Consider the following 55,999-nt stretch of genomic DNA (forward strand, 5'->3'; position numbering starts at 1 on the left):
CCGAGTGGGCCGCCGTGCTCGCCGCGACCGCGCGGGTCGCCGCGGACCTGGACCTGGCGGAGGACTGCGTCCAGGACGCGTACGCGAAGGCCCTGGTGCACTGGCGGGACCAGGGCGTGCCGCGGCGGCCGGGTGCCTGGCTGACGACGGTCGCCACCCGCCGGGCGCTGGAGCTGCGGCGGCGGGCCGACGTGGCCCGGCGCAAGCTGCCCTTGCTGATGCCCGAGGACGACGTCCAGGACCGCACCTTTCCCGACGATCGCCTGCGGCTGGTGTTCACCTGCTGTCACCCGGCACTCGCCCAAGAGGCACAGATCGCGCTGACGCTGCGCCTGGTGTGCGGGCTGTCGTCGGCCGAGATCGCCAAGGCGTTCCTGGTGAAGGAGACCACGATGCAGGCCCGCATCACCCGGGCGAAGCAGAAGATCTCGCGGTCGGGCATCCCGTACCGGATCCCGAAGGCGCCCGACCTCCCCGAACGCATCGACGCGGTCCTCGACGTGGTCCACCTCGTGTACGCCGCCGGCCATACGGCCGCTGACGGCGACGCTCTCACCAGAACCGATCTCGGTCGTCGGGGCCTCGACCTCGCCCGGATGATCCGTCTGCTGCTGCCGGACAGCTCGGAGGCCGCCGGGCTACTGGCGCTGCTGTTGCTCACGCAGGCACGGGAGGCCGCGCGGGTGGCCGACGGCCGGTTGGTGTTGATGGAAGACCAGGACCGCTCGCTGTGGGACCGAGAGCTCATCGACGAGGGACTACGGCTGGTGCCCGAGGCGCTGCGACCAGCCGGGCGGTTCGGGCTGATGTCCGCGATCGCGGCTGTGCACGCCGAGGCCGCACGCTGGGAGGACACGGACTGGTCGGAGGTCCTCGGGCTGTACGACGTCCTGCTCGAGCGCTGGCCTTCCCCGGTGGTGGCGCTGAACCGGGTGGTGGCGATCAGCTATGTCGCAGGGCCCGAGGCCGCGCTCGCGCAGTTGCCGGACGATCCGGCGCTGGCGACGTACCCGTATCTGGCGTCGACGCGGGGCGAGTTGCTGTGGCGGTGCGGGCGGATCCAGGAGGCGCGGGCGGCATACGAGGAGGCGCTGGCGTTCACCAGCAATGCGGTCGAGGCTGAATTCCTGCAGCGGCGGATCACTCGAGGCGCTTGAGGACCTCGTCGTGCAGGCGGCCGTTGGTGGCGACGGCGTTCGGGCCGTTCGGGCCGGGCACGCCGTCGACGGAGGTGAACGTGCCGCCGGCCTCGTCGACGATGATCGCGAGCGCGGCCATGTCGTAAAGATTGAGCTCCGGCTCGGCGGCGATGTCGACCGCGCCTTCGGCGACCAGCATGTACGACCAGAAGTCGCCGTACGCGCGGGTCCGCCAGCACGAGTCCATCAGGTCGGCCCACTGGTTCTTCTTGCCGAGCTTCTCCCAGCCCTTGAGCGAGGCGTACGACAGCGACGCGTCCTCGATCCGGCTCACGTCGCTGACCCGGCAGGGCTGCGACGAGTGCAGCGCGCGGCCCGTCCAGGCGCCGTCGCCGTACGACGCCCACCAGCGCTTGCCGAGCGCCGGAGCGGAGACGACGCCGACGACGACCTGGTCCTCGATCATCAGGCTGATCAGCGTGGCCCAGACCGGCACGCCGCGGATGTAGTTCTTGGTGCCGTCGATCGGGTCGACCACCCAGCGCCGCACACCCCAGCCGCTGGTGCCGTCCTCCTCGCCCACGAACGCGTCCCGCGGCCGCGCCCGGGCGAGCGTCTTGCGCATCACGTCCTCGACCTTCTTGTCCGACTCGCTCACCGGGGTGAGGTCGGGCTTGGTGGCCACGTGCAGGTCGAGCGCCTTGTAGCGGTCCATCGTGGTCGAGTCCGCATCGTCGGCCAGGATGTGGGCGAGCCGCAGGTCATCCGTGTGCGAAGGCATGCCGGAAGGCTAGCCTGAACGACAGGCGAACGCTGCGGACGTCCGGGGAACGTTGCGGATCGGTTGCGGCGCCGATTGAACCGAATGCGGTCGTTGAACGTGCCATTAGTGTCTGACCACGTCCTGACGACCGCCGGGAGGCGTCAATGTTCGAGCGGTTCGGTGACCTGCCGCTGCACGTGCTCGTGATCCATCTGACCGTGGTGCTGCTGCCGGTGGCCGCGCTCACCGGGATCGTGTTCGCCGTGGTGCCGCGGTGGCGCCGGCTGCTGCGCTGGCCGGCGCTGGTGCTCGGCGTCGGGACTGTCATCTGCGCGTATGTGGCGAAGAAGAGCGGCGAGGCGTTCGTGACCGCCGTACCGACGCTCGCGAAGGTGGTCGCGCTGCACGAGAAGCGCGGGAACCTGCTGTTCTGGTACTGCCTGACCTTCGCGGTCGTTGCCGTGGCCGCCTTCCTGCTGCTGCGCGAACGCGACGGCCGGACAGGGACGAGCCGTCCGCTCGAGTTGCTGACGCAGGCCGCCGTGGTCGTGGTCGGCGTACTGGTCATCTGGCAGACCATCCGCACCGGGGACGCCGGCGCCCGGGCGGTGTGGGAAGGACAGCTCCCCAAGTAGCGGGTGGTACGTCGTCAGTAGCTGGTCGTGGCGCGGCTGGCCAGCAGACGGCGGAACGACGCGACCCGGTCGGCGTCGGCGCGGCCGTCCGCGACGGCCTCGTCCAGCGCGCAGTCAGGGGCGTCGGCGGCGTGGGTGCAGCCGCGCGGGCAGTCCGCGGCCAGCTCTGCCAGGTCCGGGAAGGCGTGGATCAACTTGTCCGGGTCCACGTGAGCCAGGCCGAACGAACGGATGCCAGGCGTATCGATCAGCCAGCCGCCGTCCGGCAGCCGGAGTACGACCGTGTTCGTCGACGTATGGCGCCCGCGGCCGGTGACCTCGTTGACGATGCCGACCGCTCGGGCGGCACCGGGGATGATGCCGTTGACGAGGGTGGACTTGCCGACGCCGGAGTGGCCGACCAGCACGCTGGTCCGGCCGTCGAGCTGGTCGCGGAGCTTTGTCAGGTCGCCGCCCTGGTGCGTGGCGACCGACTCGACGCCGAGCGGCCGGTAGATCGAGAGCAACGGGTCCGGATCGGCCAGGTCGGTCTTGGTGAGGCAGAGCAGCGGCCGCATGCCGGCGTCGAACGCGGCGACCAGGAACCGGTCGATGAGCCCGGTCCGGGGCTCCGGGTTGGCGACCGCGACGACGATCACGAGCTGGTCGGCGTTCGCCACCAGCGGGCGCTCGACCGGGTCGTCGTCATCGGCCGAGCGGCGCAGCAGCGTCGTCCGGGGGAGCACCTCGACGATCCGCGCGAGGGTGCCTTCGTCGCCGCTGGCGTCGCCGTCGAGCTTGACCCGGTCTCCGACGATCACGCCGGTACGGCCGAGCTGCCGGGCCTTCATCGCGGTCACCTGGCGGTCGTCGACCCAGCAGGTGTACCGGCCGCGGTCCCGGGTGATGACGAAGCCTTCGGCCGCGTCGTCGTACGAGGGGCGGTCCTTGGTCCGCGGCCGGGTGCGGCGCTTGGGCCGGTCGTACCGGGCCTCCTCGTCGTACCGCGACATCAGCCGGCGAGCTCCGACCAGAGCTGGGGGAACTCGGGCAGGGTCTTCGCCGTGGTGCCGATGTTCTCGATCAGCAGGTCGTCGACGAGCAGGCCGACGACGGCGGCGGCGTGCGCCATCCGGTGGTCGGCGTAGGTGTGGAAGAGCCCGCCGCGCAAGGGCTTCGGCCGGATCGCCAGGCCGTCCTCGAGTTGCGTGACGTCGCCGCCGAGCGCGTTGAACTCGGTCTCGAGCGCCGCCAGCCGGTCGGTCTCGTGGTTGCGCAGGTGCGCGATGCCGCGCAGGTACGACGGTCCGTCGGCGAAGGCGGCCACCGCGGCGATCACCGGGGACAGTTCGCCGACCTCGCTCAGGTCGAGGTCACAGCCCTGCACCCGGCCCGTTCCGCGGACCGTGAGGCCGTCGTCGGTCCGGGTGACCGAGGCGCCGAAGCGGGTGAAGATCTCCGGCAGTTGGCCGCCGGGCTGGGTGGTCTGCGCCGGCCAGCCGGTCACCGTGACCGAGCCGCCGGTGATGACGGCGGCGGTCAGGAACGGCGCCGCGTTCGACAGGTCCGGCTCGATCGCCGTGTCCAGCGCCTGAATGGGGCCGGGAGCAACCACCCACCGGTTCGGCTCCGCGTCGTCGACCTGGACGCCGCGCTCGCGCAGCATCGCCACCGACATGTCCAGATGCGGCTGCGAGGGCACCGGCTTGCCGTCGTGGCGGATGTCGACGCCCTCGTCGTACCGTGCGCCGGCCAGCAGCAGCGCGGACACGAACTGGCTCGACCCGGAGGCGTCCAGCGTCACCTTGCCGCCCCGCACCGAACCGATGCCCGACACGGTGTACGGCATCCGGCCGGTGCCGCCGTCGTCGATCTGGACGCCGAGGGTGCGCAGCGCGTCCAGGATGACGCCCATCGGCCGCTCTCGTGCATACGGGTCGCCGTCGAAGCCGACCAGCCCGTCGGCCAGCGCGGCCACCGGCGGAACGAACCGCATCACGGTGCCGGCCAGGCCGCAGTCCACGGTCGCCGGGCCCTTGAGCGAGCCCGGGGTGACGGTCACCGTCGTACCGCTGTCGGTGCTGTGCTTTTCGGTGATGGCGACGCCGAGGGAGACCAGGGCGGACCGCATCAGGGCGGTGTCGCGGGCCGCGAGCAGGCCGGTCAGGTGCGACGGGCCGTCCGCGATCGCGGCGAGGACGAGCGCACGGTTGCTGATCGACTTCGATCCGGGCACCGTGACCGTGCCTGTCACTGCTCCCGCCGCCCGGGGCGCCGCCCAGCCCTGCTGCTCCGTCATGCCACTCCTTCGGCTCGTCCGTCCAGCTCCGAGCCTAGGGCATCGGCCCGCGCCGGCCGTGCTCGGAGCGTCAGCCGAGATGCAGCTCCGCCTTCGCGAGTTTCGCGGCGTGCTTGGCCTCGCGGGCCAGGTCCTTCGCCTCCCGCTTGGCGGCCTTGGCGCCGCGCTTGGTCTCTCGCTTCGCCGCCTTCGCTCCGTGACTCGCCCGCCACGCCACGCCGGGCTTGCCCTCGGTGTCGACCGCGGCGAGCAGCAGACCGCCCAGCAGACCCAGGTTCTTCATGAACTGGATCCGCTGCGCCTGCCGGGACTCCTTGTCCTTCATCTGCCAGAACGGGTGCCCGGCGACGGTCACCGGCAGCAGCGTGGCCGCGAGCGCGGCCGCGCCGAGCCGCCGGCCCTTGCCGGTCGCGAGCGCGAGGCCGCCGACCACCTGCACGGCCCCGTTCAGCCGGACCAGGTTGACCGTGGTCTCCGGGATCCGGTCGCTGACCTGCGGCGGGGCGACCTTCTTCACCATCGGCACGAGCCGGTCCGTCACCGGCTGGGCCTTGGGCACGAGCGGCTCGGGGTTGCGGATCGAGTTCGCACCCTGGACGACGAAAATCATGGACAGCAACGGCCTGGCCAGTGCGCGCACGACAGTCATGCCTCCTTCATACACCAAGACATATACGGGAGTTGTGTAACTCCCGGTACCCAACTGTCAGAGCGCGCAGCCGTCCGGACCGCAAGTCGCGTCGTCGCCGGCAGCCGGGGCGGTGATGAGGGTGACCGGCCCGCGGGCCCGGCTGAGTGCTTCCTTGAAGACCTCGACGGGCTGGGCGCCGCTCACGCCGTACTTCTCGTCGATGACGAAGAACGGTACGCCGTTGGCGCCGTACGCCAGGGCCTGCGCCTGGTCCGCCGCGACCTCCTCGGTGTACGTCGTACCGGCCAGGACCTCACGCACACGGTCGGCGGGGAGACCGACCTCTGTGGCCAGCTCGGTCAGCGTGGCGTGGTCACCGACCGGGAGGCCGTCGGTGAAGTAGGCCTTGAGCAGACGCTCCTTGAGGCGGCCCTGCGTGTCAGCGGGCACCTCACCGGACGCACCGAGGTCGTGAGCCAGGTGCAGGAGGCGGTGCGCGTCGACGGTGTTGACCGGCTTCGCCTGGTCCAGGTGGTACTCCAGTCCGACCTCAGCCGCCACCTCGGTGACGTGGGCGTTCGCCTGGAGACCCCACTCGCGGCCGCGGCCGTACTTCTCACCCAGCCGGGTCGCCAGGTCCCGCGGGTCGTCGTTCGTCGACGAGGGGTCGAGCTGGAAGCTGTGCCAGACGATCTCCGCGGTGTCGCCGCTCTCGGCGAGGGCCTGCTCGAGCCGCCGCTTCCCGATGTAGCACCACGGGCAGACGACGTCGGACCACACATCAATGCGCATAACTGTCCGCAACTGACCGCTTTGTGGACCTATTCCCAACCAGCCACCGGTGTGACGCGTCTGACGCTCCATGGACGAAGAGCTGGTGCGGACCTTGTTGAGCGAGCAGTACCCCGATCTCGCGGATCTGCCGCTCAAGGAGGTCATCGGCGGCTGGGGCAACCAGATGTGGCGCCTGGGCGACGACCTGGCTGTCAGGCTGCCCCGTCACGCCGGCGCCCCCCAGGTGCTCCACAGAGAACACCTGTGGCTCCCTGACCTCGCCGACCAGCTGCCGTTGCCGATTCCGGTCCCGCGGCATCTCGGCGCTCCGTCGGACCGCTTCCCGCGGACCTGGCTGGTCACCACCTGGGTGCACGGGGAACCCGCGGACCACGCACCGATCAGCGATCCGGCGGCGGCCGACGTACTGGCCGGGTTCCTGCACGCGCTGCACACCGGGGCACCGGCTGACGCGCCGGTGAGTGAGCGATCGACGCTGCCGCCGAGCCCGGGCTTCGACGAGGTCCAGGCGTCCGTCGGGCGCGTCGACGAGATCCGCGCGGTCTGGCAGGACGCGCTCGCGGCGCCGCGGTGGGACCGGGCGCCGGTGTGGCTGCACGGCGACCTGCACCCGGCGAACGTGGTCGTTGCCGACGGCATGCTCGCCGGTGTGGTGGACTTCGAGGAGCTCGGCGTCGGTGACCCGGCGAACGACGTCGCCGCCGCCTGGATCCTGCTCCCTGAGCCCGAGCGCTTCCTCGTGGCGTACGGCGCTGACGAGGCGACGGTACGGCGGGCACGCGGCTGGGCCTTGACGCGGGCACTGTTCCTCATCGCGATGGGTATCAACGGCGAGAAGGGCATCCCCGGCGGTAAGGCCCACTGGGGCCCGATCGGCCACGCAGCCCTCGACCGGCTGCTCTGACGTCGGGCTCTAGAATCGCCCGCTGGAACGGGAGGAGGGCCGGCGGGCGTGCGTGACGAGTTGGCGGGGCAGCTGGCACAGCTGCGCGACCTCACCGGTCGCAGCCTGCGTGAGCTCGCCCGTGACATCAACGCCAGCAGCTCTTCGCTGTCGCGGTACTTCGCCGGCCAGGCCGTTCCGCCGTGGCCGACAGTCGTCGCGCTCTGCAAGGTGGCCGGCCGCGACCCCAGACCGCTGCGTGAGGTGTGGGAACGCGCCAAGGACGCGCCACAGACGAGGCAAGCCGTCGCGCTGCAGGTCCGCAACGACCTGCCGCACGATGTCACCGCTTTCACCGGTCGCCGCGCCGAGTTGGACCTGCTCGTCGACGCGGCCCGCAGTACGTCGCTCGTGGCGATCGACGGCATGGGTGGAGTCGGCAAGACCGCGCTCGCCGTCCACGCCGCACACCTGCTGACCCCGGACTTCGCGGACGGGCAGCTGTACCTGGATCTTCACGGCTTCACGCCTGGGCGAGAGCGTCTCGACCCCGTAGAGGCGTTGCGGGTCCTTCTGGGCGCCCTCGGACTACCGCCTGCCCGGATTCCCGACGAGCTCGCCGAGCGGGCCGCGCTCTGGCGGTCGGAGCTGGCCACGCGGTGCGCGATCGTGCTGCTCGACAACGCCGCCGATGCCGAGCAGGTCGGTCACCTGCTGCCCGGCGCCGGCCGGAGCTTCGTGGTCGTCACCAGCAGGCGGCGCATGGTCGAGCTCGACGGCGTCCAGCCGATCTCGCTCGACGTCCTGCCCGGCGAGGAGGCGGCCCAGCTCTTCGTCGAGTCCGCCGGCGGTACCCGGCCCGGTGACGTGGCCGAGGTGGTGCGGCGGTGCGGCAACCTGCCGCTCGCGATCCGGGTCGCAGCCGCGCGGCTCCGGCACCGGCCCGCGTGGACTCTCGACACCCTGGTGGAGCGGCTGCGCGACGGCGACCTCACGGTGTCGGAGGTCTTCGAGATGTCGCTGCGGCAGCTGGACCCCGCGCAGCGGCGGATGTTCCGACTGCTCGGACTGGTACCAGGTGAGGACATCGACGCGTACGGCGCGGCCGCGCTGGCTGGAATCCCGCTGCCGAACGCGCGGTCGCTGCTGGAGGACCTGGTCGACGTCCATCTCGTCCAAGAGCCCGCGGCGGGCCGGTACCGGATGCACGACCTGTTGCGGCAGGTGGCCCGCGCCGACGACCCGACGGCCGATCCCGTGCCGGCGATCACGCGTTTGGGCGACTATTACCTGAGCGGCCTGCTGGCCGTGAAGCAGCTGATCCTGGTCCTGTTTCCGCTGCCGGTCACCGTGTCACAGTCGCCGCCTGCGCTGCCTGACCTGTCCAGCCACGACAGCGGCGTCACGTGGATGGATACCGAGTGGGGCAACCTCACGGCGACGCTCGCTCTCGCTGCACAGCTGCGGATCGACTCGGTAGCCGTGGGCCTCGGGCAGCTCACCACGATCGCTCATACGCGCCGTGGTGGCTCTGCGCAGTTGTACGAGGCGTTGGTGGCCAGTCTGCCCGCGGCCGAACGGCTGGGTGATCGCCGGGTGCTTGCCTCGCACCACTACTTGCAGGGCGTGCTGCAGATGCGCATGGGCCGGTTGACCGATGCCGACCGCGAACTGCGGACCGCCCGCGCGCTGATGGCCGCTGAAGGCGACGGCGTCGGTGAGGCGATGGCCCTCTTCCAGCTAGGGGAACTGCACGAGTACGACGACACAGCCGGCGCCGTGGAGCTTCTGGAACAGGCAGTCGCCATTCTGCCGGCCGACGAGTCGGCCGTCCGGGGACGCATACGCTGCACGCTCAGCCACGCGCTCATGCGGCTGGGGAAGTACGAAGCGGCACGAGAGGTCGCGGCCGACGTACTCGAGACGGCTGATCGCCAGACGGCAAGGATGTGCCTGGACGTGCTGGGTCGGGCAGCCCTGGGCCTGGGCGATGCGGCGGGCGCGCTCGACTACGCGGAGCAGGCTGTTGCGATCAGTCAGGCGACCGGGCATGTGCTGTTCGAGGCGAACAGCCTCACGGACGTGGCGATCGCCCTGCTTCACCTTGGCCGCGCCGAGGACGCTGAAGCCAGGCAGAGCGAGGCCGTGCGGATGCTCGAGGAGGCCGGTGAACCCGATCGACTTGTCCGGGCCCACCTCCCGTACGCCAGGGCATGCAGGGCGGTCGGCGACGGCGACAGCGCGGCACGGTACTTCCAGGAGGCGTTGGAGGTCGCCACGGCACACGGCCTCGAGTATCTGGTGCCTGAGGCGCGGGCAGGTCTCGTCTCCTGAGTGTCCCGTCCCGTCCCGGGACACCGTCGGCGCAGCCCCGGGCCGCCGGTGAACTCGCAGGTCAGGGCGTGACAGCCGGCAGCCGTCCTGTCCCGCGAGGTGTTCCGCGGATTGTCCGCACGCCCGAGCCGCACCGAAGCTCGGGGCCATGGACACGAAGCCATGGGTCGTGCAGGGAACCGTCGCCGCGCCGGTCGCTGCGGTCGCCGGACTGCTCCTCGCCATACGCGAAGGCCGGGTCGGCGACGACAACCTGCTCGTCCTGGCCAGAGCGTCGGCCGCCCGCCGCGGTGCCATGACGGTCGTCGCCGGTGAAGCGGCGGGCACCTACCGCGCCGAGCTGGCGGGTCCTGTCGAGCCGGTCGAGATCCAGGCCGACAGCCGCGGCTCGACGCTGGCAGTGCAGAGCTGGTACGGCGGGGTCTACGCCGTCACCGCCTGCCCTGCCGGAGCGCTCGTGACCCACCGAGTACACCGCGTCGTACCCGAGCATCCGGGGTTCGCCGACGGGATCGCCGACATCGGGCTGCGGACGCGGATGGACCGCGACCTGCGCGACGTGCTGGACGTCATCGCCGACCGGCTCGGCTGCTGACACCTGCCCCGACACCGCGGGCTCGGCCGTGTCAGTGCGGCGGCGGTCCGGTGTCAGGACGCTCCTCGAGAGTTGGGGCAACAACAAGAGTTCACAACCAGGAAGGCACCACAATGTCTACGTTCACCACCCCCGAGCCGATCTCCGCCGTGCTGAACATCCCCGCCGGAAGCATCACGTTCGTCGCCGCCGACCAGGCCGAGACCGCGGTCGAGGTGCGGCCGGCCAACGCTGCGAAGAGCCGCGACGTGAAGGCGGCCGAGGCGACCAAGGTCGAGTACGCCGACGGTGTGCTGCGGGTCGAGGTCGTCGCGAAGAACCAGTACTTCGGGCCGTCCGGCGCCGTCGCGGTGACCGTCCAGCTGCCGGCCGGTTCCCGGGCCGAGGTGAAGACGGCCAGCGTCGAGCTCCGGGCGACCGGGCCGCTCGGTGACGTCGTCGTCGAGGGCGCGCAGGGCCCGATCGACCTCCAGGACGTCGCGAGCGCCCGCATCGCTTCCTCGGCGAGCGACGTCTCCATCGGCCGGCTGAACGGGCCCGCGGAGATCCGCACCAGCAAGGGCGACATCCGGATCGCCGAGGCCGTCCGCGGTGACCTCGTCCTGCGCACCGACGTCGGCGAGATCGAGGTCGGCGCCGCGGCCGGAGTCTCGGCCGCGCTGGACGCCGGCACCGCCACCGGCCGGATCGACAACGCGCTCAAGAACAGCGGCGCCGCGGACCTGACCATCCACGCGACCACCAGCGTCGGCGACATCGTCGCCCGTAGCCTCTGACAGCTCGCTTTCCGAACCCTCTGTCCGATCGAAGGGAAACACCGCTATGTCAACCACTCCGTCCGGCTTCACCGAGACCGGGCTGCGCCGGCTGCACGACGTGCTGGCCCGGCACGTCGACTCCGGGAAGATCCCCGGCGTCGTCGCCCTGGTCAGCCGCGGCGACGGTGAGCCGCACGTCGAGACACTCGGCACGATGCGTCACGAGGGCGGTGCGCCGATGCAGCGGGACACCATCTTCCGGATGGCCTCGACATCGAAGCCGGTCTCGATCGCCGCCGCGATGGTGCTGCTCGACGAGTGCCGGCTGCGGCTCGACGACACCGTCGAGGAGTGGCTGCCCGAGCTGGCCGGCCGCCAGGTGCTGAAGCGGATCGACAGCCAGGTGGACGACACCGTGCCCGCCAAGCGGCCGATCACCGTCCGGGACGTGCTGACCTCCACGTTCGGGCTCGGCATGGACATGACGATGATCGGTACGCCGATCATGGGCGCCCTGTTCGAGCAGGGCATCACCCCGAACGGCCCGGTGCCGATGCCGGAGCCGGACGAGTGGATGCGGCGCCTCGGCACCCTCCCGCTGATGTACCAGCCCGGCGAGCGGTGGCAGTACCAGATCAGCAGCGACCTGGTCGGCGTCCTCGTCGCCCGGGTCACCGGTCAGTCGTACGACGAGTTCCTGCGCGAGCGGATCTTCGGGCCGCTGGGCATGAAGGACACCGGGTTCTCGGTGCCCGCCGACCAGATCCACCGGCTGCCACCGCTGTACGCGCCGGACCCCGCGACCGGCGAGTTCCAGGTGTGGGACGAGGCCGAGGGCGGCCGGCACAGCGCTCCGCCGGCCTTCCAGGGCGGTGGCGGCGGCCTGAACTCGACCGCCGACGACTACCACGCCTACTTCCGGATGCTGCTGAACCACGGCGTCCACCAGGGCGAGCGGATCCTGTCCCGCCCGGCGGTGCAGCTGATGACCAGCAACAGCCTCACCGCCGAGCAGTTGGCCGCCCGGGAGACCCTGGCCCGGGACAACGTACACATCTCGTTCGGTCAGGGGCAGCAGGGCGGCTGGGGCTTCGGGATGGCCGTGCGCACCTACCGGGGCGACTACGCGCCGATCGGGCAGTTCGGCTGGGACGGCGGCGCCGGTACGTCGACGTACGCCGACCCGGTCAACCAGGTCGTCGGCATCCTCCTCACCCAGGTCGGTACGACTGTGCCGTCCTCGGTGCAGCTCATGAACGACTTCTGGACCACGCTCTACCAGGCCCTGGAGGACTGAGAGCGCTCCGAAGGCCGGACCGCGTGCTGCGGTCCGGCCTTCAGTTCTCAGCGGGAGGCCTGCTCGATCACACGGGTCACGGTGCCCGGCTGGGACAGGGCGACCAAGTGGGACGCTCCGGCGACCTCCACCGTGGTGGCGTGGGCGCGGTCGGCCATGAAGCGCTCGGCGGCCGGTGCGATCGCGTGGTCGGCGGTCGGGATCACGGCGTACTTCGGCAGCGCGGCCGGAGCGCCGGTGGGGATCTTCTCGTCGAAGACCGCGGCGTTGACCGGGCGCTGCGACGCCCCGAGTACGGCGGCCTGCCGCGCGGGGAGGTCGGCGGCGAACACCCGGCGGAACGACTCCGGCTTCATCACCAGATCCACCCCTCCGGGATAGCTGATCGCGTTTGTCGTGTCCGGCCCGATCTCGCTGCCCGGGTACTGCGAGTTCAGCGCCCCGAGCGTCTCACCGGCCTGCGGGACGAACGCGGCGACGTACACCAGCGACTTCACCCCGGCGCTTCCGGCGAGCTGGCTCACCAGCGCACCGCCGTACGAGTGGCCGACGAGCACCTTCGGGCCGGAGACGGTGTCGAGCACGCCCTTGAGGTACGCCGTGTCCGACGCGATTCCCCGCAGCGGTACGGCGGGGGCGACCACGGTGTACCCGTCCCGCTGCAGCCGGCTGGTCACCTCGGACCAGCTGGCCCCGTCGGCGAAGGCGCCATGGAGCAGGACGATGGTGGGCTTCGGCTTGTGTTCGGCCTGAGCGCTCGCCGTGGTCACACCGGCGAGGGTGAGGACGGCCGCGGCGGCGACCGTCGCCAGGTGCCTGGGCTTCATCGGTTCGCACCTGCCTCGACGGCGCTCGCGATGAAGTCGGCGACGGCCTTCGGCTGCGAGACGGCGACCGCGTGCGAGCCGTCGACCTCGATCGTGACGGCCTTGGCGCGGGCGGCCATCGTGCGCTGGCCGTCCGGGTGGATCGCCTCGTCACCGGTGGCGACCAGGTCGTAGACCGGGAGCCGCTTCCAGCTCGCCGCGCCGGACTTCTCGTCGAACGCCGCCGCGGCGATCGGCCGCTGCGTCCGGCCGAGCAGCTCGGCGTCCTCGACGTCGGCCGCGAACAGCGCCCGGAACTTCGACCGGTCGATGCTCAGCCAGGTCTCCTCGCCGCCGTCCCCGGTGGGCAGCTGGTGCGGGACCAGGCCGGACGCGAAGTCGTTCGCGGGGAAGCTGCCGAGCAGGTCCTGCAGGCTCTCGCCCTCCTCCGGGAGGAACGCGGCGACGTACACCAGCGCAGCGACGTTGTCGGACTGGTTGGCGGCCGCGGTGATGACCGCACCGCCGTACGAGTGCCCGACCAGGACGACCGGGCCGTCGATCTCCCGGACCTGGGCGGCGACCCGGCTGCCGTCGAGGGCGGGGCCGCGCAGCTCGTTGGCGACCGCGATCGCAGGGATGCCGCGGCGGGTGAGCTCGGCGATCACACCGGACCAGCTGGCGTTCTCCGCGAACGCACCGTGAACCAGGACGACGGTGGGGGTCTTGTCAGTCATCTTCCTCGATCTCCTTCTTCGGTTGCTTGGTAGAAGGAAACCTCTGGAGGCCGCTCCGGCGGATCGAGCGAACAGGTGAACCTGTCAGCGCCGGCCGACGTGCTGAGAGCGGGCCGTGCACCCAAATCTCATGCGTTCGGGGGAGGGGCGAACCGCTCCAGCACCAGCCGGGTGAGCTGGACCCGCGAGTTCACGCCCAGCTTGCCGAACACCGCCCGCAGGTGGGTCCCGACGGTGCTGGCCGACACCACCAGTTCCTCGGCCGCCGACCGGTTCGTGTGCCCCTCAGCCACGAGCAGAGCGACCCGTCGCTCCATGGGCGTGAGTGCCTCCCAGCCCTGTTGAGCCCGTGGCGGTACGGCGGTCCAGCGCCTTCGTCGTACCCCGGCTGCCTGCAGCACCGCCTGGATGCGCCCAGCCGGTGCTGTGGCGCCAAGAGCCGTCAGACTGTCCAAAGCCCGCTCCAGAGCCGGTACGCCGGTCTTGCGATCACCTGCTTCCAGCGCGGCTCGCCCGTAGCGCTCCTCGGCCTGAGCGAGCAGCAACGGCCGCTGCGCCGTACGGACGATCTCGACAGCCGCAGCGAGCTGCTCCACGTCGTTGCCGGCAGCCACGACAGCACGCGCACCACGGCCGGCGGCTGACTCTGACAGCTCGTCCACGAGATTGGCTTGCAGCAGTACGCCGATGCGCTCAGGGAAGTCCTGTGGCGTCGCAGCCAGCTGGCTGACCGCCTTGGCGTCGCCGTCCGCGATGGCCAGCAGGGCCCTGATCGTCGGGTCGCTGCCGGCCAGCTTCCGGGCCTGAGTGAGGTGACCGCGGAGCAGGGCGACCAGTGCGAGTACCTGCTCCGCTGCCGTGGCCAGACCGCTCACTTGCAGCTGGTCCATCCACCGCAAACCGGAGTTGGCTGCTTCTTCCGCTTGCTGCAGGTTGCCGGCCGCGTACTCGAGCCGCGCTCGCAGCACCGCCAGCTGCGGCCCCGCCCACGAGTCGCCGACGGTCATGAGCTCTCGGACGCGGTCCAGTGCGCTGGGGAGCTCGTCGGTCTCAGCACGGCAGTAGAGCTCGCCGACTTCGACCAGTGTGGTCGGCAGACTCCCCAGACCGGTCTCCGCTTGCCGCGCACCGGCGTACAGGTCACGGGCCTCGGCGTACCTGCCGTCGGCTTGGGCTTGCTCGGCAGCAGCGACCTGAAGGAGCGCCTGTGCGACCGGGTCTTGCACGGAGGGTGCTTGTTGGCCGGCCAGTGCGCGGAAGGCGGCGAGCCGTTCGGCCAGATGCGGTGCCGCGCCCGGGGCGCTGAGCTCCTTCACGTCCAGACGCTGACTGGCCCACTGGTACGGCGCCAGGTGCAGCCGGATCGTCGCCTGCAGGTCCGGCGTGATCGGCCCGTGGTAGAGCGCCGTACCGCTGAGCAGGTCGTCGGCGAACGCCTTGGCCCGGTCGTACTGCCACGCTGCCAGCAGGACGCCCACCACGTCCACACCGACCTCGGCGCGCAGCGGATCGTCGACGCGAGTGAGGTCGAACGCCTCCTGGATCACCTCCGCGGCGGTGGTCGACATAGTCGCCAGCAGGTCCCGCGCCGCTTCGCGCAGCGTCGCGACAGCCGTCGTGTCGCCGGACTGGGCTACTGCGAGGACATGCGGTGCAGCAGCGGCCGCACCGCGCCCGGCGGACATCAGCTGGTTCGCGATCGCGCCGTGCAGCGCTCGCTGAGCAGACGGCGGTACGTCGGCCAGCGCCGCGGAGCGCAGGAGCTCGTGCCGGAAGCGGAGCACGGACCCTGCATCCGTGAGCAGACCGGCCTGGATCGTCTCCTCCAACGGCGCAGCGAGCCTGGCGACCGGCGCGGCCATCAGTACGGCGACGTCTTCCAGGCGGAACTCGCTGCCGAAGACAGCAGCCGTGCGGACCAGGTCCCGGGCCGACCCGGACAGTCCGCCCGTGCGACGGCGTACACCCTCGACGAGGCCGGCGGACAGGTCGCTGTCGCTCAGGTACAGACCCGCGATGAGCTGCTCGGCCAGGAACGGGATGCCCTGGACGCCGGCCAGCTGCACCGCGAGCGACGGGTCGACCGTGTGGTTCAGACGGTCCGCGGCAAGGTCCTGGATCGCGTCCGCGGTCAGGGGTGCGAGCGGGATGGTGTGCACCGGCACGTTCACGGCCTCGACGAGCTGGTCGGCCGGGCCGCCGGGGCTCGGGCGGGTGGCGAGCAACCAGAGGAGATTCGCGGCGGGAAGACGGGCGACGACCACCCGCAGTACGAAAGCTGTCAGCGGATCCGACCACTGGGCGTCGTCCAGCACGATCAGGGCGCGCACACCAGCGAGACGACGACCGATCAGGTCAGCCAGCCGCTCAGCGAGCCAGAGCGGCTGGGTGTTGAGCGCTGCCAGCTCCAGGAACTGGTCGGTATCGATCAGCGGCTCAGTCCCGGCCCTGAGCGCAGGCGCGAGCGAGGCGAGCGGACTGATGTTGTCGGTCTGGTGTGCGACCGCACTGGCGACCAGGAAGCCCTGCCGCTCGGCCTGCTCCACAGCGGCTGCCAGGAGCGCTGACTTGCCGATCCCAGGCTCGCCACTGACGACTGCTACCGAGGCCTGCCCGTTGGTGGCCGCTCGCAGAGCATCCAGGAGCTTGCCGAGCTCCTCAGAGCGTCCCCGCAGCGGCACCATGGTGGATTTGTATCAACCGCAGCGACGGACAGCCAGCAGGGCATACGTACGGGCGGCGTGCAGTACGTCGGCCAGCACCACGTGCTCGTCGGCCGCATGGGCGTACCTGACGTCACCCGGCCCGTACTGGAGCGTGGGGATGCCCGCTGCGGCGTACTGCCGGAGATCGGATCCGTACGGCGCTCCCTTGACCGCGGGGGCCGCTCCGCCCGCGTCAGACGCTGCTGCGACCGTGTCCGCGAGCAGCGGGTCGCCCTCAGGCAGCAGACCCGACGCGAACTCGCCGCCCGGCCAGCTGACCGTGACCGGATGGTCGCGCAGCCACTCGTCCTTCGCGCACGCCTCCGCGACCGCGTCCTCGAAGGCGGTCCGCGCGTCCGCGACGGCCTCGCCGAGACGTACGCCGTACCGACCCTCGGCGATCAGGCGGTCGGGCACGGTGCTCGCCCAGTCGCCGGCCGCGACGGTGCCGACGGACAGCGGGTTGGCGAGGTCGAGGTGGGCGAGCAGCGGGTGCGGGTTCCGGTTGCGCTCGCGTTCGAGCTCCTGCAGCGCGGTCTGGATGACGGTGAACTTCTCGATCGCGCTCACCCCGTGGCTCCGGGTCGAGCCGTGCGTGGCGAGCCCGGGCACCTCCAGGCGGAAGGTCAGCGAGCCCGCGTTGGCCGGGATCACCGTCCCGGCGGTCGGCTCCGCGATCAGGCACGCCTCGCCGCGATGACCGCGGCGCAACGTCGCGAACGCGCCGACGCCACCGTCCTCCTCGCCGATCACGGTGTGCACCGCGAGCGGCTTGCGCAGCGTGATGCCCGCGGCAACGACGGCCGCCACCGCACCGAGTACCGCGGCGACACCGCCCTTCATGTCACAGGTCCCACGCCCCCACATCACGCCGTCCTCGATCCGCGCGTCGAACACCTCACCCGGCACCACGTCCACATGCCCGTTGAGAATCAGCCCCGGCGTACGGTCGCCGCCCAGGATGCCGACGCAGCCCCAGGCCTCGGTCCGCTCGACCTCCATACCCGGGAACTGCGGATCCGCCGTCAGCTCCGGCAGCTCGAGCCGCCAGTGGTCGACGGTGAGCCCCAGCTCCGCCAGCCGCCCGGCACACCATGCCTGGACGTCGACCTCCGCCGCGGTCCCGTCCACACTCGGAATCCGCACCAGCTCCCGCAGTTCGCCGATGATCCGGTCCTCGTCGATCGCGGCCAGAACGGCCTGCTCAGTCTCGTAAGTCACGGCACTGGAATACCACCAATCGGCCGACAAAGTCTGACCGTTCAGCCGACAGACCGCGCGGTGCGGCGCTGGCAGCCTTTCGGGCAGACGGCCCACTCGGGGCCTGGGGGAAAGGGAAACCGCCATGCACCGCAAGAAGAAGATCCTCATCGCCGGCACCGCGATCGTCGCCATCGGCGCCGGTACGGCGTTCGCCTACTGGAGCACCACCGGGACCGGCAGCGGCTCCGGCAGCACGTCGGCCGGCGCGAGCAGCCTCGCGATCGCGCAGACCAGCACCATCTCGAACATGTACCCCGGTGACAGCGCCCAGACCATCAGCGGCACCGTCACGAACAACGCGTCCAACAGCGCGTACGTCAACACTGTGACCGTGAGCATCGCCTCGGTGACCGCGACCGGCACCTGTGACGCCTCTGACTACACGCTGGCCAGCCCGGTCATGACCGTGGGCCAGGACGTCGCCGCGGGCTCCACCGTGTCGTTCACCGGCGCGACGATCAAGTTCAACAACAAGGCCACCAACCAGGACGGCTGCAAGGGCGCGACGGTCAACCTGGCCTACGCCAGCAACTAGTACGTCACCGTGGTTTCCCAGGCCTGGGCGAGGCGCACGCCTCGTCCGGGCCGGGACCGCACCAGTTCTTGGGGGAGTGAGATGCAAGGCACGCGAAAGGCCCGCCACCGGTTGATCAGGTTCCTGATCGTCGGCGTGTGCCTGCTGCTCGCCGCAGCCGGCCTGGCGTACGCCGCGCAGCCGACCAAGCCCGGCATCACGCTGGGTATCACACCGACCAGCCAGTCGGTGACGCGCGGCCAGACCGCGACGTACACGATCAGCGTGACCTCGACCGGCGGCTTCACCGGCGCGGTCGCGCTCAGCGCCACCGGCGTACCCGCGAATGCGTCAGCGTCCTTCAGCCCGGCCTCGATGACACTCACGTCCGGCGGTACGGCGAGCACGACGCTGACGGTGAGCACCACATCCGGCACTCCGACCGGGTCGGCCACGCTCACCGTGCAGGGCACCGGCACGAAGGTCAGCGGCACCATCACCGCCGGCCTCACCGTCAACGCCCCGCTGTCCAGCGCTGTCGCGTTGACCGTGACCCCGGCCTCCGTCACCCTGGCGCCCGGGTCGACCGCCGTGTTCACCGCGCAACTGACCCGCACGAACTTCCCCGGCGCAGTCACCTTCGAGACCGCCGGCGGCCTGCCGTCCGGGGCGACCGCGACCTTCACGCCGAACCCGACGACCGGCAACTCCTCGACACTCCAGGTCACCACGCCCGCGACCGCCGACGACGGCACCTTCACGCTCTACCTGGTCGCCTCCGGCAAGAACCCGGCCGGCGTCACCCAGTACGCCTACGCGACCGTCCAACTGGTCCTGGCCACCACAGGCAAGCCTTTCGCGATCAGCGGCGACCTGTCCGGCACCCTCGCACCCGGCATTTCACGCCCGCTCGACCTGACACTCACCAACCCGAACAAGAAACCCATCTCCGTGACGAACCTGACCGTCACCGTCCAGTCCGTCACCCGGACGTCGTACGCGACCACCCATAACCTGCCGTGCGCCCCGGCCGACTACAAGGTCACGCACTACGGCGGCACGTATCCGCTGACCGTGCCCGGCAGCGGCAACGCGTCGTTGTCCGGCCTCGGCATCGCACAGTCGGCCTGGCCACAGGTCACCATGCTCGACACCGCGACGAACCAGGACGGCTGCAAGGGCGCCACCATCACACTCGCCTACGCCGGATCTGGACAGGGGAGCTGATCATGACTCGACGCATGATGCTCATGCTCGGCCTCGTTGCCCTCGTGATGACCGGGGGAGGGCTCGCCTGGGGATTCTGGAGCGCGGCCGGCGCTGGTACCGGATCCGCGGCCACCGGAACACTCGCCGCGCCAACGCCCGTGACCGCCTCCGCACCACCGGGCGGCGGAACGGTCAACGTTGCCTGGACAGCCTCAGCCCGCGCCACGGGCTACGTGGTGACCCGGGTCCTCAACAGCGACGGTACGACGACAGCCGCCTGCGGTACGACGCAAGCGTCGCCGACGTCCGCCACTTCGTGCGATGACTTGAGCGTCGCGGACGGGACGTATCACTACATCGTCACCGCACTCTCCGCCAGCTGGACCGCATCGGCCTCCAGCACCAACGTGACAGTGCACAACTCCCGCCCGTCCCTGACAGTCGACCAGGCCGCCGGCCAGGCCGATCCGGCCGCTTCGTCGCCCGTCAACTTCACCGCGGTCTTCAGTGAGGCGGTGACTGACTTCACCAGTTCCGACGTCACGGTAGTTCCCGCCACTGCAAGCGTCGTGGTGACCGGTAGCGGTACGACGTACAACCTCGCCGTCAGCGGACTCACCAGCAGCAGCTCGGTCACTGTGTCGATCGCGGCGAACACTGTGCACGACTCGTTCGGGGCGGGGAACACCGCATCGACGAGCACCGACAACACCGTGACCTACGACGCGACCGGTCCGACCGCATCGGCTCCGACGGCCACGTCTTCCCTCGCCTCCGGCAGCTTCGTCGGCAACGCGACGGTTACCCTGACGGACTCGGCTACCGACGATCTGACCGGAGTTGCATCGGTCGCCTACTACCGCTGCGCCGGTGCGACTGGCAGCTGCACCGCTGCGAGCTGGACGGCGATCGGAGCGTCCACCTCTTCGGCCACCAACTTCGCTGTCACCACAGGCGCGCCCTTCGCCGCAGACGGCTCCTACCGGATCGTGGCGGTCGCCACCGATGCCGCCGGCAACACGGGCGGCCCGGGCGCGGCCACGGTGGTCACGGTGGACACCACGCCGCCGACCGTCGCCCGACCGACAGTGAACGGACACCAGTGATGAGCATCAAACGTACCTGCCTGATGGCTTTCGTCGCCGTACTGGTCGCCGTCGGCATCGCCGAGGCACCGGCAGCCTTCGCAGCCCCGGTTTCGAACGTCACCTTCACGACGACGAACCCGGTCAAGGAAACGACCGCCGACTGGAGCGTCAGGTTCACGCCCAGCAATGGCGCGGGCGGTGAGCTGAAGGCCGCGGACAAGATCACGGTGACCTTCAACTCCTCCTTCGACGTGCCCAGCAGCCCGGTCGTGACACCCGTCAGCGGATTCACCGGCAACTGCACGGCTACTGCCTCCGCAAGTGGCAGTGTCGTGACGATCACCCTGGCCGGCAGCACCTGTGACCTGAAGAACGCGGCCGGTACGCTGACGATCGCGGGCATCACGAACCCGGCCGCCGGGAGCTACGCCGCGAACACCTTCTCCGTCTCGACCACGAAGGACAGCGCGGCCTCACCAACCAGTCCGGTCGTGATCACCGGTGGCAAGCTCGCGTTCGTCCAGGGCCCGACCGACGGCTTCGCTGGTACCGCGTTGTCCCCGGCGGTCACCGTCCAGGTGCAGGACCAGGCCGGCAACGCCGCGTTCGCCTCCGGAGTCACTGTCACGCTGACACCGTCCGCCGGCACGATCGACTCGGGTGCCACCGCGACCACCAACAGCTCGGGCCGAGCCACCTTCAGCACCGTGACCATCAACTCCACAGCTCTGGGTCTCACACTGACCGCGTCCGCCACCGGACTGACCTCGACAGCCGCGTCGGCGTCTTTCAACATCACCGTCGCGGTCACCAGCGGAGCCACTCTCACCGACACGACCTCCGACGGCGCCGGCTCCGGTGTGAAGTCGGTCGCGTACTACTACTGCACCGGCTACTCCGGATCCTGCACGAACGGGACCGCCATCGGATCCTCCGCCAACGCAGCCACCAGCTACTCGGTCACCTGGACGGCAACCCCGGCCGCCGGCGCCTACCGGGTTGTTGCTGTTAGCACCGACAACGTCAGCAACGTCAGTCAGCCCAGCGGTTCTACCCCGGTCACTGTCGTCAACTAGGCCCGTCCTCTGCAGCTCGACAGTACGTATATGGCCACTGCCGCGAGATCCAGCCGTTCGCCAGGCTCCCGGCCCGGTGTAGTACGTGTATACGTACTGTCCAGCTGCAGATACCTAGGCGCCTAGCAGGTCCAAAATGCGCCGGCCGCCGTGGTTGACCATCTCCTGGGCGTATGTCGGTCGGTCGTGGACGAACTCTGCGACGCTGGCGAATGCTGCGGCTGCACACACGGCGGTCGTGGCGTGGCCGTTGGCTTGTAGTGCTGCTTCCAGGAACAGCTCGTCGACGCCGTCCGCAGCGCCGTCGCGGGCGGCGGAGGCGGCCAGGGACACCAGGTCGTAGGCGCGTGCTCCGCCGCCGGCGGCCTCGATGTCGATGATGCCGGTGATCCGGCCGTCGGCCGCCAGGAGGTTGCCCATGTTCAGGTCGCCGTGCACGAAGTCGTGGTGCGCCAACTCCTCAGCCCGGTACGGCGCGCACAACGCGCCGTACCGTTGCAGCAACTCCGTGGCCTCGTCGTCGTACCCGGCCACGCGTTCCCACACTCCGTCCCAGCCGTCGAAGACGACGCCGTGGGACCAGCCTGACCAGGTGACGTCGTGGTCCTCGGGGAGCAGGTCGCGCTGGAGCTCGCAGATCTCGATCACCTGTTGCGCCAGGGCAGCATCCAGCGTCGGTGCCGAGCCCGGCACGAACTCCTGCAACTGGTACGGCGATCCGGCCGCGGTTGTGCCGACGGCCAGCCACGCGGGCGTGGGATAGCCGACGGCACGTGCCCGGCGGACGAGCTCGGCGGCCTTCTGTACCCGCGGTGCCCAGGCCGGGTTGCCGGTCCACTTGAGGACGACGCCGTCGGTCAGCTCGTACGCCGTCGACTGCAGACCACCGGTCAGTTGCCGCACGACCCGATAACTGGTGCCCAGGGCAACATTCAGCTCGGCGACAACCGACGCGGTGGTGTCCATCAGGGGGTCAACCGGTGCAGGTCGCGCGGGAACAGCGTGACCTCACGGATGTTCTCCGCCCCGGTCAGCCGGGCCACGAACCGCTCCAGCCCGATCGCGAACCCGCCGTGCGGCGGCATTCCGTGCTTGAACGCCTGCAGGTACGAGCTGTACGCCGGGGCGTCCGCCGACTCATCCTGCGCTGCCAGGGCCGCGACGTAGTCGGAGTACCGGTGCAGACGCTGGCCTCCGGTGACCAGCTCGACCCCGCGGAACAGCAGGTCGAACGAGTTCGACCAGCGCGGGTCCGACGGCTGCGGATGCGTGTAGAACGGGCGCTTCACCATCGGGTAGCCCTCGACCGCGACGAAGTCGCTGCCGTGCTCGCGCAACGCCCACTCGCCGACCGCACGCTCGTCCGCGGGTGCCAGGTCCGGCTCGTCCGGGTCCGCGCCGGCGATCTTCAGCGCCTCGCTGAAGTGCACCACCGGTACGTCGACCGGGATCTCCGGCACCGTCACGCCGAGCCGCTCCAGCGCGCCGCCCGCCCGCGAACCCACCGTCGCCAACATCTCCGAGATCACGGAACGCAGGACGGCGAGGACGTCGCGGTGGTCGGTGATGAACCCGAACTCCGCGTCCAGCGAGACGTACTCGGCGAGGTGCCGGACGGTGTCGTGCGGCTCGGCCCGGAACACCGGGCCGACCTCGAAGACCCGCTCGAACACGCCGACCATCGTCTGCTTGTAGAACTGCGGCGACTGCGCCAGATACGCCGGCCGGCCGAAGTAGTCCAGCTCGAACACGTTCGCGCCGGACTCGGTGGCCGCACCGACGATCTTCGGCGTCTGGATCTCCGTGAAGCCCTGCCCGTCCAGCGCGGACCGGAAACCGTGGATCGCGGCCGCCGCCACTTCCCACCCGGCCCGCACCGCCGGATGCCGCAGCGCGACCGGTGCGTTGTCGAGTACGACGGGCAGCCCTGCCCCGACCGCCGGACGCCACAGCTCGATCGGCGGCGTCGCGGCCGGCTCGGTCAGCGGCTCGATCACCGGGTCGACGATCTCCGCGCCGCCGGGAGCCTGCGGGTTGGCGGCGACCGTACCGGTCACCTGGACCACGGTCTCCTCACCGAGCTCGTCCAGCTGTGTCTGGGTTTCCTCGGACTTGACGACGATCTGGCTGAGGCCGGACCGGTCGCGCAGGATCAGGAAACTGACGGCGGCGAGCCGTCGTCTTCGGTGCACCCAGCCGGCCACCGTGACGGTCTGGCCCACTGCTGAGGGGATCTCATGGCTGAGAATTCGCATTGCTGTTTTCACCTCCAGGTCTTCATCCGAACCCCGGAGGTGTGGGCGAAGGGGAATCTCGCGGTGCCACCACACCTTCACCGAGCCCTGTCAGGTGACAACGGCCCGGCCTCTTGCACAACAGTCGCTCAGGAGTGTCTTCGCCACCGCTCCACGCATCGCCTTCACAGCTACCGGCGACTCTCTCGGACGTGGGGTACGGCGCTACTCGGTTCCCTCAACGCGAACAGGACCAGGATAGGCGACCCGGCAACCGGATTTCACCGCCGCGTCGTCGCCGGCGGGATCTGGGCCGTGTCGGTGTCCTCGCGACCGCCGACGCGAGCGTGGACGGTGAAGGCGTTGCTGGAGCCGTTGCCGGGCAGCCACGCGTTCCACTCCGAGTTCAGCGGCTTCTTGTAGCTGTTCGTCGTACAGGTGGCGCGACGGATGTCACTGGTCCGCTCACAGGTCCAGCCGAGGTCGAACGACGGCAGGAAGGTCAGATTGCGTCCCCACGAGATATCGAGGGTCACCTTGCGGCCCTGCGCGCCGTTCACCTTCAGGAACCGGTTGTAGACGAACGGGTTCGGGTCGTCGTGCGGCGTCGGCGTCAGGATCTGCAGCAGCGACTCGTCCTGTTGCAGCGCGGGCAGCACCTCGGAGTCGGTGTCGCTGACCAGATCGGCCGTCGCGGCCACCGTGAACGTCCGCGCCGCGTCGGACGAATTGTCCGGTACCTCGAAGTCGGCCGGCAGCGCAGCGGGTCGCGCCGGGTTCAGCGCCGTACACGTCGCGGTCTTCTGCGAGCAGGTCCAGCCGGCCGGCTTCGCGGCGATCGGCCATTCGAGGGCGCTGCCGTAGCTCAGTTTCAGCGTCACCTTCGACCGGCCGGTGCGCGGGGCAACGGTCAGGATCCGGTGGTGGACGTCCGGGTCGGCGCGGCCGTCGAGGATCTTCAGCAGGTTCTCGTCGGTGCTGGGCTTGGCCTGCACCGTGGCCGAGTCGTCGTCGTACAGCCGGCCGGTCTTCGCCGAGACGGTGAACGTCCGGTCCGCGTTCGAACCACCGGTCGGCGCGTCGAACGTGACCGCCAGCGGCTGCGGAGCCGCAGGGTCGTTCGCTGTGCACGAGCCGGACGCCTGGCTGCAGACCCAGCCCGGCGGGTTGGCGCTCAGCGGCCACTCGAGCTCGGCGCCGTACTTGAGGCCGACCACCACCGGATCGGCGTTCCCGGCCGGGGTCTTGATCGTGATCACGAACCGGATCCCGGACGCGTCGGCGCGCGCCGACCGCGGGGTCGCCACCGGGGTCTCCTGCAGCACCGGGCTGCCGCCGCCCTGCGGGATGCTGATCGTCACCAGTCCTTCGTCGAGCACCGGAGTGGTGGGCGTCGGCTTCGGCGGCGTGGGAGTGGTCGGAGGCGGCGTCGGGACCGGCGTGGTCGCGGTCGGAGTCGCGCTGGGCTGGGTCGGCGCGGTGGTCGGTGCCGTGGTCGGGGCCGTCGTCGGCGCGCTCGTGGGAGCCTGCGTCGGCTTGGACGCCGGCGGCTTGGCCGACGGTGGTTTCGCCGTCGGCTTCGGCGGGACCGTCGGGTTCTGGCCGGGTGGCTGGGTCGCCTGGGTCGGGGCCGGCTGGTTGATGGCGGCCGGGGGAGTGTCGTTGCCGGTCAGCGCCATCGCCGCGAGTGCGGCCGCGACGGCGACGACCACCACAGCGCCGGCGCCGACCGCGGTCCGGGTGCTGTTCTCGGTGGCCTTCTTCCAGCCGGTGACGAAGAAGCCGACCAGCCCGACCTTGGCGCCCGAGGCGGCGGCCAGGTAGCCGAGGCCCGCGGTGCCCAGCAGGGCCGGGGCGAGCAGCGCCGGCAGCGCGCTGTTGACCTCGACGAGCTCGAGGTACACCGCGGTGCACTTCGCACACTCGTCGAGGTGCTCGCGGACGTTCCGGTTCTCGCGCTTGGTCAGGCCGCCGCGGACGTACGCGCCGAGGCGCTCGGTCGTCCAGCGGCACCGGTCCCCGCCGACGTCGGCCAGGTGCTGCTGCAGGTACGCCTGCCGCAGACCTTCCCGGGCCCGGTAGGCCAGCGCGGACACGCCGTTCGCGGTCAGGCCGAGCAGGGGAGCGATCGCGGCCGGCTTCTCACCCTCGACCTCGGTGTGCCACAGCACCGCCTGCCAGCGCTCCGGGAGGCTGGCGAACGCCTTGGCCGCCGCACCGCTCTCGAACCCGGTGACGGTCGGGTCGTCGAAGGTCTCCGGCTCCCGCTCGTACGACGCGATGTCGTCGGTGGTCTGCACCCTCTTGCCGGAGCGGATCCGGTCGACGTGCACCCGCCGGACCGTCGTCAGCAGGTACGCGCGGAACGAGACGTCCGGCCCGCCGCCGGCGCGCAGCGCGTCCAGGACCTTCGCGAACGCGTCACTGGCGAGGTCGTCGGCGTCGTTGGCGGGGACCAGCTGGCGGGCCATTCGCTCGGCGGCGTGGTGGTGCCGTGCATACAACTCGCCGTACGCCTCCAGGTCGCCGTTGCGGACGCGCGCGATCAGCTCGGCGTCGCTCGGTGCGTCCGGCGTCTCCATTCAGCTCCCCCGTGGGTTCTCCGACGACTCTCTGTTCGGCAACGTGACCGTGTGTCACTTTTGGTTGCCGAGGACAAGGCTCCCACGTGTGACGGCGGAACGCATCATCTCTGACGCGGAACGGTGCCTCTTTCCTGACGAGATCACCAGCCCGGAAGTTACGCCGAAAAAGTTCTGGAAATCCGCGTCATGAACCGCGACCGGGTCTGTCTCATCGGCGTACGACGCTTCCGGCCGACCGGTCGGGAGACTGACGGGGCTGTTTTTCGAGGAGGGCCATGTCGCTGTTCGCGGACATCCGCAGACGGTTCGACCTGCGTCCGGCCAAGTCCCTGAACCTGGCGGGGTCGCCCGCCCGGACCAAGCCGGAAGCGTCGTCCACCACAAGTTCGGGGGAACCACCGTGCGGGCGGAGGGAACCGCACGGCACAGCTGGTACCGATTGCAGCGCCTATCTCGCGATCGCCGAGGCGCTGCACGACGGTGCCGATGTCGTGCCTGCATCGGACGAGACCGGACGCCGCCTCGCGGCCGATGGAGTCTCGCTGGTGGAGGCACTTGATGGGCTGAGTGCGTTGTACCGCTCGATCGCCGGGGGCGAGCCGGCTTTCGCCGCGGTACGCGCACTCAGTTCCAGCTGGGCCGAGGCCTCCCTTGTCTACCTGCACTCGCTGTCGTGCGAGGACCCGCTGACCGGGCTGTCCAGCCTGGCGCACCTGCGGTCCCGGCTCGGCGAGCTCTACCGAGAGGCGGAATTCCGTGGAACTTCCGTACCGCAAACCCACGCACTGGTGGTTGTCGAACCGCTCACTCCGCCGGGCACGACGCCGTTCGACCGCGAACTCCGCCTCGTCGACGTCGCGGAATGCCTGCGGATCGTGTTCTGCGGCGGTGACGTACTGGGCCGCGTCGGCTCACACCGCGCGGCGGCGCTCGTCGGCCGCGAGCCGAACCTGCCGGACCAGGTCGCGACGGTACGAGCCCTGATCACGCAGTGGCGGCTGGACACCGAAGTACCCCAGCTGGCCCGGATCTGGATCGAGGGCCTGCCGGGTAGCGACGCGATGGCCGGGAGGTTGCTCGACGAGCTGGCCAGAACCTGAGACCTGCGTCCGGACGCCTACAGGGGGGCGGCCGGGCGCATCAATCCGGCGGCGGATCGCCTGACACGGGGTGGGCGATCCGCCGCCTCATGCCTTGAGCAACCTTTCCACGAGCTCGTCGTAGCTCAGTCCGGCGCCCTTCGCGGCGACCGGGACCAGGCTGCCCCGGGTGAGGCCGGGCAGCGCGTTCACCTCGAGGCAGTACGGCGTACCGGCGTCGTCGCAGCGGAAGTCGACGCGGGAGTACGTCGTACCGAACCCGAGGGCCTGATGCGCCCGGACCGCGAGGTCTTGCAGCTCCTCGGCGAAGTCCACCGCGATCTCCGCGGGACAGACCTCGCGCACGGCGCCCGGCTGGTACTTCGCCGCGTAGTCGAAGACCTCCGTGGTCAGCTCGATCTCCACCACGGGCAGCGCAGTCCCACCGATCACGGCGACGGTGAACTCCCGGCCTCCGAGGAACGGCTCGACGATCAGCTCGCCCTCGGCCCGCACGGCATCCAGCGTGTCGACCTTGCGCACGGCCACACTGGAGCCGTCGGCAACTGGCTTGACCACGACCGGTCCGCTCGCCAGCAGCTGTTTGACTCCGACCGGCGGCTCGCGCTGCTCCGACGGGTTGTACAGCACCCGCGCCGGCACCGGGATCCCGGCGGCCTCGAGCACCGCCTGACAACGACCCTTGTGCCAGGCAACGGCACAGACGTCGTGACCCGCACCCGTGAACGGGATGCCCGCCAGCTCCAGCAACGCCTGCACGTGCCCGTCCTCACCCCAGCCGCCGTGCAAAGCGATGAACACCTTGTCGGCGCTCCGCAGTTGCTCCGGTCCAGCCGTGAGTGCGCCGTACATCCGGCGTCGCAGCACAGCGCGGTCCGCCGGCGCCGGAGGCTCCTTGGGCACCGGTACGACGGAATCGCCGGCCGGCACGGGGTCGGCCAGGATCGGCTGCTCCGCGGCCGGATCGATCAGCACCACGTCGTGACCGCGACCGGCGAGCGCCTGAGCCACTGCCCAGCCGGACGACCGCGAGACGTCCCGCTCCGAACTCTCGCCGCCACACAGCACCGCGACTCGCACGTTGCCTCCTCCTTCGTTACTGCTGATAGCTGTCCAGGAACCGGCCGATCCGGCGGATCGCCACCTCCAGGTCGCCCGCCTCGGGAAGCGTGACGATCCGGACGTGGTCCGGCCGCGGCCAGTTGAAGCCGGTGCCCTGGACGATGTGGATCTTCTCCCGCAGCAACAGGTCGAGCACGAACTTCTCGTCGTCGTGGATCGGGTGCACCTGCGGGTCGATCCGCGGGAAGGCGTACAGCCCGCCCTTCGGTTTGACGCAGGACACCCCGGGAAGTTCGTTCAGCGTCTCCCAGGCCGTGGTGCGCTGGGCCTCGAGCCGGCCGCCAGGGCGGATCAGCTCGTCCAGCGTGTGGTCGGTCAGCGCGGCCTCGATGACGTGCTGGGCGAGCGCGTTCGGGCACAGCCGCATCCCGGCCAGCATGGTCAGGCCCTCGAGGTAGTTGCGGGCCGCCGCGCGCGGACCGGAGACGACCAGCCAGCCGGCCCGGAAGCCGGCGATCCGGTGACTCTTCGACAGGCCGCCGAACGTCAGGGTCAGAACGTCCGGCGCGAGCGCGCCGAAGTGGTGGTGGGTGGCGCCGTCGTACACGATCCGGTCGTAGATCTCGTCGCTGAACACCATCAGCGAGTGCCGGCGGGCCAGTTCGGCGATCCCGGCGAGAACCTCGGGCGAGTAGACCGCGCCGGTCGGGTTGTTCGGGTTGATCACCACGATCGCCTTGGTGCGGTCGGTGATCTTCGCCTCCAGATCGGCGAGATCGGGCTGCCACTCGGCGGACTCGTCGCACACGTAGTGCACCGGCGTACCGCCCGCGAACCGGGTCACGGCGGTCCACAGCGGATAGTCCGGGCTGGGGATGAGCACCTCGTCGCCGGTGTCGACCAGCGCCTGGATCGCCATCCCGGCCAGCTCGGAGACCCCGTTGCCGAGGTAGACCGCGTGCTCGTCGACGTCGGTGTAGCCGCGCTGGGAGTAGTACGTCGCCAGCGCCTGCCGCGCGGAGCGGATGCCGCGGGCATCGGTGTACCCGTGTGCGGTCGGGAGCCGCGCGACCAGGTCGGCGAGCACCGCCTCGGGGGCCGCGAAGCCGAACGGCGCCGGGTTGCCGATGTTCAGCCGCAGGATGCTGTGCCCGGCGGCCTCCAGGGCGTCGGCCTGCTCGACCACCGGCCCGCGGATCTCGTAACACACGCCGGTCAGCTTGCTGGACTGCCGATACTCCATCGCCCCACCCCTTCGTCGTCTGCGGACGGCATGCTACTTGGTTCTTCCAAGTACATACTTGGCGGGTCCAAGCTAGGCTGTCCACATGCCCCGCCGAAGCTATGCGCAGTACGACGCCGCTGCCCGGTCGCTGGATGTGGTCGGCGAGCGGTGGACGCTGCTGATCGTCCGCGAGCTCGCCTTCGGTCCACGGCGGTACACCGATCTGCACGCCGACCTCCCGGGGATCAGCACCGACGTCCTCGCGGCGCGGTTGAAGGAGCTGGAGGCGGACGGAGTCGTGGAACGGCGGATGTTCGCGCCGTCGGCGCCCGTCCGGGTCTACGACCTGACCGACCGCGGCAGGGAACTCGTACCGGTGGTGATGGCGCTGGCCGCGTGGGGGAGTCCACTGCTGGCCGAGCACCTTTCGACGGACGCTGTGCGCCACCACTGGTACCTGCTGCCGCTGGCCGAGATCCTGCGCCGGGCGGCCGGCGGAGTCGGCGGTGTGGTCGAGCTGCACGTCGAGGGCAGCAACTGCCGGCTGCGGTTCGAGTCCTGGCGCGCAACCGTCGTACCGGACGAGGCGCCCGAGGCGGTTGTCACCGTGTCACAGAAGATCGCCGACGAGCTGCTCGCGGGCCGTCTCGCGTGGGCGGACGCGGTCGCGGACGGGCAGGTCGCCGTCGACGGCTCGTCGGCCGTGGCGACCCAGCTTTCTGTCGGTCGTGCGGCCTAGGCTGGGGGCATGTGCGGTAGGTATGCGTCCAGCCGGGCCCCGTCGGACCTCGTCGAGGAGTTCGAGATCCAGGCGGGCAACGTCCGGGAGTCCGTCGACGAGCTCGGCGAGAACTACAACGTCGCGCCGACCAACCAGGTGATCGCGGTGGTCGAGCGGAAGAACCGCGAGCAGCCCGACGAGACCGTCCGCAAGCTGACCACGGTCAAGTGGGGGCTGGTGCCGTCCTGGGCCAAGGACACCTCGATCGGGAACCGGCTGATCAACGCCCGGATGGAGACCGTCGCGGAGAAGCCGGCCTTCAAGAAGGCGTTCGCCACCCGCCGCTGCATCCTGCCCGCCGACGGGTACTACGAGTGGTACACCGCCGAGGAGAAGCTGAACGGCAAACCGGTCAAGCAGCCGTACTTCATCCACCCGCCGGACGGCAGCATCCTCTCGATGGCCGGGCTGTACGAGATCTGGCGCGACAAGTCGGTCGAGGACCCGGAGTCCGACGATGCGTGGCTGTGGACCTGCACGGTGCTCACCACCTCGGCGACCGACGACCTCGGCCGGATCCACGACCGGATGCCGCTCCTGGTCGAGCGCGAGCGGTACGACGCGTGGCTCGACCCGCTGTCCTCGGACACCGACGACCTGCTGAAGCTGCTCGTCCCGGCGGCCCCCGGCCGGCTGGAGGAGTACGCCGTCTCGAAGGCCGTCGGCTCGGTGAAGAACAACGGCCGCCACCTCCTCGACCCGCTGCCGCCCGACGGTGAGGACCCGCAGGACAGCCCGACCACGCTCTTCTGAGCCGTTCTTCCGGGTTTCGCGCCCCGTGGTTCCCCGGTCCGGGTGACAGGATGGGGCGGGTGACCGACGAACGGATTGTGGGGACGCCGCACGGTGAGGCCCGGATCGTGGCGCACCGCGCCCGGCGGCCGGTGGCGACGCTGGCTCTGGGTCACGGTGCCGGGGCCGGGATCGAGTCGGGGGACCTGGTCGCGCTGGCCGCCCGGCTGCCGAAGCAGGACATCAACGTGTTCCTGATCGAGCAGCCCTGGCGCCGCGCGGGCCGCAAGCTGGCACCGGCGCCGAAGCTCCTCGACGAGGCCTGGATCGCGATCATCGGCCAGCTCCGGGTCCGGACGCCGCTGGTGATCGGCGGCCGGAGCGCCGGCGCGCGGGTCGCCTGCCGGACCGCCGGCAGCCTCGGCGCCTCCGGCGTCCTCGCACTGGCCTTTCCGCTGCACGCGCCGGGGAAACCGGAGAAGTCGCGGGTCGCCGAGCTCCAGTCCGCCGGGCTGCCGACGCTCGTCGTGCAGGGGGAGCGGGACCCGTTCGGCACCCCCGAGGAGTTCCCGCCGCTGACCGAGATGGCCGTGGTCCCGGACGCCGACCACTCGTTCAAGGTGCCGAAACGGGCCGAGCTGGACCAGCAGGAGGCGTACGACGTGCTGGTCGAAGCTGTGTTCGAATGGGTGATCCGCGAGGTCTCCGGCTGAGCCGGTCCGGACGGCGGGAATGCCCCCGCGGCCGGGCGTGTTGTGATGGACATGATGGCGACGAGAGAGGCTCCCGCGCGGAGTACTGGGAAGACCCCGGTATTCTCGATCCCGATGCCGACTCCCACCACGACCGAGACGCCCGAGCAGCGCACCGCGCGGTTCGAGCGTGAAGCGCTGCCCTTCCTGGACCAGATGTACGCCGCGGCGATGCGGATGACCCGTAATCCGTCGGACGCCGAAGACCTGGTGCAGGACACTTTCGCGAAGGCGTACAGCTCGTTCCACCAGTTCACGCCGGGCACCAACCTGAAGGCGTGGCTGTACCGGATCCTGACGAACACGTTCATCAACGGTTACCGGAAGCGGCAGCGCCAGCCGACCCAGTCGCCGACCGAGGAGATCGAGGACTGGCAGCTCACCGCCGCCGAGTCGCACACTCCCGGCGGCCTGAAGTCGGCCGAGGCGGTCGCGCTCGAGCACCTGCCCGACTCCGACATCAAGTCGGCTCTGCAGGCCATCCCGGAGGACTTCCGGCTGGCCGTGTACCTGGCCGATGTCGAGGGCTTTGCCTACAAGGAGATCGCCGAGATCATGGGCACACCGGTCGGCACCGTGATGTCGCGGCTGCACCGCGGCCGGCGCCAGCTGCGTGACCTGCTCGGCGACTACGCCCGGGACCGCGGTCTGATCCCGGCGGAAACCGGCACGGACGCGGCCGGCGCGAGCACCGACCGAGCTGCGGAGAAGGAGGAGTCGTGAGCTGCGGCGAGCCCCACGACGTCGACTGCGGAGAGATCCTGCAACGGGTTTACGTCTTCATCGACAACGAACTCGAGGACGCCAGTTCCGACGAGATCCGCCAGCACCTCGAAGAGTGCGCCCCCTGCCTCGACGAGTACGACCTGGAACGCTGCGTCAAGAAACTGGTCCACCGCTCCTGCGGCTCCGACCACGCCCCCGACGCCCTCCGCCAGAAAATCCTCCTCCGCCTGACCCAAATCCAAGTGGAAACGACCATCACCACCACGGATTGATCGGTTGTGAGTCAGATGGCGTAGGCGACGACCTCATAAGTGTCGAGTTCGCCGCGGTGGAGTTTTTCGAGCAGCTCATGCGCCTGCGCGCTGTAAACCGCGGAGGCATTTCTGAGGACCGTCAGGCCCGTGTTCAACTGCTTTGCCGCTGCGCCCTGATCACCCTGGGCGGCGCTGATTCTCGCGAGTTCGACGTAGAGCCGACCTTCCCGTTCGACGTCACGGGACAGGCGGGCCATCCGCAGGCCGGACTCGATGTGCTCGGTGGCTGCATGGAAGTTTCCCTGGGCGGCGTGGGTGATGGCAAGCAGATGGTGGCTCTCACCCTGGAAGGTGGCGTCGCCGGCCTGCTCCACCACATGCAAGGCTTGTAACGCCATGCGTTCGGCGACCTGGAATCGTCCGACCTGGACATGGACAAAGGCCGCGTTGAGGTACCGCTTGAAGACCGCCCGCGAGTCGCCCGCGCGCTCGGCCAGGGCGATGGCCTCGGCAAATGCTTCGTCGGCGGCCTCGAATTCCCCGACGCGGTCGTAGAGCCCACCTACGGCTGTGAGCGAGACACCCTCCAACGTCGCGTCCTGGATCGTGCGACTGAGGGCGAGGGCTATCCGGCCGTATGCCAGCGCGTCGTCGATCTGTCCTTCCAGACCGAGCAAGTAGGCCAGGGACGAGCAGCAGCGTGCCTGGCCGAACCGATCGTCAATCTCGGCGAACATCTGCAGAGCGATTCCGATGGTGGTGATCGCCGCGTCTGCGCCGCCGGTCTCCGCGTCGGGAATGGCGCTGTCGTGCTGCAGCCAGGCTGCGGTCGCGAGCCGATCATGCCGTTGCGCCAGGTCGATGGCACCGGCGCTCAACTCGCGCATCTCCTGCCAGCGACGTCGTGACTCGTGATAGCCGAAGAACGCCAGTGGCAGTTCCGCGAGCAGCGCGCTGTCCGCCAGGCTTGTCTGTCTAGCCTGCCGGAAGCGGTCCAGCAAGTTCCGATGCTCGGCGTCCAGCCAACGCAGGCCGGCTTCCCGGCTGCTGAACGTCGGAACCAACCCGCTGCTGCCGACTGTCGCCAGCGGCATCCGCGGGCTGGTCGGATGCGTGAGCGCCTGGCAGACCCAGCCGACCTCGGTGTAGAACCGGAGGCTGCGGGCAATGATCTCGTCGCGCTCGAGAGGGCTCAGTGATTGTTCGGCCACCTCCCGGCCGTACGCACGGATCAGGTCGTGGAATCGGTAGCGCCCGGGCGCTACCGATTCCAGCAGATTGAGATCGACCAGGCGCTCGACGATCGTGTCTGCCCGGCGGAGCGAGGTCTCGAGGAGCGCCGCGACAACAGCCGTGATCAGGTCGGAGCCGTCCAGAACTGACAGCAGTGGAAGCGCACGGGCCGCCTGGCGGTCGAGTTCGCGGTCACTGGTCTCGAGGAAGCGCACCGAGCTCGCGATGCTTGCCCGGACACCGCTTTCGTCGGAGCCGAGGCTGTCGAGTCGTCGTTCCTCGTCCTGCAACAGATCCACGAAGTGCTGGATCGGCCAGCTCGGCCGGGTCGCCAGGCGGCCGCCGATGAGCCGGATCGCCAAGGGCAGCCGGCCCGAGTATGTGGCCAGGATCCGGCTGGCGTCAGGCTCCGAGGTAACCCGTGCTGGGCCGATCACGCCGGCCAGCAGGTCAATGGACTCCGACTCGGACAAGGCATCGAGAAGGATCTGACGTGCCCCCGGTAGGTTCGCCAGCGAGCCGCGGCTGGTGATGATCGCCGCTGAGCCCGGGTGACCGGGCAACAAAGGCAGGACGTGCCTAACATCGGCGGCGTTGTCGAGCAGCATGAGCACTCGCCGACCGGCGAGCTGCGATCGCAACAGCGCGGCCGCTTCGTCGACGCCGTCGGGTATGGATGCGAGGTCGGAACCCAGTGAGCGCAGCAAGTGACGCTGGGCGTCCGTGTGGGTCATGGGCGCACCGGGGCCGTAGCCGCGCAAGTTCAAGTAGAGATGGCCGTCCGGGTAGCTGCCGCCCAACTTGTGCGCGGTATGGACGGCCAGTGTGGTCTTGCCGATTCCGCCCATTCCGGTGATGGTGACCAGGCGGACAGCAGCGGCACCGTCGCCGGCAGAGTCATGCAGCGCGGAAAGGATTGCGTCGACCTGCGCGGCCCGCCCGGTGAAGTCCGCGGCGGCCGGCGGTAGTTGCCAGGGCGTCGGAAGCTGGTCCCCGCTCGTCGACGGCTCCTTGCGCGCGGTCGGCCCGCGTGGTGTGCCAAGCTTGCCGCGGGCAACGGTGAGGAACCGCTCGGCTTCCGCAGGGGTCAACGCGAGCCCCGCGGTGAGGGCGCGGATGGTGTCGATGCGGGGGCGGCTGCGGGTGCCGCGTTCGAGGACGCTGATGGCTTGTTCGCTGAGGCCAGCCTTCTCGGCGAGGGCGGCCTGGGTGAGGCCGGCCCGGGTACGGAAAGTACGGAGGAGTTCGCTCAGCGTTGGTGCCGCTGACTCGCCCATCTCCCTACCCTCCTCGGACCCAGGCCCGATATCGGTCAGTACCGGAAACTTCCGGGCCCAACTCTAGAGGGATCCGCTGTCGGCCGTCGGCCGCTGTCCACAGCCCCCGGAGCCGGGCGCAATATCCAACGATCGTTTGAAAGATAGCATTCAGTACGCGGGCGGGAACTCTCCGATTACAGAACCTCTGTCAAAGGTGGTCTGCTGTAAAGCTGTGACCAAATCGCAAAGACCCCGGATTTCTCCGAGGTCCTCGCTGTCTGTAGCCGCCTGGGGTCAGGCGTTCGGGCGCTTGCCGTGGTTCGCGCCCTTCTTCTTGCGTGCGCGACGCTTCCGGCCGGTCTTTCCCATTTCCTAAGCCTCCTTGAAACAACTGCAAAGAGTCACAGTCTCTCATATCACGCCGGGATCCTCACTTCGTCCGGCGGGTCACGTTTGGGTTTACAGTGTTTCGGCGCAGTCCTGATGAGCAAAATTCAGAGTCAGCGAAGTGCTGTCTGCCCCCCTACGCCCGGTGATCACTTGGCGTAAGACCGCGACCGCTGATCGGAGGTGACGTATTATGACCGGCGACGTCTGGGACTGGTGAACCTTCTGTCGTGGAGGGCATGGGATGACGTGGCGCCCTCGGGTCAGGATGCTGCGGCTCGTTGTCTCGGTGACAGCAGCTGCTGCTCTGGTCGCACTGGGCATGGCCATCTCCGCAACCCACGATCCCCTTGTCGTGGCCGGCCTCTGCCTGGTCGCTCTTGTCGCAAGTTCGCTCCGATCTGTGCACACCCAACGGCAGATCGAACTCGTGTCGGTCGTCCTTGTTGCCGTCTATGTGATCGCCGGACCTGAGGCCGCAGTGGTGGTGGCCGCGGCCGGATCCCTGGTCCAAGCCCCCGCGCCGGCAATCAAACGGATCTTCAACAGCGCCCAGCGTGTGCTGTCCGCGGGCGGCGGTGCGCTGGCCTACGTCGCCTTGGACGGCCCGGTCGGGGACGAGGTCCTGCGCCGGATCCCCGACGCCATCGTGGCGACGACCGTTGCGAGCATCGCACTGCAAGTCGTCAACGCGCTGCTGATCTCCATGGTGCTCGCCCTCGAACGAGGCCCAAGCGGCGTGAAACAGTTCCTTCGCCACGTGGTCCGCACGACGGCTGTCCCCGTGCTGGGCTACGGCCTGCTCGGCCTCTCCATGGGCGTGATCTGGATCGGTGGTCTGAACATCCTCGCCGGGGTGCTGATTCTGGGACCGCTACTGGTAGCCCGCTGGGCGCTCTCGCAGTACGAGGCCGAGCGCCAGGCGCAGGCGGCCACGATGCGGGCCTTCATCGAAGTGATCGAGACCAAGGATCTCTACACCCGTGGGCATTCCGAGCGAGTGAGCGAAGGTGTCGGAATGCTGGGTCGCCAACTCCGGCTTCCCGATGACAGGCAGCAGGCTCTCGAGCACGCCGGACTCTTGCACGATGTCGGGAAGGTCGGCGTGCCGACGAGCATCATCCGCAAACCCGGGCGGCTGGACGACTCCGAGATGGACGCGATCCGGTTGCACCCGGCGCGCGGTGTCGAGCTGATCGGGAACATCCCGTTCCTCGAAGAGGTAAAGTCCGCGGTGCTCCATCACCATGAGAAGTACGACGGCACGGGGTACCCGGCCGGTCTCAGTGGCGACAACATTCCGTACTTCGCGCGGATCATCGGCATCGTCGACGCATTCGACTCGTTGACATCGACTCGGTCGTACCGTCCGGCCCGTACCGTCGACGAGACGATCGCCATCCTCCTGCAGGACCGCTACACCCATTTCGACCCGAAGCTCGTTGATGCCTTCGTCGAGGTTGTCAGGCGAGAGGGCTGGAAACCGGCGGCTGCCGAACAGCCGGCTCCGAACGCCGAGCTCCAGACATCGATCGACCACGACGACCTGAGTCTCGGCAGTGGTGGCGGTGCCACCGGATCGGCGGCGGGACCGGCATGAGTGTGTCGAACGAGTCCGGGGGGCTCGAGTTCCGGAGCTCCGGCAGCGGTGTGGTGATCCTGGTCGCGGGCGCCTTGCTGGGGATCGCAGGCTTGGTCATGACGATCCATCGTGGAGTCACCGGCTGGCCGTTCGCACTGACGTTCGGAGTCTTGATCGCGATCGGTGAGATGGTTCAGTTCCGGGTCGACCGGACCCGCAACCGGGCGCCGATCGCGACCAGCGCCGCTTTGGGCTACTGCTTGTTGCGTGGGCCGGAGGTGCCGGTCGCTCCGGAGGTCGCACAAGTCGTCGCCGTCGTCGCGGTGGCTACCGCCGTCGGCTTGCTGCCGCGTGTCGTCGCCGGACTGTGGTGGGACGCGGTCGTGTCGTGCCGGCGGCTGCTCTCCGTCGGGGCCGCAGCGGTGGTTTTCGCCGCGATAGTGCCGGACGGCCTGGCCTGGAACGGCTCCGCATCGCACGCGTTGCCGCTGGGCGGCGCGATGTTGCTCGCGGTCTCGTCCGCTGCTGCTCTCGACGCGATTGTCGGTGCCGGTCAGGCGACAGAGCGGTTCAACCGGCCGTTCCCGGCGGCGTTGCGGGACGAGCTGGGCGTAACGGCGCGGATCGGGATGGCGATGGCGATCAGCGGCATGCTGCTCGCGGCGGGGACTTCGATCGCGGGGCTGTGGGCTCCGCCGCTGGTGCTTGTGCCGCTGCTGCTTACGCAGTTCGCGTTTCGCCGGTACTCGTCCGCGCAGCGGACCTATCGGACGACGGTGCGGTCGATGGCTCGGAGTACGGAGATCGCCGGGTTCAGTAGTCCGGGGCAGAATGCGCGGACGGCGGCGTTGGCGGTGGCGATCGGGAATGATCTCGGGTTGACGCCGGCGCGGATGGAGGCCTTGGAGTACGCCGCCTTGCTGTCGGGGGTGGGGCAGTTGGCGCTGGCGGATCCGAGTCCGGGTGGGGCTTCGTTGCTGCGGACGCGGGAGGAGCGGCAGCGTGCGGCGGAGATCGGGGCGTCGGTGATCGAGCGGTCCGGCGTGCTGGATCATGTCGCGGAGATCGTCCGGCACTCCAACGATCCGTACCGGCACGGGCGGGCGAACAACCCGGGGATCCCGGTCGAGAGCGGGATCGTGAATGTTGCCCTGGCCTACGAACAGCTCGTCGGCGAGGGCTCGGGACAGTCGCCGGACAAGGCGATGGAGTCGATCGGGCTGGGGATCGGTGCGGAGTACGACCCGGTGGTGGTCGACTCACTCCGCCGGATCGTCGGGCGCGGTTTTCGTTTCTGAAGGCATAGCCGGTTCTGAGAGCTCCCGACTCGCCCGAGGCGACAGGCGCAGCAGGGCCGGCGTACCGGCACACGGCTCCAGGTCGTCCCAGACCGGCGCGGCCGTGACGGGGACGCGTCCGGAGGCGCCCATCCCGGCGTACAGCAGCAGGCCGGCTCCGGCCGCGATCAGGACGTCGCCAGGGCTGACCGCCTGACCGAGACCGGGCAGCGCGACAGGTACGACGTCCCCGAGCCAGGGCAGCCGGGTCGCGGCGTCGGACACCTCGTGCCGCGGATCGGTCAGCACCGCGTCGCCGACGCCCGCGCGCGCCAACGCGGCCAGCGACACCGGCATCGCGCCGTTCAGCGCCACGACGACCGCGTTGCCGAAGAATCCCAGCGCCAGCAGGCCGACGCCCGGATGCCGCAGGTTCAGCCGCAGGAAGACCGCGATACAGACCGCGGACCCGAGCAGTCCGACCGGGTACGCCGTCCCGCCGAACAGGGATCCGAGTAGCTGCCCGATCGCCGCCGCGGCCAGCCAGTGCACACCGGTCAACGTGTTCGCGGCCAGCCGGCCGAACCGTCCGCCGGTCGCGAGCGCCGCCCCGGCAGCGAGCACCATGACGAGGAGGACCAGCAGCACGGTGCGATTCTGCCGAATCAGCGGCCCGAAACCGGGCAAGCTGACCCCGCAGCGTGTCGACTTAACTGCAAAAGGTGAGGGCGGCCCGGAAACCCGGGCCGCCCTCGGTGGACTTCAGGACTTCGCGGTGGCCGCTCCGCCCTCGTCGATGATCTCCGGCAGGTCGTGCACCCCCGGGTCGCCGCGGTCCGCCGTGAAGTCGCTCGCGTGCGTGCTGTCCTTGCCGTCCGGCACCTTCAGGGCCCGGAAGACGAGCGTCAGCACGACCACGACGACCACGTTCAGCACGAACGCGATCAGCGCGATGTACGCCGGGGTGGTGGTGCCCGGGATGTTCGCCAGCGAACCGCCGAAGTGCTTCTTCGTCGCCGGGTTCACCACGTTGTACGCCGTGATCGTGCCGTACAGCATCGCGACCGCCCAGCCGGCCAGCAGCGCGTACCGGTGGAACCAGCGGGTGTACAGACCGACCACGATCGCGGGGAACGTCTGCAGGATCCAGATACCGCCGAGCAGCTGCAGGTTCAGCGCGACCGTCTTGTCCATCCCGAGCACGAACACCAGCGCGCCGACCTTCACCAGCAGCGACGCCAGCTTGGAGACCTTCGCCTCCTGCGCCGGGGTGGCCGACGGCTTGATGAAGTCGCGGTAGATGTTGCGGGTGAACAGGTTGGCCGCCGCGATCGACATGATTGCCGCCGGCACCAACGCGCCGACCGCGATCGCCGCGAACGCGATCCCGGCGAACCAGGCCGGGAACTCCTGGTCGAACAGCCGCGGGATCGCCAGCTGCGGGTTCGCCAGGCCGTCCAGGCCCTTGATGTTCACGTTCGCCTTGATCGCCATGAAGCCGAGCAGGGCGAGCAGACCCAGCAGCAGCGAGTACGCCGGGAGCAGCGTGGCGTTGCGCCGTACGACGTTGCGGGTCTTGGTCGACAGCACCGCCGTCACCGAGTGCGGGTACATGAACAGCGCCATCGCGGAGCCGAGCGCCAGCGTCCAGTAGGACACGTAGCCCGCCTCACCCGGGATGAACGCCCCGGTCGGCTTGCCGGTCGCCGGGTTCGGCTTGGCCAGCTTCTCCTGCGCCGCACCGAAGATCGAGTCCCAGCCGCCGAGCACGTGCGGCAGGTAGAAGATCGCGACCAGGATCACCAGGTAGATCAGGATGTCCTTGACGAACGCGATCATCGCCGGCGCCCGCAAACCGGAGGAGTACGTGTACGCCGCCAGCACCGCGAAGGCGATCAGCAGCGGCAGGTCCTTGGCGAGCGTGTTGTTGCCGCCGAGGCCCATCGTCTCGAACACCGCCTGCATACCGACCAGCTGCAGCGCGATGTACGGCATCGTGGCCAGGATGCCCGTCACGGCCACGGCCAGCGACAGCGCCTTGCTGCCGTAGCGGCCGCCGACGAAGTCGGCCGGCGTGACGTACCCGTGCCGGTGCGAGACCGACCACAGCCGGGCCATGAAGACGAAGACGATCGGGTAAGCGACGATCGTGTACGGCACCGCGAAGAAGCCGCTGATCGCGCCGGTCGCGTACATGGCGGCGGGCACCGCGATGAACGTGTACGCCGTGTAGAGGTCGCCACCCAGCAGGAACCAGGTGATGAACGTGCCGAAGCCGCGCCCGCCCAGACCCCACTCGTCGAGGTTGTCGAGGTGGCCGGCGCTGCGCCACCGGGACGCCATGAAGCCCATCACCGTGACGGCGCCGAAGATCAGGATGACGATGATCAGCTGCACCCAGTTGACATCGGTGTTCACTGGTCGCCCTCCTTCGCGCCGGCGGCGTCCTTGGCCTCAGGGTCACCAAGCCCCTGGGCCGCCCGCCGCTTTTTCTCCTCGGTGCGGATCAGCCGGTAGCTGATGCTGACCAGGATCGCGGACAGGAACACCCACATCAGCTGGTACCAGAAGAAGAAGGGGAAACCCCACAGGTGCGGGTCTGGCTTGGCGTACGTCGGTACGAGCAGCGGTAGGACGACCGCTGCCGTCAGAAGTACGCCGGAGATCCAGTACGCGGGTCTGACCGCGGACAATCGGGACACTGCAACCTCCTCGGGACACAAACAGGCGCAACGGAGCACGCTACCGTCCGGTCGGACCGGCCACTAGACCATCAGGTTGGTGCATGGATAACGAAAAGGCATGGTTCGTACGGCGCGTCGTGCTGTCCGTACTGTTCCTCGTCGTCGTTGCCGTGCCGCTGTATCCGGAGCTGTTCGGGCTGGACGAGGTGACGCCGTTCGCCCAGCTCGCCGCGTTCCGTCCGCAAGGTCTGGTCGTCGTGCTGGTGCTGTCGCTGCTCATGCTGGTACGGCGGGGGTGGCGGATCGCCGCCGCGCTGGTCGCAGTCCTGGCGCTGGTCGGTGCCGGGCTGACCGCGCCGCGGCGACTGTCGGATGCGCGTCCGGCGCCGGCCGGGGCCCGGGTGCTGACGATCATGGTCGCCAACGTGCTCGGCGGCGGGGCCCGCGCTGCGGACGTGGCGCAGCTGATCCGGGACCACAAGCCGGACTTGGTGTCGTTGCCGGAGGCCCAGGTCGATGTCCGGGAGGAGATCCGGGCGCAGCTGCAGGACCAGCAGTACAAGGGGTTCACGGCCCAGCCGAGCAGCGCGGTCGAGAGCGCGACGAGCGTGCTGGTCGCGTCGTCGCTCGGCGCCGTCACGTTCGGATCGGAGGGCGGCACTACTTTCGGCAACGTCGTCGTCACCGGCCGCGACCTCGGCCCGATCCGGCTGATCGCCTATCACGGGTACCCGCCGTTGCCGGACGCGGTGACGACCTGGAAGAAGGATCTGCAGACCGTCCGCCGGTGGTGCGCGCAGGACCCGCCGACGGTCGTCGCGGGCGACTTCAACGCGACCCTCGACCACGCGGACTTCCGGCAGGCGCTGGGCGGCTACTGCCGCAGTGTCGGGCCGACTGTCGGCGGCGGGTTGCGCGGCACTTGGCCGGCCGACCAGCCGGCGCTGCTGCGGACGCAGATCGACCACGTTGTGGTGTCGCGACAGTTCCAGCCCGGCGAGTTCTCGACGTACCCGATCCAGGGGACCGACCACCGGGCCGTGGTCGCGACGGCCGCGGTAGCGGGCTAGGACGGATTCGTAGCCGGCCGGTAGATGTACGGCTGGGAGGCCTGCACCGCCTCGGTCAGCATCAGTAGCAGATCCGCCCGGGCCTCGATCGGCCGGCCGAACAACTCGTCGTCGCCCGGGATCGGGAAGCCCTTCACCCCGATCGCGAGCTGGCTGAGCAGGACGTGCAGGACGCCGCGGGCGTTGAACACGTTCGGCGTCGGCCACTCGGGCAGCGTCTCGTGCATCAACGGCTGCTGGGCCGCGGTCGCCGCGATCGGCTTCAGCCAGCGCTCGAGCTCGTCGCTGGTCAGCATGTTCCGGTGCAGGACCGTCATCACCGCGTGCGCGACCCGGTCGTGCTCCTCGTGCACCCAGCGGTACGGCGTGTCCTTGACGATCCGGTCCGCGAGGACGTCGAGCAGCGCCCGCAGGACGCCGGTGTCGCAGTGCCGGGACCGGGCCAGCGCGCCGATCGCGTCGGCGCCGTGCGCGACCGCGTGCGCCCAGCCGCAGTCCTCGACGTACCCGCGCAGGTCGCGCTCGCGCAGCAGCCAGGTCGCCAGCCGGTCGCCCCAGCGCATCACCACCTCGTCGTGCACCAGGAACTCGGCGTTGTCGCGGTGGATCACCTCCGCCAGCGTCAGCGCGGTGAACGAGCGCCGGAAGACCGTGTCGGTGCCGTCCTCACCCAGGCCGTAGTTCAGTCCGGCGCAGAGGCCGTCACCGAAGCCCGGCAGCAGATCGTCGTACACCCCGCGCTCGAGCCAGGTGGCGAGCGTCGGGTAGGCGAGCGCGTCCCGGACCTGCGGGTTGGTGCTGGCCAGCCCGCGGACGAGCTCCTCGGTGAGTTCGGTCAGCGTACGGTCGTGCGGTACCGCGTAGTCCGCGGCCATCACGTCCTGCCAGTACGTCGACTCCACCCGAGCATCCTTTCATCTGTAGCTGATCAATCAACACCCGCACACGCCCACTTGTCGAGCGGACCACCACGGGAGCTGGTACAAGCCCTCGGTAGCATCGGAGCGTGCCGTCTTTGACCGATGTGGCGCGCAACCACACCACGCTCGACCAGGCCGACCTGGACCGCCTGCAGCTGCTCGTCTCGGACTGGCAGATGCTGGCCGACCTGTCGTTCGCCGACCTGGTGCTCTGGTTGCCCGACACCGAGGGGCTGGGGTTCTGGGCCGGGGCGCAGATGCGGCCGACGACCGGCCCCACGGCGTACCTCGACGACATCGTCGGCAGCTTCATCCCGCGCGGCCGCCGGCACCTGCTGGACCAGGCGTACGACGGCGGCCGGATCTGTCGCGAGGGCGATCCGGAATGGCGCGACGACGTACCGGTCCGGGTCGAGACGATCCCGGTCCGCCGCGGCTCCCGGGTGATCGCGGTGATCGCGCGGAACACCAACCTGCTCGGTGTCCGGACGCCGTCCCGGCTGGAGATCGCGTACCTGCAGAGCGCGACGGACCTGGCCCGGATGATCACCGACGGCATCTTCCCGTACGGCGGGGAACGGCTGCTGTCCACCACGCCACGCGTCGGTGACGGCTGCATCCGGGTCGATCGGCACGGGATGGTGACGTTCGCGAGCCCCAATGCGTTGTCCGCGTACCGCCGGATGGGACTCGTCACCGATCTGGTCGGCTCGCGGCTCAAGGACGTGACCGCCGAGCTGCTGCAGTCCGGGCACAAGGTCGACGACGTGCTCGCGTCGGTGGTCACCGGGCGCGCGGCCAAGGAGATCGAGATCGAGAACTCCGACGCCACGCTGTTCCTGCGCGCGATCCCGCTGCGGGCCGACGGCCAGCACGTCGGGGCGCTGATCCTGCTCCGCGACGTCACAGAGCTGCGGAGCCGGGAGCGGGAGCTGGTCACCAAGGAGGCGACCATCCGGGAGATTCATCATCGCGTCAAGAACAACTTGCAGACGGTCGCGGCGTTACTCCGGATGCAGGCCCGGAGGATCACCGTCCCGGAAGGGCAGGCCGCGCTCGCCGAGGCGGTCCGGCGGGTCGGGTCGATCGCGATCGTGCACGAGACGCTGTCGGAGTCCTTCGACGAGCACGTGGACTTCGACGACGTCGCCGACCGGGTCGGCGCGATGGTCGCGGACGTGTCGACGGTCGCGACCGCCGTGGAGACCCGGCGCAGCGGATCGTTCGGCGTCCTCGACTCGGAGATCGCGACCCCGCTGGCGATGGTGCTGACCGAACTGATGCAGAACTCGGTCGAGCACGCCTTCGGCGCCCGGGACGGGGCCGAGACGAGCGGGACGATCGAGCTCACCGCCGAGCGCTCGGTCGGCCGGCTGCACGTCGACGTGATCGACGACGGCAAGGGCCTGCCGACGAACTTCGACTCCGAACTGTCCGGCAATCTGGGCCTGTCCATCGTCCGCACGCTGGTTCTCGGTGAACTCGACGGCACCCTGGAGTTCGGCAACCGCCACGACGGCCGTCCCGGCACCCAGGTCACCCTGGACATCCCGGTGAAGGACTGACGGCCGGGGAAACACAAAGGCCCCGCGGTACTTTCCGCGGGGCCTCGAAGGAGGACTTGCTCAGGCGGTGCGGATGCGTTGACGGGCGTTGCGGCGCTTCAGCGCACGACGCTCGTCCTCGCTCAGGCCGCCCCAGACACCGTGGTCCTGGCCGGCTTCCAGCGCCCACGCGAGGCACTGCTCACGCACGTCGCAGCGTCGGCACACCTGCTTGGCCTCTTCGATCTGCATGATCGCGGGCCCGGTGTTGCCGATGGGGAAGAACAGTTCCGGGTCCTCGTCGAGGCATACGGCCCGGTGGCGCCAATCCATGGCGGATCCCATCTCTCTCAGTAGTTGACGTAGGCTGACGGGTAGGTCTGTGCCCAATCAGCGGTGCTGTACTCGTCGGTTCGTGACGCACGGGGGTCGGTGCCGCGTCTTGTTGTGAACGCTTTCACGAACGAGACCATGTTCCCAATCTTGGGGGATCGAAACAAGGGTTATGGAGTTGTCGATCCGATCACAACGCTTCCTTAACACTTCGAACTGGCACACGGCGGTTCTCTCCATCCGGTAATCGGACGGAGCGGCCCTTCCGCAAGCACCCGTTCACTGCAAGTAACCGCTGCAACCTTCTTTTGGTTACGCACAACCTCAAATCCCTGTAGGGCCGAGGTTCACGGACCCACCCGGACACCGGGCACTAAGCTGGCGAAGTGCCGACCGACTCCCCAGCTGCCGCAGTCCCGAGACCGCTCAAATTAGCCGCGGCAGTGGTCGCTGTGGAAGGGCTCGTGCTCATCGTTCTCGGAATTGCCGAAGCCTTGACGATTCACAGCTCCCGGCTGGTGCTCGGACTGACCACTGCCGGCTTCTTCCTGGTGTACGGCGTGGCGCTCGTTCTGGTCGCCGCGCGTGGCCTCTGGCGGGCGGCACGGTGGAGCCGCGGGCCGACGGTGTTCACGCAGCTGATCCAGCTCCTGATCGCGTACAGCGTCTGGAACGGCGGCGCCCAGGCGATCGCCGGCGCGCTCGCCGTCCTGGCCCTCACGGTTCTGGTCTGCGTTTTCCAGAAGGTCTCCACCGACGCCCTGACCGGTGGTGGGTCCAACGACCACCCGGTCCTGTAGCTACTCCTTCAGCAGGCCGGTGCGCAGCTCGGTGAGGGTCCGGGCGAGCAGCCGGGAGACGTGCATCTGCGAGATCCCGATCTCCTCGGCGATCTGCGACTGCGTCATCCCGCGGAAGAACCGCAGCGTGAGGATCCGCTTCTCCCGGGTGTCCAACTGCGCCAGCAGCGGCTTCAGCGACTCCCGGTACTCCACGCTCTCCAGCGCCTCGTCCTCGCCGCCGAGGCCGTCCAGCACCGTCGTCGCGTCGGTCTCGTTCTGATCGGGAGCGTCCAGGGACAGCGTGTTGTAAGCGTTCGCGGACTCCAGGCCCTCGATCACCAGATCCGGCGACAACCCCAGGCGCTCCGACAACTCCGCCACCGTCGGGGCCCGGCCGAGCTCCTGCGTCAGCTCGGCGGTCGCCGCGGTCAGCGACAGCCGCAGCTCCTGCAGCCGCCGCGGCACCCGGATCGCCCAGCCCTTGTCCCGGAAGTAGCGCTTGATCTCGCCCAGGATCGTCGGCGTCGCGTACGTCGAGAACTCGACGCCGCGGTCGGAGTCGAACCGGTCGATCGCCTTGATCAGGCCGATCGTGGCCACCTGGACGAGGTCGTCGTAGGGCTCGCCGCGGTTGCGGAACCGGCGCGCCAGGTGCTCCACCAGCGGCATGTGCAGCGCGACCAGGCCCTCGCGGGCTGCTGCGGACGCCGGATCGCGACGGCCGGACGCCATCTGCTGGAACAGTGCGGCAGTCCGGGTACGCAGATCAGGGGAGTCCTGGGACTCGCCCAGGTGCTCGTCTGTCACGCGGTCTCCGTCGCGGTCGCGGTGGCCGTCACGGTGATGGTCAGCCGGCCCTCGACGGTCTCGGCGGCGGCCGACTCCACCAGGGCGGTCAGCACGGTCCAGCCGAACGAGGTGGTGTCCGGGCGCCAGCCGTTCGGTACGACGGCGCTCGTCCGCACCGTCAGCTGCGGCGGCGCGATCTCGAACACGCACTCCAAGACCCCGTCGGCCGACTGCGGCAGCAGCAGCGAGCAGGCCTCGTCGACGGCGATCCGCAGGTCGTCGATCGCGTCCAGCGTGAAGTCGTTGCGGGCCGCGAGGTTGCCGACCACCGACCGGGGCACCGCGATGTAGGCGCCGTCCGCCGGGATACTCAGGCGGACCTCGGCGGCTCGTCCCGTGCTGCTCACATCGTCTCCCTCGGATCGACCTCCCACGCCGTACATCATCCAACCTCAACGCGTTCGACGCACGGCGGGCGGGGCCGACCCGGGGCGATAAAATTCTGCTACGGGTGGTCGTGCTCCGAGCGCAGCCGGGACAGGAAGGCCTGCGTGCGGGAGTGCTGCGGGTTCCCGATCACGTCCTTGGGCGAGCCGGCCTCGACCACGACGCCGCCGTCCATGAACACGACCGTGTCGGCGACGTCGCGGGCGAACGACATCTCGTGGGTCACCACGATCATCGTCATCCCGTCCAGGGCGAGCTCCCGCATCACCGCGAGCACCTCACCGACCAGCTCGGGGTCGAGCGCCGACGTCGGCTCGTCGAACAGCATCAGTTTCGGCTGCATCGCCAGCGCCCGGGCGATCGCGACCCGCTGCTGCTGGCCGCCCGACAGCTGGGACGGGTAGGCGTTGCACCGGTCCGCGAGACCGACCCGGTCGAGCAGTTTCATCGCCCGCTCACGGGCCGTCTTCTTCGATTCGCCCTTGACCTGCGTGGGCGCCTCGACGATGTTCTGCAGCGCGGTCTTGTGCGGGAACAGGTTGAACCGCTGGAAGACCATCCCGATCTCCCGCCGCTGGGCCGCGATCTCCTTGTTCTTCAGGCGGTACAGCTTCCCGTCGCGGTCGGTGTACCCCATCAGCTCGTCGTCGACCCAGATCCGGCCGCCGTCGATCGTCTCGAGCTGGTTGATGCAGCGCAGGAAGGTCGTCTTGCCGGAGCCGGACGGGCCGAGCAGACACACCACCTGCCCGCGATCGACATCCAGATCGATGCCTTTCAGGACCTCGTTGTGGTGGAAGGACTTGGTCACGTTGACCGCGTGCACCAGTGGCATCAGGCGCCTCCTGCCCCGGCCGGCCGCGCGGCTCGCGGTGCCTTGCCGGTCCCGAATCCGCGACCGAAGTGCCGCTCGAGGAAGTACTGCCCGACCATCAGCACGCTGGTCGCGGCCAGGTAGAACAGCGTCGCGGCGACCGCGATCGGGAACGTCTTGTAGAACGTGCTGCCGATCGACTGCAGCTGGTAGAACAGCTCGCCGATCACCGGAACCGCGAGCAGCAGCGAGGTGTCCTTCAGCATCGCGATGGTCTCGTTGCCGGTCGGCGGCACGATCACCCGCATCGCCTGCGGCAGCACCACCCGGCGCATCACCTTGCCGTTGCTCATCCCGAGCGCCTCCGCGGCCTCGGCCTGGCCCTTGTCGACGCTGAGGATGCCGGCCCGGGCGATCTCGGCCATGTAGGCCGCCTCGGACAACCCGAGACCGATGACACCGGCAACGATCCCGGTGAACACCTGGTTGGCGTCCAGGCTGAAGAACCGCCAGTCGCCGGACATCCCGAGCCAGTCGATGATCTTCCAGTCGAACGGGATCCCGAACTGGATGCCCTGCGGGAACAAGATCCCCAGCGTGCCCATCGTGAACAGCAGGATGTACCGCGGGATGCTCCGGAAGAACCAGGTGAACACCCAGGCCACACCGGACAGGATCGGGTTGTCGCTCAGCCGCATCACGGCCAGCACCACACCGCCGCCGACCCCGACGATCATCGACAGCGCGGTGACCAGCAGCGTGCCCTTGAGGAACCCGTTGATCACCGGCTGCTGGTTCATCGCCTCGAAGACGAAACTCCAGTCGAACGCCTTGTTGGTGACCAGCAGGTGCACCAGCATCGCGACCAGCACCGCGATCACCGCGATCGCGACCCAGCGGCCCGGATGCCGGACCGGTACCGCCTCGATCGCGCCCGGCCGCTCGGGAGCATCCTGCGGCCGGGCTTCAGTTTCGGTACTCATGACGGTCAGCTCACGGGTTGACGGCGAAGTCGGTGATGGCGCCCGAGTCGTTGTTCCACTTCTGCAGCGTGCTCTTGTACGTGCCCTCGCTGTCGAGCGACTTCAGCGCCTCGGTGATGGCCTGCGCGAACGCGGTCTCGCTCTTCGGGACCACATAGCCGTACGGCGCGGCGTCGTAGATGTCGCCGAGCTGCTCGAGCTGGCCGTTGGTCTGCTTGATCGCGTACAGCACGACCGGGGAGTCGGCGAGCATCGCGTCCGCCTTGCCGGCCACCAGGTCCGCGGTCGCCTGGTCCTGCTTCTCGCGAACGACCAGCTTGATCTCGGGCTTGCCGGCCGCCTTGCACGCGGCCTGCCGCTTCGGCATGTCGTCCTCGAGCTGCGTCGTACCCTTCTGCACCGCGACGGTCTTGCCGCACGCGTCGTCGGCCTTGATGCCCTTCGGGTTGCCCTTCGCGGTCGCCCACAGGGTGCCGGCGTTGAAGTAGCTGACCATGTTGACCTGCTGCTTGCGCTTGTCGTTGATCGTGAACGACGAGACGCCGACGTCGTACTTGCCGCCCTGGACACCGGTGATGATGGTGTCGAACCCGGCGGGCTGCCACTCGACCGTGACGCCGAACTTCTGCGCGACGGCGTTGAACAGGTCGACGTCCATCCCGACCACGGTCTTGCCGCCCTGCAGGAACTCGTTCGGCGGGTAGCTGGCGTCGACGCCGACGACGATCTTGCCGGCCGACTTGATCTTGGCCGGCAACGAGCCGCTGAGGTCCGGTCCGCCGCTCGACGGGGCGCTGGAGGGGGCGCTCGTCGTGGGAGAGGTGGACGAGCCACCTCCGAGAGAGTTCGAGCCGCACCCGGCGGCCGCGAGAACCAGGACGCCGGACAGCACCAGCGCCCTCCGCAGGACAGACATCTAGTCCTCCAAAACCGGGCACCGGTCGGCCCGGTGCCATGTGTCCGCATCTTGACACAGCGACCCGCGGACAGCGCACGGAGGAACCCCGAACAGAGACCTATTCGTAGCTTGGGCACCGTCGTTCCGCTGCGGTCCGTCGACCACCCGGACACACAGCGTCACGACGTACGGCGGTTGTACTGCAGCGGTACGGCGGCTACTGGGTCGGCTCGACGTGCGTCGGGTCGAGCACCCGGCGCAGGAACGTGCGGGTCCGCTCCTCCTTGGGGTCGCCGATCACGTCCGCGGGCGGGCCCTGCTCGACGATCACGCCGCCGTCCATGAACACCACCCGGTCCGCCACCTCGCGCGCGAACGCCATCTCGTGGGTGACGACGAGCATCGTCATCCCGTCGAGCGCGAGTTTGCGCATCACCGTGAGCACGTCGCCGACGAGCTCCGGGTCGAGGGCCGACGTCGGCTCGTCGAACAGCATCAGCGCCGGGTCCATCGACAGCGCGCGGGCGATCGCGACCCGCTGCTGCTGGCCGCCGGACAACTGCGCCGGGTACGCGTCGATCTTCTCGCTCAGCCCGACCCGCTCCAGGTTCGCGCGGGCGACCTTGCCGGCCTCCTCCGCGGACCGCTTCAGAACGGTGCGCTGGGCAACGGTGCAGTTGGCCAGCGCGGACAGGTGCGGGAACAGGTTGAACTGCTGGAACACCATGCCGATCTGCTGCCGGGCCGCGTCCAGGTGACAGTCCGGATCGGTGATGTCCTCGCCGCGGACGATCACCTGCCCCTCCTGCGGGGCCTCCAGCAGGTTCACGCAGCGCAGCAGCGTGGACTTGCCGGACCCGGACGGGCCGATCACGCACACCACCTCGCCCTGCTCGACGGTGAAGTCGATCCCGCGCAGGACGTGGTTGCTGCCGAAGGACTTGTGGAGGTTCTTGATCTCTACCAGTGCCATTTAGCGCGTCCTCGCCGTTCGTGCCTCGAGCCGGCGGGCCAGGATGCCCAGCGGCAGGGTGATGAGCAGGTAGCAGAACCCGCAGACCACGATCGGCGTCAGGTTCGAGTACGTGTTGGCCAGGTCGCGGCCGAAGCCGGTCAGCTCGTACCCGTCCGCGGCGACGCCGATCATGAACACCAGCGAGGAGTCCTTGACCAGCAGGATCAGGTCGTTGGTCAGCGGCGGGAGCACGATCCGGAACGCCTGCGGCAGCACGATCTTGCGCATCGCCAGCCCGGCCGGCATGCCGAGCGACCGGGCCGCCTCGACCTGTCCCTTCGGTACCGCCTGGATGCCGGCCCGGATCACCTCGGCCATGTACGCCGAGGCCACGATGCCGAGCGCCAGCCACACCACGCCGTACGGGTCCCAGGGGATCGTCATCCCCGGAAACGCCAGCGGCAGCAGGCTGAACGCGATGAACACCACGATCGCGGGCAGGCCGCGGAAGAACTCGATGTACGCCGTCGCGATCCACCGGTACGGGCCGACCTGGCTGAGCTTCATCAGCGCCAGCAGCGTGCCGCCCGCGAGCCCGATCACGAACGCGCCGGCGGTGTACTCGAGCGTCTTCACCAGCGCCTGGAGGACACCGTCCTGGAACGTCGACTTGATGAACTCGGGCTTGAAGAACACGCTGACGATCTGGCCCCAATTCGCGCTGAACGCGGCGACCAGGACCAGGACGACGAGCACGGCGTACTGGATCCAGCGGGAGCGCTGGGCCCGCTGCCGCGGGCTCAGCCCCTTCCGCTCAACGTCTTGCGTCGATGTGCTCACTTCGTCGGCTCAACCCCGAACCACTTCTTGTAGATCTCGTTGTACTTGCCGTCCGACTTTGCCTTGGTCAGCAGTTCGTTGAACTTGGTCACCAGCTTCGGGCCGCTGCCGTCCTTGAGCGCGCCGAACCCGTACTGCTCGCCGGTGTTGAACTCGGCGACGACCGCCATGTCCGGGTTCTCCTTGACGAAGTCGTACAGCACGCCGTTGTCGTTGATCGCGGCGTCGACCCGGCCGGACTTCACGTTGTTCTCCTGCAGCGCGAGGTCGTTGAACGGGATCACCGTGTACCCGTTGGCCGCCGCGTTGTCGTCGGCGTACTTCTTGCCGGTGGTGTCGGCCTGCGCGCCGAGCTTCTTGCCCCGCAGGTCCGCCAGCGACTTGATGCCGGAGTCCTTCTTGGTCATCAGCACCTGGGTGGCGTCCATGTACGGCTCGGTGATGCTGATCGCGGCCTGGCGCTCCTTGGTGATCGTCATCGCGCCCATGCCCATGTCGCACTTCTTCGCCTGGAACGCGGCGCCCGAGGTGACCTGGGCCCACTCGATGTTGACGACCTCCTGCTCCAGGCCGAGATCCTTGGCGACCAGGTCGAGCAGGTCCACGTCGAAGCCGACGACCTTGGTGCCGTCCTTGTACTGGAAGGGCTTGTACGGCAGGTGCGTGCAGATGGTCAGCTTGCCGGGCTTGACCAGCGTGATGCCGGCCGCCTTGGCCTTGTCCTCGGAACCTCCGCCGCCGTCCGAGCCGCCGCCACAGGCGGCCAGTGTGAGCGCGAGCACGGCGGCCGAGGCGACTGCCTGCACCCGGCGCTTGCGGAGAGTGGGGACGATGTTCATCGCGAAATCTCCTCGACAGGGGTTGTGAATCCCCGGCATCCTGGCACACGTCGGGAGGATGTGGGGCCTCTCACAGCAGACCAGTGAGGCATGTGGTTTACTCGTTGCCGACGGGTGACCCCCTGGCAACGGCGCCGTTCGACGCACCCTCATCGAACGCCCACCATCACAAATTCCGCTCGAGATTCCTTGAAGGGTCCCCGCATGGTCGCCCAACCTGTTGAGTCGTCCGTTCCCACTGATCCCCACGCCGGCGACGCCGTCTTCGAACTGCATCGCGGCGGCAAGATCGAGGTCACGTCCTCGGTGCACGTCCGGGACGCCGACGACCTCTCGAAGGCGTACACCCCCGGCGTCGCCCGGGTCTGCACCGCGATCGCCGAAGACCCGTCGCTGGTCCGGCGGTACACGTGGAAGTCCAACGTCGTCGCGGTCGTCACCGACGGCACTGCCGTCCTCGGCCTCGGCGACATCGGCCCGGCCGCGTCGCTGCCGGTGATGGAGGGCAAGGCGCTGCTGTTCAAGGAGTTCGGCGGCGTCGACTCGGTGCCGATCGCGCTGGACTGCACCGACGTGGACGAGTTCGTCGAGACGGTCGCGCGGATGGCGCCGACGTTCGGCGGGATCAACCTCGAGGACATCTCCGCGCCGCGCTGCTTCGAGATCGAGCGCAGGCTGAAGGAGCGGCTCGACATCCCGGTCTTCCACGACGACCAGCACGGTACGGCGGTCGTCGTCCTCGCGGCGCTGCGCAACGCCTTGCGGGTCACGGGGAAGTCGATCTCGGACATCCGGGTCGTGATCTCGGGTGCGGGTGCGGCCGGGGTCGCGTGTGCGCGGATCCTGCTGCAGGCGGGCGTGGGCGATCTCGCCGTCGTGGACAGCAAGGGTGTCCTGCACGAGGACCGCCCCGACCTGAACCCGGTGAAGCTGTCGCTCGCCCGGGACACCAACACCGGCGGCCTGTCCGGCCGGCTGGTCGACGCGCTCGTCGGCGCGGACCTCTTCCTCGGCGTCTCCGGCGGCACGGTCCCCGAGGAGGCCGTCGCTCAAATGGCCGACGACGCGATGATCTTCGCCCTGGCGAACCCGAACCCCGAGGTCCACCCCGACATCGCCCACCGCCACGCCGCCGTCGTCGCCACCGGCCGCTCCGACTTCCCCAACCAGATCAACAACGTCCTGGCCTTCCCCGGCATCTTCCGCGGCGCCTTCGACGCCAACGCGTCCCGCATCACCGAAGGCATGAAACTCGCCGCCGCCGACGCCTTGGCAGCCCTGATCTCTCCGGAAGACGTACGCCCCGACTACATCATCCCGTCCCCCTTCGACCCCCGAGTAGCCCCCGCCGTAGCCGAAGCAGTCGCATCCGCCGCCCACACCGACGGAGTAGCCCGCCCGGCCTGACCCAATTTCCCTGGTCCACCAGCGCCGTTGGGGGTTTGTCACCCTGGTTCTGGGTGACAAACCCCCAAGCTCCCTGGCCGGCCAGGCAAATGCGGTGGGGGCGGCGGCGTGGTGAGGTCGGACACTGACGGTGGGGGGACCAGCGCCTAAGGTGGTTCGCATGCTTGCTGCTTATGCCGCCAAGTTCGATGCTGAGAACCCGACTGCCGCCTTGGAGGTGGGGGAGCGGCCTGAGCCGACCGTGCCTGAGGGGTGGGTGACCATCGACGTCAAGGCGACCGCGCTCAACCATCACGACCTGTGGTCGCTGAAGGGGGTCGGGCTGGCTGAGCAGAGTCTGCCGATGATCCTCGGATGCGACGCGGCGGGGGTGGACCCGGACGGGAACGAGGTTGTCGTCCATGCGGTGGTCTCGGACCCGGCGTGGAAGGGCGACGAGACGCTCGACCCGAAGCGGTCGCTGCTCAGTGAGCGGTACCAGGGAACCCTCGCCCAGAAGGTCGCCGTACCTGCGCGCAACGTCGTACCGAAGCCGGCCGGGATGAGCTTCGAGCAGGCCGCATGCCTGCCGACGGCCTGGCTGACGGCGTACCGGATGCTGTTCACGCAGTCGGGTCTGAAGCCCGGCGACACGGTGCTCGTGCAGGGCGCCGGCGGTGGTGTCGCGACCGCGCTGATCACGCTGGCGCGAGCCGCGGGGATCCGGGTCTGGGCGACCAGCCGGGACGAGGCCAAGCGGGCGAAGGCGCTGGAGATCGGCGCGCACGACGCGTTCGAGTCCGGGGCGCGGCTGCCGGAGCGGGTCGACGCCGTGATGGAGACGGTCGGGCAAGCCACCTGGTCGCACTCGCTGAAGTCGCTGAAGCAGGGCGGCACGCTGGTGATCTCCGGCGCGACGAGCGGTCAGGCGCCGAAGTCGGCCGAGCTGAACCGGATCTTCTTCCTGCAGTTGCGGGTGCAGGGCTCCACGATGGGGACCCGGACCGAGCTGGCCGAGCTGGTGCAGTTCATGGCGAACGCCGGGATCGCCCCGCACATCGACTCGGTCCTGCCGCTCGCCGAGGCGCGCACCGGCTTCGAGAAGATGAACGCGGGCGACGTGTTCGGCAAGATCGTCTTTACTGTCTGAGTGCAACCCGAGATCAGGCCGGCCACGGTCGACGACGCCGAGGCCGGCGCGTGGTGCCATCTGTTGTGCTGGCGGGAGGCGTACGCCGGTCTCGTGCCGGCCGATCTGCTGCTCGAGCGCACCTCGGACATCGAACGCCGGATCGAGCGCTGGTCGACCCGGCTCGCTGACGGCGCCGATCGCTGGATCGCCCTCAACCCGGATCCCGCCGCGCCGATCCAGGACCGTGTGGCCGGGTTCATCGGTACCGGTCCGGGGCGCGACGACGACGCGCCGCTGCCGTTCGAGCTGGAGGCGATCTACACCCGGCGGGCGTTCTGGCGGACCGGACTCGGCGGCCGGCTGCTCGACGTTGCCGTGGGCAAGCAGCCGGCGTTCCTCTGGGTCTTCGAGGGCAACGAGCAGGCCCGGACGTTCTACCAGCGCCACGGCTTCGAGCCGGACGGCACCGGCAAGCACGACCCGTACTTCGACCTCCACGAGATCCGACTGGTACGCCGTTAGTGCCACCGGCACCGTTGTGACACCAAAAGCGGATGACGTTTCACGGCTGAAACATTCGCGTCGCACCGAGGCAATGCGCCGGGGTCACTCTGTTCCTACCGATCCGCCCGATCGATGAGGAGCAGGGGAGCCCATGAGGCCTACTTTGACGGTGATCGTTGACCCGGCCGACAACTGGATGACGAAGGCCGCGTGTGTCGGACAGGCGCCGTCGTACGACGAGAACGCCAGCCAGTGGGAGCAGCGCAAGGCGCAGGCGCTCTGCCTGACGTCGTGCCCGGTGATCGACGAATGCCGGGAATGGGCCCGCCGGACGAAGTTCACCGGCACCGCCGCCGGCGAGAAGTTCCTCTCCGGCCGCCGCCG

55 protein-coding genes (1 of these 55 cut by a window edge) are annotated in these 55,999 nt (G+C 69.4%); 26 read left to right on the forward strand and 29 right to left on the reverse strand.

Features of this window, described 5'->3' with window-relative positions; all coding sequences use genetic code 11:
* Nucleotides 1–1,157 (forward strand): RNA polymerase sigma factor (locus ACWEOO_RS26455; protein WP_452145314.1); only part of this gene is annotated, 1,157 nt, incomplete at its 5' end.
* Here ACWEOO_RS26455 and hisN read toward each other — a convergent pair.
* On the reverse strand, nt 1,141–1,920 hold the full coding sequence (gene hisN, locus ACWEOO_RS26460) for a histidinol-phosphatase (RefSeq protein WP_355698758.1): 780 nt from the start codon (nt 1,918–1,920) through the stop codon (nt 1,141–1,143). The genes ACWEOO_RS26455 and hisN overlap by 17 nt on opposite strands.
* Before the next feature lie 146 nt (nt 1,921–2,066).
* Between hisN and ACWEOO_RS26465 the strand changes: the two genes are divergently transcribed.
* Complete coding sequence (locus ACWEOO_RS26465) at nt 2,067–2,537, forward strand: DUF2231 domain-containing protein (RefSeq protein WP_452145315.1); 471 nt, start codon at nt 2,067–2,069, stop codon at nt 2,535–2,537.
* 14 nt (nt 2,538–2,551) lie between these two features.
* On the opposite strand, the gene rsgA is transcribed toward ACWEOO_RS26465, so the two are convergent.
* The 4 genes from rsgA to ACWEOO_RS26485 all read right to left on the reverse strand — a co-directional run bounded on the left by rsgA (nt 2,552) and on the right by ACWEOO_RS26485 (nt 6,238).
* Nucleotides 2,552–3,529, reverse strand: a complete 978-nt coding sequence (rsgA, locus tag ACWEOO_RS26470; protein ID WP_452145316.1) for a ribosome small subunit-dependent GTPase A — start codon at nt 3,527–3,529, stop codon at nt 2,552–2,554.
* Nucleotides 3,529–4,815 (reverse strand): 3-phosphoshikimate 1-carboxyvinyltransferase, encoded by a 1,287-nt coding sequence (aroA, locus tag ACWEOO_RS26475; protein ID WP_452145317.1) that lies wholly within the window; start codon nt 4,813–4,815, stop codon nt 3,529–3,531. The genes rsgA and aroA overlap by 1 nt, the downstream gene beginning before the upstream one ends.
* 70 nt (nt 4,816–4,885) lie before the next feature.
* Nucleotides 4,886–5,464 carry a DoxX family membrane protein gene (locus ACWEOO_RS26480; RefSeq protein WP_452145318.1) on the reverse strand — a complete coding sequence of 193 codons (579 nt, stop codon included), beginning with the start codon at nt 5,462–5,464 and terminating at the stop codon, nt 4,886–4,888.
* A gap of 57 nt (nt 5,465–5,521) precedes the next feature.
* The gene (locus ACWEOO_RS26485; protein WP_452145319.1) at nt 5,522–6,238 is read right to left on the reverse strand and encodes a DsbA family oxidoreductase; all 717 of its coding nucleotides are present in this window, start codon (nt 6,236–6,238) and stop codon (nt 5,522–5,524) included.
* Between the two features lie 70 nt (nt 6,239–6,308).
* Here ACWEOO_RS26485 and ACWEOO_RS26490 point away from each other — a divergent pair, with 70 nt between their 5' ends.
* From ACWEOO_RS26490 to ACWEOO_RS26510, 5 genes are all read left to right on the forward strand, one after another.
* Nucleotides 6,309–7,145 carry an aminoglycoside phosphotransferase family protein gene (locus ACWEOO_RS26490; RefSeq protein WP_452145320.1) on the forward strand — a complete coding sequence of 279 codons (837 nt, stop codon included), beginning with the start codon at nt 6,309–6,311 and terminating at the stop codon, nt 7,143–7,145.
* Between the two features lie 48 nt (nt 7,146–7,193).
* Nucleotides 7,194–9,458: an ATP-binding protein gene (locus ACWEOO_RS26495; protein WP_452145321.1), complete on the forward strand. Its 2,265-nt coding sequence runs from the start codon at nt 7,194–7,196 to the stop codon at nt 9,456–9,458.
* Between the two features lie 148 nt (nt 9,459–9,606).
* Nucleotides 9,607–10,053, forward strand: coding sequence for a hypothetical protein (locus ACWEOO_RS26500; RefSeq protein WP_452145322.1), 447 nt, complete (start codon nt 9,607–9,609; stop codon nt 10,051–10,053).
* A gap of 113 nt (nt 10,054–10,166) precedes the next feature.
* Complete coding sequence (locus ACWEOO_RS26505) at nt 10,167–10,829, forward strand: DUF4097 family beta strand repeat-containing protein (RefSeq protein ID WP_452145323.1); 663 nt, start codon at nt 10,167–10,169, stop codon at nt 10,827–10,829.
* Nucleotides 10,830–10,875: 46 nt separating this feature from the next.
* Nucleotides 10,876–12,108, forward strand: coding sequence for a serine hydrolase domain-containing protein (locus tag ACWEOO_RS26510; protein WP_452145324.1), 1,233 nt, complete (start codon nt 10,876–10,878; stop codon nt 12,106–12,108).
* A 47-nt stretch (nt 12,109–12,155) separates the two neighbouring features.
* On the opposite strand, the gene ACWEOO_RS26515 is transcribed toward ACWEOO_RS26510, so the two are convergent.
* The 4 genes from ACWEOO_RS26515 to ACWEOO_RS26530 form a co-directional block, all read right to left on the reverse strand.
* Nucleotides 12,156–12,935 (reverse strand): alpha/beta fold hydrolase, encoded by a 780-nt coding sequence (locus ACWEOO_RS26515; RefSeq protein WP_452145325.1) that lies wholly within the window; start codon nt 12,933–12,935, stop codon nt 12,156–12,158.
* Entirely contained in the window at nt 12,932–13,651 is a 720-nt protein-coding gene (locus ACWEOO_RS26520) for an alpha/beta hydrolase (RefSeq protein ID WP_452145326.1), read from the reverse strand. The genes ACWEOO_RS26515 and ACWEOO_RS26520 overlap by 4 nt, the downstream gene beginning before the upstream one ends.
* 128 nt (nt 13,652–13,779) lie before the next feature.
* On the reverse strand, nt 13,780–16,335 hold the full coding sequence (locus ACWEOO_RS26525) for an ATP-binding protein (protein WP_452145327.1): 2,556 nt from the start codon (nt 16,333–16,335) through the stop codon (nt 13,780–13,782).
* Between the two features lie 12 nt (nt 16,336–16,347).
* Nucleotides 16,348–17,577 carry an ArgE/DapE family deacylase gene (locus tag ACWEOO_RS26530; RefSeq protein WP_452145328.1) on the reverse strand — a complete coding sequence of 410 codons (1,230 nt, stop codon included), beginning with the start codon at nt 17,575–17,577 and terminating at the stop codon, nt 16,348–16,350.
* 124 nt (nt 17,578–17,701) lie between these two features.
* On the opposite strand from ACWEOO_RS26530, the gene ACWEOO_RS26535 reads away from it, so the two are divergent.
* The 4 genes from ACWEOO_RS26535 (at nt 17,702) to ACWEOO_RS26550 (ending at nt 21,506) form a co-directional block, all read left to right on the forward strand.
* Nucleotides 17,702–18,154 carry a hypothetical protein gene (locus ACWEOO_RS26535; protein ID WP_452145329.1) on the forward strand — a complete coding sequence of 151 codons (453 nt, stop codon included), beginning with the start codon at nt 17,702–17,704 and terminating at the stop codon, nt 18,152–18,154.
* A gap of 81 nt (nt 18,155–18,235) precedes the next feature.
* A complete protein-coding gene (locus ACWEOO_RS26540; protein WP_452145330.1) occupies nt 18,236–19,360 on the forward strand; it encodes a COG1470 family protein in 1,125 nt (374 codons plus the stop codon).
* A 2-nt stretch (nt 19,361–19,362) separates the two neighbouring features.
* Nucleotides 19,363–20,448, forward strand: a complete 1,086-nt coding sequence (locus ACWEOO_RS26545; protein ID WP_452145331.1) for an Ig-like domain-containing protein — start codon at nt 19,363–19,365, stop codon at nt 20,446–20,448.
* A complete protein-coding gene (locus tag ACWEOO_RS26550) occupies nt 20,448–21,506 on the forward strand; it encodes a hypothetical protein (protein WP_452145332.1) in 1,059 nt (352 codons plus the stop codon). Before ACWEOO_RS26545 ends, ACWEOO_RS26550 begins: the two co-directional genes overlap by 1 nt.
* A 114-nt stretch (nt 21,507–21,620) precedes the next feature.
* On the opposite strand, the gene ACWEOO_RS26555 is transcribed toward ACWEOO_RS26550, so the two are convergent.
* From ACWEOO_RS26555 to ACWEOO_RS26565, 3 genes are all read right to left on the reverse strand, one after another.
* On the reverse strand, nt 21,621–22,472 hold the full coding sequence (locus ACWEOO_RS26555) for a phosphotransferase family protein (RefSeq protein WP_452145333.1): 852 nt from the start codon (nt 22,470–22,472) through the stop codon (nt 21,621–21,623).
* On the reverse strand, nt 22,472–23,761 hold the full coding sequence (aspS, locus tag ACWEOO_RS26560; RefSeq protein WP_452145334.1) for an aspartate--tRNA(Asn) ligase: 1,290 nt from the start codon (nt 23,759–23,761) through the stop codon (nt 22,472–22,474). The genes ACWEOO_RS26555 and aspS overlap by 1 nt, the downstream gene beginning before the upstream one ends.
* 260 nt (nt 23,762–24,021) lie before the next feature.
* Nucleotides 24,022–26,322, reverse strand: a complete 2,301-nt coding sequence (locus tag ACWEOO_RS26565) for a sigma-70 family RNA polymerase sigma factor (protein ID WP_452145335.1) — start codon at nt 26,320–26,322, stop codon at nt 24,022–24,024.
* Nucleotides 26,323–26,600: 278 nt separating this feature from the next.
* Here ACWEOO_RS26565 and ACWEOO_RS26570 point away from each other — a divergent pair, with 278 nt between their 5' ends.
* Nucleotides 26,601–27,425, forward strand: a complete 825-nt coding sequence (locus ACWEOO_RS26570) for a hypothetical protein (protein ID WP_452145336.1) — start codon at nt 26,601–26,603, stop codon at nt 27,423–27,425.
* Nucleotides 27,426–27,512: 87 nt separating this feature from the next.
* On the opposite strand, the gene ACWEOO_RS26575 is transcribed toward ACWEOO_RS26570, so the two are convergent.
* Both ACWEOO_RS26575 and ACWEOO_RS26580 read right to left on the reverse strand, forming a co-directional pair.
* On the reverse strand, nt 27,513–28,505 hold the full coding sequence (locus ACWEOO_RS26575) for a D-alanine--D-alanine ligase family protein (RefSeq protein ID WP_452145337.1): 993 nt from the start codon (nt 28,503–28,505) through the stop codon (nt 27,513–27,515).
* 16 nt (nt 28,506–28,521) lie between these two features.
* Nucleotides 28,522–29,730: a pyridoxal phosphate-dependent aminotransferase gene (locus ACWEOO_RS26580; protein WP_452145338.1), complete on the reverse strand. Its 1,209-nt coding sequence runs from the start codon at nt 29,728–29,730 to the stop codon at nt 28,522–28,524.
* An 85-nt stretch (nt 29,731–29,815) separates the two neighbouring features.
* Here ACWEOO_RS26580 and ACWEOO_RS26585 point away from each other — a divergent pair, with 85 nt between their 5' ends.
* The 5 genes from ACWEOO_RS26585 to rsrA all read left to right on the forward strand — a co-directional run bounded on the left by ACWEOO_RS26585 (nt 29,816) and on the right by rsrA (nt 32,975).
* On the forward strand, nt 29,816–30,451 hold the full coding sequence (locus ACWEOO_RS26585; protein ID WP_452145339.1) for a winged helix-turn-helix transcriptional regulator: 636 nt from the start codon (nt 29,816–29,818) through the stop codon (nt 30,449–30,451).
* A gap of 9 nt (nt 30,452–30,460) precedes the next feature.
* Complete coding sequence (locus ACWEOO_RS26590; protein WP_452145340.1) at nt 30,461–31,246, forward strand: SOS response-associated peptidase; 786 nt, start codon at nt 30,461–30,463, stop codon at nt 31,244–31,246.
* Nucleotides 31,247–31,296: 50 nt separating this feature from the next.
* Nucleotides 31,297–31,938: an alpha/beta hydrolase family protein gene (locus ACWEOO_RS26595; RefSeq protein ID WP_359925282.1), complete on the forward strand. Its 642-nt coding sequence runs from the start codon at nt 31,297–31,299 to the stop codon at nt 31,936–31,938.
* 114 nt (nt 31,939–32,052) lie between these two features.
* Complete coding sequence (locus ACWEOO_RS26600) at nt 32,053–32,700, forward strand: sigma-70 family RNA polymerase sigma factor (protein WP_355476192.1); 648 nt, start codon at nt 32,053–32,055, stop codon at nt 32,698–32,700.
* On the forward strand, nt 32,697–32,975 hold the full coding sequence (gene rsrA, locus ACWEOO_RS26605) for a mycothiol system anti-sigma-R factor (RefSeq protein WP_355476190.1): 279 nt from the start codon (nt 32,697–32,699) through the stop codon (nt 32,973–32,975). The genes ACWEOO_RS26600 and rsrA overlap by 4 nt, the downstream gene beginning before the upstream one ends.
* Nucleotides 32,976–32,986: 11 nt before the next feature.
* Here rsrA and ACWEOO_RS26610 read toward each other — a convergent pair whose 3' ends face one another.
* Together ACWEOO_RS26610 and ACWEOO_RS26615 are read right to left on the reverse strand one after the other, a co-directional pair.
* Nucleotides 32,987–35,467, reverse strand: a complete 2,481-nt coding sequence (locus ACWEOO_RS26610) for an NB-ARC domain-containing protein (protein ID WP_452145341.1) — start codon at nt 35,465–35,467, stop codon at nt 32,987–32,989.
* Between the two features lie 276 nt (nt 35,468–35,743).
* On the reverse strand, nt 35,744–35,818 hold the full coding sequence (locus ACWEOO_RS26615; RefSeq protein WP_369759046.1) for a 50S ribosomal protein bL37: 75 nt from the start codon (nt 35,816–35,818) through the stop codon (nt 35,744–35,746).
* Between the two features lie 262 nt (nt 35,819–36,080).
* Here ACWEOO_RS26615 and ACWEOO_RS26620 point away from each other — a divergent pair, with 262 nt between their 5' ends.
* Nucleotides 36,081–37,436 carry an HD-GYP domain-containing protein gene (locus ACWEOO_RS26620; protein WP_452145342.1) on the forward strand — a complete coding sequence of 452 codons (1,356 nt, stop codon included), beginning with the start codon at nt 36,081–36,083 and terminating at the stop codon, nt 37,434–37,436.
* Nucleotides 37,433–38,716 carry an HD-GYP domain-containing protein gene (locus ACWEOO_RS26625; protein ID WP_452145343.1) on the forward strand — a complete coding sequence of 428 codons (1,284 nt, stop codon included), beginning with the start codon at nt 37,433–37,435 and terminating at the stop codon, nt 38,714–38,716. The genes ACWEOO_RS26620 and ACWEOO_RS26625 overlap by 4 nt, the downstream gene beginning before the upstream one ends.
* On the opposite strand, the gene ACWEOO_RS26630 is transcribed toward ACWEOO_RS26625, so the two are convergent.
* The 3 genes from ACWEOO_RS26630 to ACWEOO_RS26640 all read right to left on the reverse strand — a co-directional run bounded on the left by ACWEOO_RS26630 (nt 38,678) and on the right by ACWEOO_RS26640 (nt 41,397).
* Entirely contained in the window at nt 38,678–39,343 is a 666-nt protein-coding gene (locus tag ACWEOO_RS26630) for a DUF5317 domain-containing protein (protein ID WP_452145344.1), read from the reverse strand. The two genes, ACWEOO_RS26625 and ACWEOO_RS26630, sit on opposite strands and share 39 nt — an antisense overlap.
* A 114-nt stretch (nt 39,344–39,457) precedes the next feature.
* Nucleotides 39,458–41,113: a monocarboxylate uptake permease MctP gene (mctP, locus tag ACWEOO_RS26635; protein ID WP_359925268.1), complete on the reverse strand. Its 1,656-nt coding sequence runs from the start codon at nt 41,111–41,113 to the stop codon at nt 39,458–39,460.
* Entirely contained in the window at nt 41,110–41,397 is a 288-nt protein-coding gene (locus tag ACWEOO_RS26640) for a DUF3311 domain-containing protein (RefSeq protein WP_452145345.1), read from the reverse strand. The genes mctP and ACWEOO_RS26640 overlap by 4 nt, the downstream gene beginning before the upstream one ends.
* An 83-nt stretch (nt 41,398–41,480) precedes the next feature.
* On the opposite strand from ACWEOO_RS26640, the gene ACWEOO_RS26645 reads away from it, so the two are divergent.
* The gene (locus ACWEOO_RS26645) at nt 41,481–42,449 is read left to right on the forward strand and encodes an endonuclease/exonuclease/phosphatase family protein (protein ID WP_452145346.1); all 969 of its coding nucleotides are present in this window, start codon (nt 41,481–41,483) and stop codon (nt 42,447–42,449) included.
* On the opposite strand, the gene ACWEOO_RS26650 is transcribed toward ACWEOO_RS26645, so the two are convergent.
* On the reverse strand, nt 42,446–43,351 hold the full coding sequence (locus tag ACWEOO_RS26650) for a DUF2785 domain-containing protein (protein WP_359925260.1): 906 nt from the start codon (nt 43,349–43,351) through the stop codon (nt 42,446–42,448). The two genes, ACWEOO_RS26645 and ACWEOO_RS26650, sit on opposite strands and share 4 nt — an antisense overlap.
* Nucleotides 43,352–43,455: 104 nt before the next feature.
* Here ACWEOO_RS26650 and ACWEOO_RS26655 point away from each other — a divergent pair, with 104 nt between their 5' ends.
* Nucleotides 43,456–44,934 carry a sensor histidine kinase gene (locus tag ACWEOO_RS26655; RefSeq protein WP_452145347.1) on the forward strand — a complete coding sequence of 493 codons (1,479 nt, stop codon included), beginning with the start codon at nt 43,456–43,458 and terminating at the stop codon, nt 44,932–44,934.
* A 60-nt stretch (nt 44,935–44,994) separates the two neighbouring features.
* Here the strand turns inward: ACWEOO_RS26655 and ACWEOO_RS26660 are convergent, their stop codons facing one another.
* Nucleotides 44,995–45,246, reverse strand: a complete 252-nt coding sequence (locus ACWEOO_RS26660; RefSeq protein WP_130383822.1) for a WhiB family transcriptional regulator — start codon at nt 45,244–45,246, stop codon at nt 44,995–44,997.
* Between the two features lie 464 nt (nt 45,247–45,710).
* On the opposite strand from ACWEOO_RS26660, the gene ACWEOO_RS26665 reads away from it, so the two are divergent.
* On the forward strand, nt 45,711–46,046 hold the full coding sequence (locus tag ACWEOO_RS26665; protein WP_452145348.1) for a hypothetical protein: 336 nt from the start codon (nt 45,711–45,713) through the stop codon (nt 46,044–46,046).
* Here ACWEOO_RS26665 and ACWEOO_RS26670 read toward each other — a convergent pair whose 3' ends face one another.
* The 8 genes from ACWEOO_RS26670 to ACWEOO_RS26705 all read right to left on the reverse strand — a co-directional run bounded on the left by ACWEOO_RS26670 (nt 46,047) and on the right by ACWEOO_RS26705 (nt 52,593).
* Nucleotides 46,047–46,835, reverse strand: a complete 789-nt coding sequence (locus tag ACWEOO_RS26670; RefSeq protein ID WP_359925251.1) for an RNA polymerase sigma factor SigF — start codon at nt 46,833–46,835, stop codon at nt 46,047–46,049.
* On the reverse strand, nt 46,832–47,224 hold the full coding sequence (locus ACWEOO_RS26675; RefSeq protein ID WP_355698833.1) for an anti-sigma regulatory factor: 393 nt from the start codon (nt 47,222–47,224) through the stop codon (nt 46,832–46,834). Before ACWEOO_RS26675 ends, ACWEOO_RS26670 begins: the two co-directional genes overlap by 4 nt.
* 98 nt (nt 47,225–47,322) lie before the next feature.
* Complete coding sequence (locus tag ACWEOO_RS26680; RefSeq protein ID WP_452145467.1) at nt 47,323–48,093, reverse strand: amino acid ABC transporter ATP-binding protein; 771 nt, start codon at nt 48,091–48,093, stop codon at nt 47,323–47,325.
* A gap of 5 nt (nt 48,094–48,098) precedes the next feature.
* Nucleotides 48,099–49,061, reverse strand: a complete 963-nt coding sequence (locus ACWEOO_RS26685) for an amino acid ABC transporter permease (protein ID WP_452145349.1) — start codon at nt 49,059–49,061, stop codon at nt 48,099–48,101.
* 10 nt (nt 49,062–49,071) lie between these two features.
* The gene (locus ACWEOO_RS26690; RefSeq protein WP_363716730.1) at nt 49,072–49,977 is read right to left on the reverse strand and encodes an ABC transporter substrate-binding protein; all 906 of its coding nucleotides are present in this window, start codon (nt 49,975–49,977) and stop codon (nt 49,072–49,074) included.
* Nucleotides 49,978–50,176: 199 nt separating this feature from the next.
* Nucleotides 50,177–50,932 carry an amino acid ABC transporter ATP-binding protein gene (locus ACWEOO_RS26695; RefSeq protein WP_452145350.1) on the reverse strand — a complete coding sequence of 252 codons (756 nt, stop codon included), beginning with the start codon at nt 50,930–50,932 and terminating at the stop codon, nt 50,177–50,179.
* Nucleotides 50,933–51,754: an amino acid ABC transporter permease gene (locus tag ACWEOO_RS26700; protein WP_359925240.1), complete on the reverse strand. Its 822-nt coding sequence runs from the start codon at nt 51,752–51,754 to the stop codon at nt 50,933–50,935.
* The gene (locus tag ACWEOO_RS26705; RefSeq protein WP_452145351.1) at nt 51,751–52,593 is read right to left on the reverse strand and encodes an ABC transporter substrate-binding protein; all 843 of its coding nucleotides are present in this window, start codon (nt 52,591–52,593) and stop codon (nt 51,751–51,753) included. Before ACWEOO_RS26705 ends, ACWEOO_RS26700 begins: the two co-directional genes overlap by 4 nt.
* Nucleotides 52,594–52,797: 204 nt before the next feature.
* On the opposite strand from ACWEOO_RS26705, the gene ACWEOO_RS26710 reads away from it, so the two are divergent.
* The 4 genes from ACWEOO_RS26710 to ACWEOO_RS26725 all read left to right on the forward strand — a co-directional run.
* Nucleotides 52,798–54,000 carry an NAD(P)-dependent malic enzyme gene (locus tag ACWEOO_RS26710; protein WP_359925235.1) on the forward strand — a complete coding sequence of 401 codons (1,203 nt, stop codon included), beginning with the start codon at nt 52,798–52,800 and terminating at the stop codon, nt 53,998–54,000.
* Between the two features lie 160 nt (nt 54,001–54,160).
* Nucleotides 54,161–55,129 carry a zinc-binding dehydrogenase gene (locus ACWEOO_RS26715; RefSeq protein ID WP_452145352.1) on the forward strand — a complete coding sequence of 323 codons (969 nt, stop codon included), beginning with the start codon at nt 54,161–54,163 and terminating at the stop codon, nt 55,127–55,129.
* Complete coding sequence (locus tag ACWEOO_RS26720; RefSeq protein WP_452145353.1) at nt 55,130–55,633, forward strand: N-acetyltransferase family protein; 504 nt, start codon at nt 55,130–55,132, stop codon at nt 55,631–55,633.
* A 133-nt stretch (nt 55,634–55,766) separates the two neighbouring features.
* Nucleotides 55,767–55,999, forward strand: the 5' portion of a protein-coding gene (locus tag ACWEOO_RS26725) for a WhiB family transcriptional regulator (protein WP_363716717.1). Its footprint extends 67 nt past the window's final position; 233 of the gene's 300 nt are visible here — the first part of the coding sequence; its start codon is at nt 55,767–55,769; the stop codon falls past the right edge of the window.

The sequence above is a fragment of the Kribbella sp. NPDC004138 genome (genome assembly GCF_053603655.1).

Bases quoted from the DNA above. Each gene is read 5' to 3' on its own strand.
- hisN (WP_355698758.1), bottom strand. From the start codon at position 1,920: ATGCCTTCGCACACGGATGACCTGCGGCTCGCCCACATCCTGGCCGAC.
- ACWEOO_RS26465 (WP_452145315.1), top strand. From the start codon at position 2,067: ATGTTCGAGCGGTTCGGTGACCTGCCGCTGCACGTGCTCGTGATCCAT.
- rsgA (WP_452145316.1), bottom strand. From the start codon at position 3,529: ATGTCGCGGTACGACGAGGAGGCCCGGTACGACCGGCCCAAGCGCCGC.
- aroA (WP_452145317.1), bottom strand. From the start codon at position 4,815: ATGACGGAGCAGCAGGGCTGGGCGGCGCCCCGGGCGGCGGGAGCAGTG.
- ACWEOO_RS26480 (WP_452145318.1), bottom strand. From the start codon at position 5,464: ATGACTGTCGTGCGCGCACTGGCCAGGCCGTTGCTGTCCATGATTTTC.
- ACWEOO_RS26485 (WP_452145319.1), bottom strand. From the start codon at position 6,238: ATGCGCATTGATGTGTGGTCCGACGTCGTCTGCCCGTGGTGCTACATC.
- ACWEOO_RS26490 (WP_452145320.1), top strand. From the start codon at position 6,309: ATGGACGAAGAGCTGGTGCGGACCTTGTTGAGCGAGCAGTACCCCGAT.
- ACWEOO_RS26500 (WP_452145322.1), top strand. From the start codon at position 9,607: ATGGACACGAAGCCATGGGTCGTGCAGGGAACCGTCGCCGCGCCGGTC.
- ACWEOO_RS26505 (WP_452145323.1), top strand. From the start codon at position 10,167: ATGTCTACGTTCACCACCCCCGAGCCGATCTCCGCCGTGCTGAACATC.
- ACWEOO_RS26510 (WP_452145324.1), top strand. From the start codon at position 10,876: ATGTCAACCACTCCGTCCGGCTTCACCGAGACCGGGCTGCGCCGGCTG.
- ACWEOO_RS26515 (WP_452145325.1), bottom strand. From the start codon at position 12,935: ATGAAGCCCAGGCACCTGGCGACGGTCGCCGCCGCGGCCGTCCTCACC.
- ACWEOO_RS26520 (WP_452145326.1), bottom strand. From the start codon at position 13,651: ATGACTGACAAGACCCCCACCGTCGTCCTGGTTCACGGTGCGTTCGCG.
- ACWEOO_RS26525 (WP_452145327.1), bottom strand. From the start codon at position 16,335: ATGGTGCCGCTGCGGGGACGCTCTGAGGAGCTCGGCAAGCTCCTGGAT.
- ACWEOO_RS26535 (WP_452145329.1), top strand. From the start codon at position 17,702: ATGCACCGCAAGAAGAAGATCCTCATCGCCGGCACCGCGATCGTCGCC.
- ACWEOO_RS26540 (WP_452145330.1), top strand. From the start codon at position 18,236: ATGCAAGGCACGCGAAAGGCCCGCCACCGGTTGATCAGGTTCCTGATC.
- ACWEOO_RS26545 (WP_452145331.1), top strand. From the start codon at position 19,363: ATGACTCGACGCATGATGCTCATGCTCGGCCTCGTTGCCCTCGTGATG.
- ACWEOO_RS26550 (WP_452145332.1), top strand. From the start codon at position 20,448: ATGAGCATCAAACGTACCTGCCTGATGGCTTTCGTCGCCGTACTGGTC.
- ACWEOO_RS26555 (WP_452145333.1), bottom strand. From the start codon at position 22,472: ATGGACACCACCGCGTCGGTTGTCGCCGAGCTGAATGTTGCCCTGGGC.
- aspS (WP_452145334.1), bottom strand. From the start codon at position 23,761: ATGCGAATTCTCAGCCATGAGATCCCCTCAGCAGTGGGCCAGACCGTC.
- ACWEOO_RS26565 (WP_452145335.1), bottom strand. From the start codon at position 26,322: ATGGAGACGCCGGACGCACCGAGCGACGCCGAGCTGATCGCGCGCGTC.
- ACWEOO_RS26570 (WP_452145336.1), top strand. From the start codon at position 26,601: ATGTCGCTGTTCGCGGACATCCGCAGACGGTTCGACCTGCGTCCGGCC.
- ACWEOO_RS26580 (WP_452145338.1), bottom strand. From the start codon at position 29,730: ATGGAGTATCGGCAGTCCAGCAAGCTGACCGGCGTGTGTTACGAGATC.
- ACWEOO_RS26585 (WP_452145339.1), top strand. From the start codon at position 29,816: ATGCCCCGCCGAAGCTATGCGCAGTACGACGCCGCTGCCCGGTCGCTG.
- ACWEOO_RS26590 (WP_452145340.1), top strand. From the start codon at position 30,461: ATGTGCGGTAGGTATGCGTCCAGCCGGGCCCCGTCGGACCTCGTCGAG.
- ACWEOO_RS26595 (WP_359925282.1), top strand. From the start codon at position 31,297: ATGGGGCGGGTGACCGACGAACGGATTGTGGGGACGCCGCACGGTGAG.
- ACWEOO_RS26600 (WP_355476192.1), top strand. From the start codon at position 32,053: ATGCCGACTCCCACCACGACCGAGACGCCCGAGCAGCGCACCGCGCGG.
- ACWEOO_RS26610 (WP_452145341.1), bottom strand. From the start codon at position 35,467: ATGGGCGAGTCAGCGGCACCAACGCTGAGCGAACTCCTCCGTACTTTC.
- ACWEOO_RS26620 (WP_452145342.1), top strand. From the start codon at position 36,081: ATGACGTGGCGCCCTCGGGTCAGGATGCTGCGGCTCGTTGTCTCGGTG.
- ACWEOO_RS26625 (WP_452145343.1), top strand. From the start codon at position 37,433: ATGAGTGTGTCGAACGAGTCCGGGGGGCTCGAGTTCCGGAGCTCCGGC.
- ACWEOO_RS26645 (WP_452145346.1), top strand. From the start codon at position 41,481: ATGGATAACGAAAAGGCATGGTTCGTACGGCGCGTCGTGCTGTCCGTA.
- ACWEOO_RS26660 (WP_130383822.1), bottom strand. From the start codon at position 45,246: ATGGATTGGCGCCACCGGGCCGTATGCCTCGACGAGGACCCGGAACTG.
- ACWEOO_RS26685 (WP_452145349.1), bottom strand. From the start codon at position 49,061: ATGAGTACCGAAACTGAAGCCCGGCCGCAGGATGCTCCCGAGCGGCCG.
- ACWEOO_RS26690 (WP_363716730.1), bottom strand. From the start codon at position 49,977: ATGTCTGTCCTGCGGAGGGCGCTGGTGCTGTCCGGCGTCCTGGTTCTC.
- ACWEOO_RS26695 (WP_452145350.1), bottom strand. From the start codon at position 50,932: ATGGCACTGGTAGAGATCAAGAACCTCCACAAGTCCTTCGGCAGCAAC.
- ACWEOO_RS26705 (WP_452145351.1), bottom strand. From the start codon at position 52,593: ATGAACATCGTCCCCACTCTCCGCAAGCGCCGGGTGCAGGCAGTCGCC.
- ACWEOO_RS26710 (WP_359925235.1), top strand. From the start codon at position 52,798: ATGGTCGCCCAACCTGTTGAGTCGTCCGTTCCCACTGATCCCCACGCC.
- ACWEOO_RS26715 (WP_452145352.1), top strand. From the start codon at position 54,161: ATGCTTGCTGCTTATGCCGCCAAGTTCGATGCTGAGAACCCGACTGCC.